The organism is Pseudomonas sp. 43NM1 (assembly GCF_002836905.1).
In the GTDB taxonomy this organism is placed as follows: Bacteria; Pseudomonadota; Gammaproteobacteria; order Pseudomonadales; family Pseudomonadaceae; genus Aquipseudomonas; species Aquipseudomonas prosekii.
On sequence record NZ_MKGS01000156.1, the window covers coordinates 1 to 43,024 of the forward strand.

The following is a 43,024-nucleotide window of genomic DNA, read 5'->3' on the forward strand; positions in this document are numbered from 1 at the left end:
CGCGCAATCCGAGCCAGAACAGGTACAAGCCACTGAGCACGCCGAGCACGTCAAACGCGGTGCTGCCGATTTCGCGCGCACCGACAATCGCGATCAGCGCGGTGCTGCACCAGATCACATCTCCGAGCAAATGCCCGCACAGAAACCCCGCCCCGGCACGCCGACCGCGCGCCGCGCCAATCCCGAACACCGCCAGCACACCCGGCCCGGGCGTGATGCCATAGATGAAGCCGGAAGCGAGCACGGCCATTAGCAGCGATGGGGTCATGGGGATTCCTTGTTCAAGCGCGGACGAGTGGTCGCCAGTCTATCGCAGGTTTTTCGGCTCGACGTGTCGATCACCGACAAACTGCATGCCCGCATAAGGTTGTTGCCGACAGGCCGCCAGTCGCGACGCCAGATCCCCGACATGCGCTTCGAGTTTGTGCCCGTCCGGGTCGAGAAAATAAAACGACGCGCCCTCACTGCGGTTGTCGCGCCACTCCTGCACGCCGGCCGCGCGCAGGCGTTCAACAAACACCGCGAAGTCCGCTGCGCCGATGCTGAAGGCGTAATGCGTGTAGTCGGCGGCTGGCGCCGGGTTGCGCAGCGGGTCGAGAGACAGGCACAACCACACGCCGGGCAGCGAGAGGTAAGCGCCGGCGTCCCACGTTGCGTCGAGACGCAACTGCAGCAAGTCGCGATAAAACACCACGCTGCGGTTCAGGTCAGTGACGGCGAGGGTCAAGTGGTTGAGGCCGGTGAGCATGGGGTCAGTAACCTTTGAGTCTTTCGGGGATATCGAATGCCGTTGTTATTGAACGCCCTTGAAACCATCCGGCAACCCATAACGTTTACCGTCGTATCGCAACGTCGTCAGCACAGGTTTTCCGGTGGTCGACTTCACTTCGCAAGCATCTCCTTCGCCCTCGCCGACCATGCTGGTGGTCACCGATTTAACGATCAAATCCGCATAACCGTGAGAACTGGTTTTGCCGATTTCGATGGTTCTGACTGTGTTGGCGCGTTCTCCGGCGCAACGCGTATCCCACTCGCCGCTGTAGACGTACATCACCAGACGTTCGAGCACCGGACGCAATGTGTTGCCCTCTTTTACGTAGAGCGACAACCACGATTCGTCCAGCGGGTTGGGGCCGGATGAGCCCTTGAAGTTGACGCGCAGACCGAAGGCGCGCAGGTCCGGGGTGAGTTTGTAGCGCGCGGTGTCGAGTTCCAGGTTGTCCAATCTGAACGCATCGGAGACGAACGCGGCGGACTGGTGATAGGTCGCCAGCGGCTTGGCGTTGGCCGCCGACAGCACCGCGAGGTCGAGATCGTATTTGCCGTCCGGGCCGGAATCACTGGCCGAAAAACCCGACTCGAATTGCGACGTCGCGGTAATCGTCTGCCCTGGATACGCCGGCCACTCCTTGCACACCGAATGAACAAAATCCCCATACAGCAGCGGTTTCTCACACGCGGCGAACGCCTGCGTCGTCATCGCCAAACCGCACAGCGCTGCACATCCGATCAATCCAGACTTCAATGTCATTCCCTGTTCCTTATGTGTTTCAAAAAATCAGCCAGATTCTGCCGCGCACTATCCTCGTTGGCGGGCGTGGGCTCAACAAATTGTTGCGACAGCAGAACCAAACCGCACGCTAACGCCTGACAGCCACACCCTGTAGCAGCTGCCGAAGCCTGCGTTCGGCTGCGCAGCAGTCGTGAATTCAGACGACGCGGTGATTCAGGCAGCTCGCGTGGTCAGGTTTTACGCCTGCTGCGCAGCCGGACGCAGGCTTCGCCAGCTGCTACATGAAGCGCTGCTCCGCCGCTTATGTCACCCACACCGGGACAATGAAGCTCAGCCACCAATGTGCCTGCCACAACACAACCTGTAGCAGCTGCCGAAGGCTGCGTTCGGCTGCGCAGCAGTCGTGAATTCAGACGACGCGGTGATTCAGGCGGCTCGCGTGCTCAGGTTTTACGACTGCTGCGCAGCCGAACGCAGGCTTCGCCAGCTGCTACATGAAGCGCTGCTCCGCCGCTTATGTCACCCACACCCGGACGATGAAGCTCAGCCACCAAAGGCCTGTCACAACGCAACCTGTAGCAGCTGCCGAAGGCTGCGTTCGGCTGCGCAGCAGTCGTGAATTCAGACGACGCGGTGATTCAGGCAGTTCGCGTGCTCAGGTTTTACGCCTGCTGCGCAGCCGGACGCAGGCTTCGCCAGCTGCTACATGAAGCGATGGCATGCATGACGCGCGGGGGGTTTTCGCTTCAGGTTAATGGGCGATGCCTGCTGCTTCTTCAATCCGCCCATTCAACCAATTCAAGGCCTGATCGCCGCCGCGCCGTTTGTGCCAGACCAGCACAAAGGTAAACGGCGCAATTTCGAACGGCGGCGGGACGATGGTCAGTGAATGTTCATCAATCCCGCGCAGTGCGCGTGATGCGACGGTGAGGATCAGGTCGGTGCCCGCGATGAACTCCGGCGCGACGCTCCAGTGCGGCAGGCTGATGGCGACGCGGCGGCGTTCACGCAACGCGGTCAGGGCGCGTTCGATTTCCGGGGTGCCGCTGCCGCGCATTTCCAGCAGAACGTGGGGCCGGGCGAGGTAGGTCGGCAGGTCGAGCGCGCCGTCGGCGGGCAGGCTGTTGCGATCGATCAGGCAGGCGTAATGCTCTTCGAACAACGGCGCGCTGCGCAGTTCGTTGGGCAATTCCGGAAACACCCCCAACGCGGCATCAATGTCGCCGTTGAGCACCGCGTCGAGCATGCCTTCGCGGCTGGCGTGGCTGATTTGCAGGTCGATGCCCGGCGCTTCGCGGCGCAAGGTGCGGATCAGCGTCGGCAAGACAATGGCGGCGCCGTAATCGGACATCGCCAGGCGAAAAGTGCGTTTGGCGATGGCCGGATCGAAGGTGTTCGGCGACAGCAGTGATTGCACCTGCGCCAGCGCTTCGGCCAGCGGCACCATCAATTCCAGCGCCCGCGGCGTCGGCACCAGACTGGCACCAGCGCGCACCAGCAGCGGATCGCCGAGCTGGTCGCGCAACCGCGCCAGCGCATGGCTGACCGCCGGTTGGCTGAGGTGCAGGCGCTCGGCGGCGCGGGTGACGTGCTGCTCGCTGAGCAAGGCGTCGAGGATGACCAACAAGTTGAGGTCGATACGTCGCAGATCATTCATCTGATGCATGTTCCGCATTGGTATTTGGAATTTAAATCTGCGCGACGAATACCTTAGAGTCCAGCGAAACCTGTTGGAGTGTTGAACATGAGTACATTGCATTGGGCCGGCCTGTTACTGCTGGCGGTGATTGCCGGGGCGGTGGTGCCGTTTCAAAGTGCGATCAACGCCAATCTCGGGCGCGGCTTGGGCCATCCGTTATGGGCGACGTTGGCGTCGTTGCTGGTGAGTATCGTGGTGTTGCTGCCGGTGATGCTGGCGCTGCGTTTGCCGTTGCCGTCGCTGACATTTATCAGCCAGGCGCCGCTGTGGATGTGGGCTGGCGGGGCGTTCGGCGTGTGTTTTATTTCATTGGCGCTGATGCTGCTGCCCAAACTTGGCGCGTCGGGATTTATTGCGCTGGCGTTGGCCGGCCAAGTGGTTGCTTCGCTGCTGTTGGATCATTTCGGCTGGTTTGGTTTGGTGGAGCGGCAGATGTCGTTGACGCGGGTGTTGGGCGCGGTTTTGCTGATCGGCGGCGTGGTGTTGATTCAGTTCAGCGAATCGCCGGCCAAGGGGTTGGTGACGGCGAGTTGAGGGAACGTCAGAAGAAATTCGGCGGATGTCAGTTGGTCATCGCGAGCAAGCTCGCTCCCACAGTTGCGCAACCGCAGCACCTTGCGCGCGGCGTCGTGGGTGCGCATGTTGATCGAACTGGCGGCATGCAAACCGACGTAATCGCTGCCCAGCGTATCGGCAAACGCCAACGTATCGCGGTCGGCCCGCCTCCCGCGTCGCGGCACGAGTCAGCGTGCCCTCCTCGTGCACGGCAACAAACAGCTGGAGAGTGATCAGGTCGAGACGGCGGATCAGGCCTTTTGCAGCATGTGGGGCTCGATGGCTGGGGACGGCTGAGTCGGCAGGATAGCCCGGTTTGACTTACGACTTCACGGGACGCCTTCCTACATCTAAATCTCTTGAAACACTCAGCCAGATCGGAATTGGCCGATTTTATAACTGCTGCGCACCCCGTAAGGTCTCAGTACGCACGGACAGCTATACCCACTCAAGGAATGACACAGCGATATGGAATCGACAGCAGGAAAAGGAAACGCGTTTTCCAATTATAAAAAGCTGATCTCACTGGCGGATCACGACTGGGAAACCGCCGAAATCAGAAAAGTCGCGGGACTTAATGTTTCCATCAAAAATTCCAATCAAATGGTCGACCAACATGGACGAGTCTTCCACCACTTCTGCACGACGTCTTATCTGGGCCTGGATCACCATCCCGAGCTGCTTAAAGGCGCGATAACCGCGCTATGGGACACCGGCACTCTGCGGATCGCCAACTCAAAAAATCGCTGCAAATTGGCGATCCTTGAGCAATACGAGTCTGAGTTGTCCGAATTGTTTGGCGCGCGTTGTATCAGCACTTTGTCGTGCAGCGCGGCGAGCGCCGGAATTCTGCCCTTGCTGGCCAGCGGTGTGCTCACTCAAAATCGCCCGCCGGTGATGGTATTCGACCGGTTGGCCCATTACTCGATGAATCATTTAAAGGCCGCCTGCGCAGATGAAACCCGCGTCGTAACGTGCGCTCACGGCGACATGGATTTTCTGGAAAAGTAGTGTCAGCAGAATAAAACCGTCGCCTATGTCGCCGACGGTGCTTACAGCATGGGCGGGATTTCGAACATGGACAGTCTTCTATACCTCAAGGCTCGCTATGGACTGTTTCTGTACATGGACGACTCCCATGCTCTATCCGCCGTCGGAGCATTCGGCCGAGGAATCGTCCGCCCCAGGCTGCAAGCCCTTGAAGATGACTGCGTGATCGTCGCTTCTTTGGCAAAGTCGTTTGGTGCCAGCGGCGGATTGGTGATGCTCGGTAATGAGCGGCAGAGCAAACTCATTCAGCGTTACGGCGGGCCGACCAACTGGTCGCAAAGTCTCAACAGCGCAGCCATTGGTGCCGGCAGAGCATCAATCAAATTACATCGCACTCCGGAATTCGCCTTATTGCAGGAAAAACTCCAGTTCAATATCCAGCTCTTCGACGCTCTCATCCGAACCAAACAGCATGGCAGCAACATGGCGATTCGCCTGATTCACTGCGGCAAAGCAACGCTCGCCAACAATGTGGCAAGCGAGTTAGCCAACCTCGGTTTCTTTACCTCAGCGGTGTTTTTTCCGGTCGTCGCTCAAGGTCAGGCAGCCATAAGAGTCACCTTGCGGGCGGACATGACAGCGACGTTGATCAGGCAATTTTGCGAACTTGTCACCGAGCTTTTAAGCAAACACGGCCGGGATCCCAGCAACTGAAATCAGAGAGCCTTCCATGAAGAGCAGCACCACCCTCCTCGTCACGTGCAGCACGGTTTTTCTCGCGCAATTGGGCATGAGTATTTACCTGCCTGCTTTGCCGGAGATTGCCCGGCATTTGTCTGCCGATGCTTCGCGGGTGTCTTGGGGGTTGGCGGTGTACCTGATTGGCATGGCGTTGCCGATGCTGTTCTGGGGCAGTCTTGGCCAGCGTATCGGGCGCAAACCTGTGTTGCTTGCGGCGCTTGGGATCTATGCGCTGGGCAATCTGGCATTGCCGCTGGGGCAGACGCTGGAATCGTTTCTGTTGTTCCGACTGATTCAGGGCATTGGTGCCAGCGGGATTTCGGTGATGGCGCGGGTCTTGATTCGCGACACGTTCCGCGGTGATTTGCTGGCCAAGGCGTTGTCGTGGATTTCGATTTCATTTGTCGTGGCGCTGGGCATCGGTCAATACCTCGGCTCAGTTATCCAGGTCGCGCTGGGCTGGCCGGCAATCTTTTATCTGTTGGGCAGCGTCAGCCTGTTGATGGCCGCAATCGTGGCGCGGGTCAGTTTCCCGGCGCTGGCCGAAGAGCATGGCGCATCCTCCGGTTGGGCGAGCTATTGGCGCATCCTGCGTCATCGCGGCTTTCTGCTGCCGGCGCTCGCGGGCGGTCTCGGTTACGGCGTGATTATCGCGTTCAACACCGCAGCGCCATTGATCCTGCAAGGTCCGTTCAACTGGTCCGCGGTGGAGTACGGACTGTTGGGATGGCCGATCAGCGCGGCGTATTTTCTTGGAGCTCTGGGGGTTAATCGCTGTGTGCTGCGCACCGGCCAGCATTGGCTGATGACGCTTGGTGTGGCGACAGTGCTGGCCGGCAGCACCGTAATGTTGCTCGGCAGTCTGGCCGGGACTTCGCTGGCGTTGCTGTTCTGGCTGCCTTACTGCTTTGCGGTGCTGGGGCAATCGCTGAACTACCCGATCAGTCTGGCGCTGGCCAACGACGGTTCGCCAGTGAGTGGCGCCTACGCGATGGCGTTGAGCGGGTTCATTCATCAAATGATGGCCGCGCTGATTGGCGCGATTGCCAGCCTGATCGCCAGTCATCAGGCATGGCCGTTGTCGTTGCTTTGCACGTTGCTGGCGGCAGGCGCGATGCTTTGCGTGAGCCTCACGCGCCGCCGCGCTCCTGGTTAGAGCTCGTTACCGCTCAGAACGCGCTACGAAAGATTTCCTCGATCTGCCGTTGATCCGCCGCGCGTGGGTTGGTCAGGCCGCAGGCGTCTTTCAAGGCATTGGTGGCGAGGACGGGGATGTCGTTGAGTTTGGCGCCGAGGTCGCGCAGGCCGCTGGGTATTTCGACGTCTTTGGCCAGGCTGCGGATTGCGCTGATCGCCGCTTGCGCGCCTTCTTCCGGGCTGAAGCCGCGAATGTCGGCGCCCATGGCGTGGGCAACGTCGGTCAGGCGATCGGCGCAGACCAGCGCGTTGAAGCTTTGCACGTGCGGCAGCAACACCGCGTTGCAGACGCCGTGCGGCAAGTCGTAGAAACCGCCCAATTGATGGGCCATGGCGTGGACGTAACCGAGCGAAGCGTTGTTGAACGCCATGCCGGCGAGAAATTGCGCGTAAGCCATGTTTTCCCGCGCGGCGAGGTCGCTGCCGTCACGCACGGCGAGGCGCAGATTATTGCTGATCAGAACGATCGCTTTCAGCGCGCAGGCATCGGTGATCGGGTTGGCAGCGGTGGAAACGTAGGCTTCGATGGCGTGGGTCAGCGCGTCCATGCCGGTGGCGGCGGTCAGGCCTTTGGGCATGGCGACCATCAGCGCCGGGTCGTTGACCGACAACAACGGTGTGACGTTGCGGTCGACGATGGCCATTTTCACGTGGCGTGATTCGTCGGTGATGATGCAGAAACGGGTCATTTCGCTGGCGGTGCCGGCGGTGGTGTTGATCGCGATCAGCGGCAGTTGCGGCTTGTCGGATTGATCGACGCCTTCGTAGTCGCGGATCTGCCCGCCGTTGGTCGCGCACAACGCGATGCCTTTGGCGCAGTCGTGGGGCGAACCGCCGCCCAGCGAGACGACGAAATCGCAATGGCTTTCCTTGAGCAGACCCAGCCCGCGCTCGACGTTGGCCATGCTCGGATTGGGTTTGGCGCCGTCGAAGATCACCGAATCGATGTCCTGCATCGCCAGTTTCTCGGCGATCATCGCCGCCACGCCGGCCTTCGCCAGGCCTTCATCGGTGACGATCAGTGCTTTGCGAAAACCGTACTTGCGAATCGCCTCCATGGCTTCGTCGAGGCAACCAGTGCCCATGATGTTCACGGCGGGGATGAAAAACGTGCTGGTCATGAGCGAATCTCCTGGCTGGGCCAAATCGGCGGCGCCGATCCAGCGGATGCCCACAGGATCGACCGATCAGTCACGGCGTATGTTGATCTGGCTCAAGTCCTGGTCGTGATAAAGTCGCCGCCCATCAGACCTTTTGCTTTTTGAGACGACCAACGCAATGACCGATTTTCAGGATGTCGACGCCCAACTTGAAGACTGGAACGCCTTGCGCACCAGCGCTTCCTTCAGCGGCCTGCTGCTGGGCAACGGCGCCAGCCGCGCGGTGTGGGACGATTTCGGCTATGACTCGCTGTTCGAAAACGCGCGCACCGTCGAGGAAAAACCGCTCAGCCAATCCGAGCTGAGCGTGTTCGATGCCCTGCAAACCCGCAGCTTCGAGCAAGTCCTCAGCGCGCTGAAAATCACTAGCCGCGTCAACAAGGCGCTGGCCGTCAGCTCGGCGGCGCCGCGCAATCGCTACTACGCAATCAAGGAAGCGCTGATCAACACCGTGCACGCGGTGCACATACCGTGGCGCCTGGTAGTGCCGGCGACGTTGGCGACGATCAATCAGGAGTTGGCCACTTATCGCAGCGTGTTCACCAGCAACTACGACTTGCTGGCCAACTGGGCGATTCAGCAGCAACCGGAAACGATCACCGACCTGTTCAACGGCACCGAGCCGAGCTTTGATTTGAGCGCGAGCGCAACCGACAAAACCCGTTTGCTGTACCTGCACGGCGGTTTGCATCTGGTGCGCAATCAGGACGGCACGGCGCGCAAACTGATGTCGACCGAGGGCACGCTGCTCGGCAGTTTTGCCATCAATAACACGATCAAGACGCTGGACGACGTGCCGCTGTTCGTCAACGAAGGCCCGGCGCAGGACAAGCTCAAGACCATTCGCAGCTCGGATTATCTGTCGTTCTGTTACGACCAGTTATTGGGGCACGGCGAGGGTTTGTGCATCTTCGGGCATGCGCTGGGTGAGCAGGACAGCCACATCGTCCACGCCTTGCGCCTGGCGAAACCGAAGGTGGTCGCGGTGTCGATCTATCCGCGCAGCAAGGCGTTTATCCAGCATCAGAAACGCCACTACGCGAAGGTGTTTGAAGGGACCGCGGTTGAGCTGCGGTTTTTCGATTCGAAGACGCATGCGTTGGGGAATTCGAAGCTTGCGGTGCCGGTTGAGGTCTGAAACGCACACCTGCCCTGTGGCGAGGGGGCTTGCCCCCGCTGGGTCGCGAAGCGGCCCCTCGCGCGTCTTCAGTTACCGCTTGCCAGCAGATCTTACGACTGCTTCGCAGTCGGACGGGGGCAAGCCCCCTCGCCACAAGAAGCGCTCATCACTCTTCGCCGCTATGCACCACCACCAGCAACTGCGCCTGAATCTCGCCCACTGATCTGAGCCGATGCGGTTTCTGCGCATTGAAGTGCAGCGCATCGCCGCGGTTGAGCAGCACGCGCTCGTTCATGAAATCCACTTCCACCTGGCCCTCATGGACAAACAGAAACTCCTCGCCCAAATGCTCCTTGAACGTCTTGTCGGCGAATTCGCTCGGCGGGTAAATGATGAACGGCAACAAGCTGCGTTCACTGACCTGATGGGCCAGCACCGCGTAGCCCGGACTGCCATCGTTGGCCGCCAGCGACTGGCGCTCGTCGCTGCGCACCAGGCTGTAGCTGTCGAGGGTGATGTTGTCTTCGGAGAACAACTCCTCGACCTTCACGTTCAGCGCTTTGGCCAATTTCAACGCAGCGGCAATCGACGGAGTGTTGAGCCCGCGCTCGACTTTCGACAGATAACTCTTGGTCATGCCGGATTTTTCGGCCAAGGCCTCCAGCGTCACGCCAAGTTTTTTCCTGAGTAATTTCAAACGGATAGACATGCGTAGCGGTTAATCCATCAAGAAATCGACGATTTGTTATTGCTAATGACACAATGTGTCATATAGCATCCCCAGTGTCATTTGCATTCACCCAGCATCTTGCAAGCAACGAGTGAACGGCAAATCCGACGTCCATTGAAGCCCCCAAAGGACACCGATATGGCCAAGACCTTAGCATTACCCAAAGACCAACTGGTCAAGCAAGCGCTGATCCAGATGCAAAACACCCTGGCGGATAATACGTGGACCGACCGGCAAAAGCTGGCCCTGACCTGCCGCATTCTGTTCGAGAACGGCCACGACTCGGGTCTGGCCGGGCAAATCACCGCCCGCGGCCCGCAGCCGGGCACCTATTACACTCAGCAATTGGGCCTGGGTTTTGATGAAATCACCGCCGGCAATCTGCTGCTGGTGAATGAAGACCTCGAGGTGCTCGAAGGTCACGGCATGCCCAACCCGGCCAACCGTTTTCACAGTTGGGTGTACCGCGCGCGACCGGATGTGAATTGCATCATTCACACGCACCCGACCCACGTCGCCGCGCTGTCGATGCTCGAAGTGCCGCTGCAGATTTCGCACATGGACTTGTGTCCGCTGTACGAAGATTGCGCGTTTCTCGAAGGCTGGCCGGGCGTGCCGGTCGGCAATGAAGAAGGCGATCTGATTGCCGGCGCCCTCGGCGACAAGCGCGCAATCCTGCTGTCGCACCACGGCCAGTTGTCGACCGGCGCGACCATCGAGGAAGCCTGCGTGATTGCGCAGTTGATCGAACGCGCAGCGAAGTTGCAGTTGCTGGCGATGGCCGCCGGGACGATCAAACCGATCCTGCCGGAGCTGGGCCGTGAAGCGCATGACTGGATTGCCAAGCCAAAACGCCACGCCGCCGCTTTCAACTACTACGCTCGGCAGAACCTGCGTCAGCACGCCGACTGCCTGAACTGAACCCACCCATTTTCGAGAGGAGCATCGCCATGTCGGGCGCAAACATTCACGGCATCATCGGCTACACCATCACCCCGTTCACCGCCAATGGCGACGGCGTTGACCTGGACGCACTCGGGCGCTCCATCGACCGCCTGATCGACAGCGGCGTCCACGCTATCGCGCCGCTGGGCAGCACCGGCGAAGGCGCTTATTTGAGCGACGCAGAGTGGGATCAGGTCAGCGAATTCAGCATCGCGCACGTGGCCAAACGCGTGCCGACCATCGTCAGCGTGTCCGACCTGACCACCGCCAAAGCCATGCGCCGCGCACGTTTTGCCGAAGCCAAGGGCGCCGACGTGGTGATGGTATTGCCGGCGTCCTACTGGAAGCTCAGCGAGGCGGAAATCCTCGCGCATTACCGCGCCATCGGCGAGAGCATCGGCGTGCCGATCATGCTCTACAACAACCCGGCCACCAGCGGCACGGACATGTCGGTGGAGCTGATCCTGCGGATTTTCAACGCCGTCGAAAACGTGACGATGGTCAAGGAAAGCACCGGCGACATCCAGCGCATGCACAAACTGCAACTGCTCGGCGAAGGCCAGGTGCCGTTCTATAACGGCTGCAATCCGCTGGCGCTGGAAGCGTTTGCGGCGGGTGCGAAAGGCTGGTGCACCGCGGCGCCAAATTTGATCGCGCAGCTCAATCTGGATTTGTATGACGCCGTATTGGCCAATGATTTGAGCAAGGCGCGCACGTTGTTTTATCGGCAGTTGCCGCTGCTGGACTTCATCCTCAAAGGTGGCCTGCCGGCAACCATCAAAGCCGGATTGCGCGCCACCGGGCTAGAAGTGGGCGACCCGCGTTTGCCGGTGTTTCCATTGAGCGAGGCCGGATGTGGACAGCTGCAAGGGTTGTTGAAAGCACTGCGCTGATCCCCAAAAACACCAAAACCCCATGTGGGAGCGAGCTTGCTCGCGATGAGGCCATAACATTCAACCGATAGGTTGACTGACAGGTCGCCATCGCGAGCAAGCTCGCTCCCACAGGGGGATTGGTCTTCGGCTCACAACGGTGACAAAGGCTTGTGCTTGATCACTTTCGAGAAAAACCGAAGCAGCGCAACACGCGTCAAAAGATCCCGGAAGACAAATAGCAATAATTCTCGATATCATTCGCGACTTTCTGCGCTATGCCTCGTCAACAAGGATCTCCATGCCTCGTCTCACGCGCGACCCGCTGTCGGCTGATTCCTTTCGCCGGTTCTACGGGGACATCCTGCATTTCCTGCGCAAACGCACGAATAACCCCAGTGACGCGGCGGACATGACGCAGGACGTTTTCGCCCAATGGCTGGACTACGGCGACCGGGCGAAAGTCGAGCAACCGCGCGCGTTTCTGTTTCAGATGGCGCGCAATCTGCTGCGCGATCACTGGCGGCGGCAGAAGGTGCGGCACATCGTGCAAGCGCATCACGAGACAGATAACGAACCCGTCGCCGACGATCAACACGACCCACTCGCGGGCGCGCAACGCCTGCAACGTCTGGAGCAACTGAAAACTGTTCTCGCCGAGCTCTCGCCGCGCCGCCGAGAAGCCCTTATGCTGCACCGCTTTGAAGGCCTCAGTCAGGCGCAGATCGCTGAACGCATGGGTATTTCCCTGAGCATGGTGGAAAAACACATCGCTTTCGCCCTGCTGCATTGCAAGCGACGCCTGGACCACGAGAACGGCACGGAGCAGCCAGAATGAACCGTCATCACCAGACTGACCCCGACCTGCCGGATGACGGCATCGACGCTCAGGCAGCCAGCTGGTTTGTGCGTAATCGTCAGCAATACAACAGCGCCGAGCGCAAGCAATTCGAGCAATGGTTGAGCACGCCCGAACACGCCAGAGCGTATCGCGCGGTCGAAGAGTTGTGGGCCGACCTCGCCGAATTGCGCCAGCAGAACAAACCGGTGGCGCTGCTGCCACGGCGCAAAACCAATGTCTGGCGCCCGGCGCTGGCCATCGCCGCCGCGCTGGTTTGCGCAGTGTTGGCACTCAATCTGGGCACGTCCTACGGCGTTTATCAGCAGCAGATTGCAGCGCAGAACAAAGGCACGCGGACGTTTAATCTGCCCGATGGCAGCACCTTGTCGGTCAACGCCAACACGCGTTTGCGCCTCGATTTCGATGGTCATCAGCGTCAGGTTTTCCTCGATCAAGGGCAGATTTATCTCGAAGTCGCTCCGGACAAGGAACGGCCGCTGTGGGTGCACGCGGGCGCGGGCACGGTGCGCGTGGTCGGCACCGGTTTTGATGTGCGACGCACGCCACAGCAATTGGTGGTCAGCGTCGCCCATGGCCAAGTGGCGTTTGCACCCGAGGGCAAGACGCCGACTCTGCTCGGCGCACAACAGCAAGCCTCGTACAACTTGGCCAGCAGTACACTGCGGCAACAGACATTGGCCGACGAGCAGATTGCCGATTGGCGCGACGGGCACTTGTCGTTTCGTAATCGCGAATTGGCCAGTCTGGTCGACGAGCTGAACCTGTACCGCGCGCGGCCAGTGCTGCTGGCCGATGCCAGGCTCGGGCGCTTCAAGGTCTCCGGCAATCTCGACATCAACGATCCTGACGCATTGCTCAACGCCCTCCCGGCGCTGATTCCGGTGAAAACCGTCACCCTCGCGGATGGCCAGATCCGTATCGAAGCACGCTGAAACAACCTCACATGAGAATATTTTGCATTCGCATGTGAGGTTTTTTTTGCCTGCCGCGTCTTCCTCCGGTCTGCGTTGTGTACGCAGGCCTTTCTGGCCTTTTTCGCCGCCCTGGGGGATTTAATGTTTCGCGCGTCTTCGTCCTATCCGCTCGCCTGCCTTCGCCCGACCCTGCTCGCTGCTTGCCTGACCCTGAGCCTGCAAGCGCATGCCGAATCGATCAATCTGCATTTGCCGGCGCAGTCGCTGGCCACTTCGCTGAGCCAGATTGCCCGGCAGGCGAACATCCAGTTGTTGTTCGACGAAGCGCAATTGCGCAAGCTCAAGGCCCCGGCGATTGATGGCGATTACAGCGCCGAAGCGGCGATTCGCAAGTTGCTCGACAACAGTCAGTTCAGCCTAATCAAGGTCAACCAGACCTACGTCGTGCGCCCGCAAGAACCCGAGACCAGCAGCGGCGACGGCATTCAGCTCGACGCTTTGAGCGTGATCGGCAGCGGCACCGAAGTCGATTCCAGCACCGTCGGCCGTTCGACCCTGACGCAGGCCGATATCGATCGCCATCAACCGAGCAACATTCCCAGCCTGCTGGCGACGTTGCCCGGCGTGAGCATGGGCGGTTCGATGAAACCCGGCGGCCAGACCATCAACATCTGGGGCCTGGGCGACGCCGAGGACGTGCCGCTGACGGTCGATGGCGCGACCAAAAGCGGCTTCGAGCGTTATCAGCAAGGGACGATTTTCATCGAGCCGGAGCTGATCAAACGCATCGAAGTGGAAAAAGGTCCGCACTCGGTGCTGACTGGCAACGGCGGTTTCGGCGGCACCGTGCACATGGAAACCAAGGATGCGCCGGACCTGTTGCAAGAGGGCCGCAACAGCGGCGCGATGGTCAAATACGGCTACGCCAGCAACGATCATCAACAAACCTACAGCGGCGCCGTGTTTGGCCGCACCGACGACGGTCGCGCCGACGCGCTGGTGTATTTGACCAAGCGCGATGGCGACGACATGAAGCTCGCCGGCACCCCGCCCGACCCAGACAACAGCTACCCGATCAACCCGCAGCGCTTGCCCAACAGCGCGCAGGATCTGGACGGCCAGTTGCTCAAATTCAACTTGCACCTGAATGACCAACACAGCGTCGGCCTGTCGTATTCACGCTCGCAAAGTGAGCGCTGGACGCCCTTCTCGTCCGCCAGTTACCCGACGCCGCCGACCCAGTCGAACATCAAGCAATACGGTTATCGGAATGCCCTGAAACGCTTCCTCGCCAACCGCGAAACCATCGACACCACGTGGTCGACCAAGTATCAATATCAGCCGCTGGACAACCGCCTGATCGACTTCAAGCTCAGCTATTCGGAGTCCAACACCGACCAGACCGACGAACGCGACGCCACGGCGTTTTTCCAGACGGCGACCGGCGGACGCAAAATGGACACCGCTTACAAGGACCGGATCGTCGAGGCGAGCAACATCAGCCTGTTCGACACCGGCGCGCTCGCGCACGCGGTGACCAGCGGCGTGCAAATCCGCAAGCACAGCCGCGACACCGAGATGTGGATGCCGGGCAAGACTTACGACGTCGAGAAGTACAACTACGGGCACTTCCAGCCAAGTTTCATGCCGCAGGGCAAAGTCGATACCAACAGCGTTTATCTGCAAGACGCGATAACCCTCGGCAACTTCACCCTCACGCCGTCGCTGCGTTATGACCATGTGCGCAACCGGGGCGAGGCGAATGACGCGCCGTATTACAACAATCAGGACCGGAGTGTCGGCCACGATTACAGCGACCGCACTTACACCGGTTGGTCGCCGCGGTTGTCAGCGTTCTGGAAAGTTACGCCGGATGTCGCTTTCTTCGTCGACTACATCAAAACCTGGCGCGCGCCGGTTATCGATGAACAGTACGAAGTGCAAGGCCTGGGCAGTCGCACGGCCACCAGCGTCGACCTCGACCCGGAACGCATCACTGGTTGGCGCGCCGGTAACATCAGCAACTTCGCCAACGTGTTTGTCGATCACGACAACGTGCAGATCCGCACCACGTTGTTTCGCAACAAGATCGAAGACGAGATCTTCAAAGCCACCGGCGTCGGTTGTGAAAACCAGGCGAACAACGGCGGCACCATTGCCTCGGACTGCAAGGGCTCAGGGCCGATGGGCAACTACCGCAACATTGGCGGGCTGACGATGAAGGGTTTTGAAGTGGAGAGTTTTTATGACTCCACCTACCTGTTCGGCTCGCTGTCGTATTCGTGGATGATCGGCAAACATGAAGGCGCTTACACCAATCCCTGGGGCCCGGATGTTTGGGCGCGCGATGTACCGCCGCCGAAGTGGATTGCGGTGCTCGGCGTGAAGATTCCAAGTTGGGATGCGCAGGTGGGTTGGCAGGGTGAGTTTGTGCGCAAGACTGATCGGTTGCCGAGCGACAACTATGGCTCTGGCAAAAACACGGTTGGCGATGTGTTTTACGACCAATACGCGAATGACCGTTACAACGTGCAGGGGTTGTTTGCCAATTGGAAACCGCAGCAGGCTTATTTGAAGGGAACTGAGGTGAATCTGACGGTTGATAATCTTTTTAATGAGGATTACCGGCCGGCGTTGAGTGGCGATCGGGCTTATAGCCAGGGGAGAAATGCCAAGGTAAGTGTGACGCGGTTTTTCTGATCCAGAGTTTGTGGTGGCAGGTCCGGCCCCTTCGCGGGCAAGCCTCGCTCCTACACAGGAACACGCCGAACCTGTAGGAGCGAGGCTTGCCCGCGAAGGCGATTTCGACTACTTCACCGAACTGCGCACCACCGACAACTCCGGCGCCACCACCCGCCGCTGCGACAAATACCGCATGCAACTCACCCGCAGAAACGACGCAAAATTCACCACTTCGCCGCGGTAGTCCATCACCTCTTCATAGAGCTTGGCGATCAACTGGTTGGTGGTCATGCCGTCGACCTCGGCGATTTCGCTGAGGATGTCCCAGAACTGATTTTCAAGGCGCAGCGTGGTGACCACGCCGCAGATGCGCAGCGAGCGGGAGCGCGATTCGTAGAGGATCGGATCGGCTTTGACGTAGAGCTCGCACATGCAAAGTCCCTCGTTACAGCGTGATGGTGGTGCCCAGCAAACCGAGGAAAGCGGCCAGCCAGCTCGGGTGCGCTGGCCACGCGGGGGCAGTCGCCAGATTGCCTTGAACGTGCGCATCCGTCACCGCGATATCGATGAACGTACCTCCGGCCAGTCGCACTTCCGGCGCGCAGGCCGGGTAGGCGCTGCATTCGCGACCCTGAAGAATGCCGGCGGCGGCGAGCAATTGCGCGCCGTGGCAGACGGCGGCGATCGGCTTGCCGGCCTGGTCGAAATCTCGCACAAGTTGCAGGACTTTTTCGTTCAGCCGCAGGTACTCCGGCGCACGACCGCCCGGCACCAGCAGCGCGTCGTAATCGGCGGCGTTAACCTTGGCGAAGTCGAAGTTCAGGGCAAACAGGTGACCGGGTTTTTCGCTGTAGGTCTGGTCGCCTTCGAAGTCGTGGATCGCGGTGCGCACGGTCTGCCCGGCGCTTTTGTCCGGGCACACGGCGTGCACACTGTGGCCAACCATCAGCAGTGCCTGGAACGGCACCATCACTTCGTAATCTTCGACGTAATCGCCGACCAGCATGAGGATTTTCTTGGCAGCCATGGGGAGGACTCCTCTGGGAATACGTGGGCGTTTGGAGTGTCCACGGTAGTCCGAATCTTCTGAGGCGGGTAATAACCAGCTACTACGGGCAACACGGTTTTTATCGAGAGGGGCTTGCCCCCTCCCCACAGAAGCTGAGGAAAACTATGCGCTGATCAGCGGCGCCGGCAGTAGTCAGGCGGCCCAAACTGCCCCCGCATAAACCCAGCCCTGTGGGAGCAAAGCTTGCTCCCACAGGGCGATGGCGATTTCAAGGACGCCTTCGCCGGCAAGTCTGGCTCCTACAGAGGCGTGGTGTTCAGAGGTAGCCGTCAGCCCGCAGCAACGTTTCCAGGCAATGTTCGCTGATCTGGTAAAAATCCTTCAGCTCTTGAATCTTCACCAGCAACTGCGCCGGGTCCTGCGGTTCGGAGCGTTTGACCGCGAGGATCATCTTGTTCTTGTTGGTGTGGTCGAGTGAGATGAACTCGAAGACCTTGGTTTCGTAACCACACGCTTCTAGGAACAGCGCACGCAAGCTGTCGGTGACCATTTCCGCCTGTTGGCCGAGGTGCAAACCGTATTGCAGCATCGGTTTGAGCAGCGCCGGGCTCTGGATTTGCAGGCGAATCTGTTTGTGGCAGCACGGCGAGCACATGATGATCGACGCCCCGGAACGAATGCCGGTGTGAATCGCGTAGTCGGTGGCGATGTCGCAGGCATGCAGGGCGATCATCACGTCGAGTTCGCTCGGCGCCACGCTGCGCACATCGCCGCACTTGAACACCAGCCCCGGATGCTCAAGCTTGGCGGCAGCGGCGTTGCACAGGTTGACCATTTCTTCGCGCAACTCGACGCCGGTGACTTCGCCCTCGGCGTTCAGCGTGTTGCGCAGGTAATCGTGAATCGCGAACGTCAGGTAGCCCTTGCCCGAACCGAAGTCCGCCACCCGCACCGGTTTGTCCAGCGCCAGTGGCGAGGTGGTCAGGGCATGGCTGAAGACTTCGATGAATTTGTTGATCTGCTTCCACTTGCGCGACATCGCCGGGATCAGCTCGTGCTTGCTGTTGGTCACGCCAAGGTCAGCGAGGAACGGCCGGTTCAGGTCGAGAAAACGGTTCTTCTCGCGGTTGTGCTCGGCGGACGGCACTTCGCGCAATTGCTGAGGTTTGCTCTTGAACAGCGAAGATCTGCCCTTTTTGCTGTACTCGAGCTGCGCTTCATCGGTCAGCGCCAGCAAATGCGCATTTTTGAACGACTCCGGCAACAGCGCGGCAATCGCCGCCACGCCTTCGGTCAACGGCAAGTTCTTGGTGATGTCGCGGGTTTTGTAGCGATAAACGAAGGACAGGCACGGCTGATCCTTGACCGTCAGTTGCTTGATGATCAGCCGCTGCAAATCCGCTTCGCCGCCGACGTACTTGGCCAGCACCAGTTTGATGAACGCGTTGTCGTCGAGGCTGGTTTGCAGCAGGTCGATGAACTGGGCGTGATGGTCCGGCGCGAGGCTGGCGGGAGTGGCGGTAACAGACATGGGAAAAACGGCCTCGGGCGGAGCGAATCGGGAATGGCGGGTATTTTAGGGGGGATGCGCCGCAAGGGCACGGCTAATTTCCCCAACGGCGTGTTCCTGTAGCAGCTGCCGAGCCTGCGAGGCTGCGTTCGGCTGCGCAGCAGTCGTGAACGGGGCACGCGGTTTTTCTGCAATACCGGGTGTGCGGTTTTACGACTGCTTCGCAGCCGGACGCAGCCTCGCGGGCTCGGCAGCTGCTACAGGGGGTTGGGGGGTGTCAGCGCAACACCACCAAGCGGTTCGGCAGCTCATTCTTCTGCTGCGTCGCCGGCACGTGCACTTTGAGCAATTCGCCGCAGGCCTCGATGCAGGTCACAAAACCCTGCAGCGTCTGGCCCTGTTTCACCTGGCGGGTGAACGCCGCGACAATCACTTCCCAGCTCTGGTTGTCCAGCCGCTTGGAAATCCCCTCGTCCACCAGAATCTCCACATAACGCTCGGCCTCGCTGACAAAAATCAGCACGCCGGTGCTGCCAACGGTGTGGTGCAGGTTCTGCTCCAGAAACTGTCGGCGAGCCAGGTTCGACGCGCGCCAATGGCGCACCGAACGCGGGATCAGACGCGTGGTAATCGCCGGGATCCGAAACAACAGGCACAGCACGATAAAACTCGACCACTGCACCATCAACAACAGGTTGAGCGTCAATGCGCCGGTCAGGTAATGCACGACGCCCGGTACCACCAGGGCCAGCAAACTGGCCCACAGCAGCGGAATGTAGGTGTAATCGTCGGCGCGCGCCGCGAGCACGGTGACCAGTTCGGCGTCGGTTTCGCGCTCGACCCGGGCAATCGCCTCGGCGACTTTGCGTTGTTCGTGTTCAGTCAGTAATGCCATGGTTATAAATGCCTGTTCCCTGATATTTTTATTGGCCGCATCATCACCAGCCGCCAGACGAACCGCCGCCACCAAATCCGCCACCGCCGAAACCGCCACTGGAACCGCCCGAACCACCGCGACCGGCCGGCAAAATGCCGAGCATCTGGCAGATGAACACGGTGACGATGAACAGCATCACCAGGAAGATAAACAGCCCCGGATGGCGCGAGATGAAATCGCTTTCTTCGCTGCCGCTGGACTCATACACCGTCGAAGGCTCGTCCAGCGGATTGCCGCCCAGCACCACCAGCATCGCGGCCACACCGTCGCTGATGCCTTTGCTGAAGTTGCCGGTTTTGAACGCGGGGGTGATCACCTGATTGATGATCACCGAACTCTGCGCGTCGGTAAGCCGATCTTCCAGGCCATAGCCGACTTCGATGCGCAACTTGCGCTCATCACGAGCGACGATCAGCAGCGCGCCGTTGTTCTTGTCCTTCTGCCCAATGCCCCAGGCGCGCCCAAGCTGATAGCCGAAATCGGCAATGTCGGTGCCCTGCAAATCCGCCAGGGTCACCACCACCAGTTGCTCGCCGGTCGAGGCCTCGTGGGCCTGCAACTGCTGCGTCAACTGCTCGCGCACGGTCGGCTCGATCATCTGCGCGTTGTCGACCACCCGCCCGGTCAGCGGCGGAAATTTCAGTTCGGCCTGAGCCGTGACCGCGACCACCCAAAGCATTAACACCAGGGCGTATTTGACGATTCCCATCAGCACCTCTTCCTGAATAATTGACCCGGCGCGCTACCAACTGCCGGAAGCACCGCCACCGCCAAAACTGCCACCTCCCCCGCTGAAACTGCTCGAGCTCGAACTCGAAGTGATCGAATCGATGTCCCGAGGCCCCGAGCTGCCAAAACTGAAACTCCAGCTCTTGTCAGGCTTGGGCGTTCTCGCCTCGCGTAGCGCGGCTTCTTTCTTGGCTGCTTTCTTAGCTGCTTTTTCGGCTGCTTTCTGTTCTTTGGACTTCGGCCGAAACGGATCGCCCTCATCGCGCCATGACCAGGCAAACACCGCGAACGGAATGCCGATCAACACGGTAAAGAACAGCACTCGCACTACGCCGAACCATTCGATGTTTGCCAGCCAGCCCTTGTCCGCAGTGTGGTAAACCATCATCCGGTCCGCCGCTGGCCCGAGCAGGCGCACGATCGAGGTCGTCCCGGCGATGATCCCCGACGAATACAGATCATCCTTGAAGTACGGAATGATCGAGTTCTGAATGATCATCGCCGCCGATATGTCGTTGAGCGGCCCTTCAAGTCCGTAGCCGACTTCGATCCTCACTTTGCGATCGTCGCGCGCCACCAACAGCAGCACGCCATTGTTTTTGTCCTTCTGGCCGATGCCCCAATGCCGGCCCAGTTCCACACCAAACTCTTCGATGCTGTAACCGCCGAGGCTGGGGACAGTGACCACGACGACTTGATCGGTGGTCGACTGTTCCAGGCGCTCAAGCATCTGCGTGAGGTACAGCGCGGCCGAAGGTGTAAGCAATTGCGCCGTATCGACGACGCGCCCGGTCAGCTTGGGGAACAGGCTTTGCAGCGCTACGGGCGTCGCGGCGACCGGTGGCGGCTCGACCTGCGAAACGGGTTGCGCCTGAAGCACATTCAACCCGTCCGTGGGTGTTGCAACCTGCGGCTGCGCCATCACGGCGCAGCTGCCTGCCAGCCACAGCGACAGCAGCGCGCCTTGCAGCGCGCGCTGTACGCCACGCATCAGAACTTCACTTGCGGCGCTTTATCGGCATCCGGGCTGGTCGCCTCGAAGGTCTCGCGGATCGGCAAGTCGCTGTACATCACGCTGTGCCACAGACGACCTGGGAAGGTGCGGATTTCGGTGTTGTATTTCTGCACGGCGAGGATGAAGTCGCGGCGCGCCACGGCAATACGGTTTTCCGTGCCTTCGAGTTGCGATTGCAAGGCGAGGAAGTTCTGGTTGGCTTTCAGGTCCGGGTAACGCTCGGACACCACCATCAGACGGCTCAACGCGCCGGTCAGCTGATCCTGCGCTTGCTGGAACTGTTTGAGTTTTTCCGGGTTGTCGAGCGTGCTGGCATCGACCTGGATCGAAGTCGCCTTGGCCCGTGCCTCGATCACCGCCGTCAGGGTGTCCTGCTCATGCTTGGCGTAACCCTTGACGGTTTCCACCAAGTTGGGGATCAGGTCGGCGCGCCGTTGATACTGGTTCTGCACCTGGCCCCAGGCGGCTTTGGCCTGTTCGTCGAGGGTCGGAATGGTGTTGATGCCGCAGCCGGCCAGCAGCGACGTCAACAGCATCAGCGCGGCGACGTGCAGGCTCGATCGATAGTTGAGTCGGACATTCATGAAAGTGATGCTCCTGTGTACATTCCATTGAAAAAACATCCAGCGGCGTGAAACCGAGCCATTAAGGCATAATCTGCGGCCACCACTGGATTGCATTGAGCCAATGGGCTAAAAGATGCCCAGCGCGATAAACAGTTCAGAAAAAACTGCAGTTTAAAAAGCAGCTCTGAAAAAACAGCTCGCAAGTTTGCTGTATTTTCCCGAGCAATGCTCGAACAAGCTCGAACAACAAATGCTTGAACAACACGAACAACAATAGTCGCTCCCTAATTTTTAGCTGACCGGCGCGTATCCACTGCCGTTTAGGCTTTCGAGAAAATCATTCATGAAGAAGCTGTGTTTGCTGGGCCTGTTCGTCAGCCTGGCCAGTTCTACCCTACTGGCCGCCACGACCCCTGCACCTCTCGATAAATCCACACCTCTCGATAAATCCACATCTCTGGAGAACCGCACATCTCTGGAGAACAAGGACGCCTTCATCACTGACCTGATGAAGCAAATGACCCTCGATGAAAAGATCGGCCAATTGCGCCTGATCAGCATCGGCCCGGAAATGCCGCGCGAGATGATCCGCAAGGAGATCGCCGCCGGCAATATCGGTGGCACGTTCAACTCGATCACCCGCGCCGAAAACCGTCCGATGCAGGACGCGGCGATGCGCAGCCGTCTGAAGATCCCGATGTTTTTCGCATATGACGTGATCCACGGCCATCGGACGATTTTCCCGATCAGCCTGGCATTGGCATCGAGCTGGGACATGGACGCGATTGCCCGTTCCGGGCGCATTGCCGCCAAGGAAGCGGCGGCCGACAGCCTCGACATCACGTTTGCGCCGATGGTCGATATCTCCCGCGACCCGCGCTGGGGCCGCACCTCCGAAGGTTTTGGTGAAGACACTTATCTGGTGTCGCGCATTGCCGGAGTGATGGTCAAGGCCTTCCAGGGCCAGGGCGCCAACGCGGCCGACAGCATCATGGCCAGCGTCAAGCATTTCGCCTTGTACGGCGCGGTCGAGGGCGGTCGCGACTACAACATCGTCGACATGAGCCCGGTGAAGATGTATCAGGATTACCTGCCGCCCTACCGCGCCGCGATTGACGCCGGCGCGGGTGGCGTGATGGTCGCGCTGAACTCGATCAACGGCATTCCGGCCACCGCCAACACCTGGTTGATGAACGACCTGTTGCGCAAGGATTGGGGCTTCAAAGGTTTGGCCGTGAGTGACCACGGGGCGATTTTCGAGCTGATCAAACACGGCGTCGCCCGTGACGGACGCGAAGCGGCGAAGCTGGCGATCAAGGCCGGCATCGACATGAGTATGAACGACACGCTCTACGGCAAAGAGCTGCCGGGGCTGTTGAAGGCTGGCGAAATCGAGCAGAAGGACATCGACAATGCGGTACGCGAAGTGCTCGCGGCCAAGTACGACATGGGCCTGTTCAAGGACCCGTACCTGCGAATTGGCAAGGCTGAGGACGACCCGGTCGACACTTACGCCGAAAGCCGTTTGCATCGCCCCGAAGCGCGTGATGTCGCGCGCCGCAGTCTCGTGTTGCTGAAGAATCAGAACCAGACATTGCCGCTGCGCAAAACCGCGAAAATTGCCTTGGTCGGTCCATTGGCCAAAGCGCCGATCGACATGATGGGCAGTTGGGCCGCCGCTGGGCGCCCGGCGCAATCGGTGACCTTGTTTGACGGCATGAACGCGGCGGTCGCCGATAAAGCGACGCTGATTTATGCGCGTGGCGCCAATATCACCGGCGACAAGAAAGTCCTCGATTACCTCAACTTCCTCAACTTCGACGCGCCGGAAGTGGTGGACGATCCGCGTTCGCCTCAGGTGTTGATCGATGAAGCGGTGAAAGCCGCCAAGGATGCCGACGTGGTGGTGGCGGCGGTCGGCGAATCGCGTGGCATGTCGCACGAATCGTCGAGCCGCACCGACCTGAACATCCCGGCCAGTCAGCGTGACCTGATCAAGGCACTGAAGGCCACCGGCAAGCCGTTGGTGCTGGTGTTGATGAACGGCCGGCCGTTGTCGATTCTCGAAGAAAACGAGCAGGCTGACGCGATTCTGGAAACCTGGTTCAGCGGCACTGAAGGTGGCAATGCGATTGCCGACGTGTTGTTCGGCGATTACAACCCGTCGGGCAAGCTGCCGATCACCTTCCCGCGTTCGGTCGGGCAGATTCCGACTTACTACAACCACCTGAGCGTTGGCCGGCCATTCACGCCGGGCAAACCGGGCAACTACACTTCGCAGTATTTCGATGACACCACCGGGCCGCTGTATCCGTTCGGTTTTGGTTTGAGCTACACCGATTTCAGCCTGAGCGACATGGCGCTGTCGTCGACCACGCTGAACAAGACCGGCAAGCTCGACGCCAGTGTGATGTTGAAAAACACTGGCAAACGTGACGGCGAAACCGTGGTGCAGCTGTACATCCAGGACGTCACCGGCTCGATGATCCGCCCGGTCAAGGAACTGAAAAACTTCCAGAAAATAATGCTCAAGGCCGGCGAACAGAAAGTCGTGCACTTCACCATTACCGAAGACGACCTGAAGTTCTTCAACGCCCAGGTCAAATACGCCGCCGAACCCGGCAAATTCAACGTGCAAATCGGCCTGGATAGCCAGGACGTGACGCAACAGAGCTTTGAGCTGCTCTGATCCACCATCCGCCACAAAACCTGTGGGAGCGAGCTTGCTCGCGATTTGGCCGACACATTCAGCCTATTTGTTGAATGTTAAACAGCCATCGCGAGCAAGCTCGCTCCCACAGGAGATTTTGGGCATCACCCAATTCTGTGCCCGGCACAAATCCCCTGTGGGAGCCGAGCTTGCTCGCGATGAGGCCGGTCCATTCAACATCTTTGTTGACTGCCACACCGCCATCGCGAGCAAGCTCGCTCCCACAGGAGATTTTGGGCATCACCCAATTCTCTGTCCGGCACAAACCCCCTGTGGGAGCCGAGCTTGCTCGCGATGAGGCCGGCACATTCAGCATCTTCGTTGACTGCCACACCGCCATCGCGAGCAAGCTTTGCTCCCACAGTCGATTTTGGGCATCACCCAATTCTATGCCCAGCACTGATCCCTTGTAGGAGTGAGCCTGCTCGCGATGAGGCCGGCACATTCAGCATCTTCGTTGACTGCCACACCGCCATCGCGAGCAAGCTTTGCTCCTACGGGGGGCGCTGCCCAATTCTGTGCCCGGCACAAATCCCCTGTGGGAGCCGAGCTTGCTCGCGATGAGGCCGGTACATTCAGCATCTTCGTTGGCTGCCACACCGCCATCGCGAGCAAGCTTTGCTCCTACAGGGGATGGGGGTGGCGGTCAGCCGCGGCGGTCGAGCATGTTGACCACGAGTCGATCGACCCAGCCCCAGATCCTTTGCTTGACCCGGCGCCAGAGCGGGCGGCGTTTCCAGGCTTCGAGGCTGACTTCCTGGCTCAGCGCAAAGTCTTTGTCAAAACTCGCAACCACTGCCGCCGTCAGTGCGGGGTCGAGCGCCTCAAGGTTGGCTTCGAGGTTGAAGCGCAGATTCCAGTGGTCGAAGTTGCACGAACCGATGCTCACCCAATCGTCGACCAAGACCATCTTCAGGTGCAGGAAGCACGGCTGATATTCGAAGATTTTCACCCCGGCACGCAGCAATCGCGGGTAATAACGATGGCCGGCGTAGCGCACCGACGGGTGATCGGTGCGCGGCCCGGTCAGCAGCAGGCGCACGTCGATGCCGCGCGCCGCCGCTTTGCGTAACGAGCGGCGGACTTTCCAGGTCGGCAGGAAATACGGCGTGGCCAGCCAGATGCGCTTCTGCCCACTGTTCAGCGCGCGGAACAGCGATTGCAGAATGTCGCGGTGCTGACGGGCGTCGGCATACGCCACCCGGCCCATGCCCTCGCCCACCGACGGCACGCGCGGCAGACGTGGCAGGCCGAAATGCGCGGCGGGTTTCCAGGCGCGGCGATGGCGGTTGGCGATCCATTGCCGATCGAACAGCAACTGCCAGTCGAGCACCAGCGGGCCGACGATTTCCACCATCACCTCGTGCCACTCGCTGGTGTCTTCGCCCGGCGTCCAGAACTCATCGGTGACGCCCGTGCCGCCCACCACTGCCAAACGCTGATCGACCAACAACAACTTGCGGTGATCGCGATAAAAGTTGCCGACCCAACGCCGCCAACTCAGGCGATTGTAAAAACGCAGCTCCACCCCCGCCGCATTCAAGCGCTGACGCAAGTTCAGGGTAAACGCCAGGCTGCCGTAATCATCGAACAGACACCGCACGCGAACCCCGCGCTCGGCGGCTTCGACCAACGCCACCACCATGGCCTCGGCGCAGGCACCCGCCTCGACCAGATACAGTTCCAGCTCGACCTGTTCTTCGGCGCGGGCAATCGCCGCCAACATGCGCGGGAAAAACTCCGGGCCATCGACCAGCAACTCAAAGCGATTGCCTTCACGCCAGGGGAATACGGCTCCGGTCATCTCAGCGCGCCGTAAAAATCAGCACCGCACTCACCGGCACCGACAGACTGATGGCCGACAAACCTGCAACGTTGCGCAAGCCTTCGAGCCCCGGCGCCAGATCAAAATCTGCCGCGTTGATCACCAGCGGTTCCAGCGTCACCACTTGAAAGCGCCGATCATCGAGGCGAGTCGCGAGCAACTCGGCGTTGTATTCGTGTTGTTTGCCGCGAAGGTTGACGGTCACCGGCAAACGCAATTCCAGCTGCGCGCCGGGCGCCAGATCGTTGATCGGGCGCAGATCGATTTGCGCGCTGATCAGCGCTTCGGGGAAGTTCTTGATGTCGAACAGATCCTTGCGCATGCGCTCGTCACGCAAGGGGATGCCGCTGTTCACCGATTCCATCTCGACTTCGACCTGCGCCAGCCCTTTGGGATCGACCTTGCCGTGCAGCACCAGGAAGCGCTGCACTTCAGAAATATTGGCGTTCTTGGTGCTGATGAACGACAGCCGCGATGACTCGCCGTCCAGATACCAATCCGCACGCGCCGCCAGTGAGGTAGCGGCCAGCAGCACAAAAGTGAGGGTTTTGCAGAGGGAACGGTTGAACATAAAGACCCGTGGGGCAGATAAACCTGAGCGAACCTTAACCGGGCATGGACGCGTTGCAAACCTCGAAGATGAAAAGAGTGTGGGAGCAAGGCTTGCCCGCGATGGCATCCCTGAAATGTCCTCGCGGCCAAGCCTTGCTCCCACCGAAGCGCGCCGCCCTCAAGGTTGCAAGCGGCAGCCTTGGCGCTCGCCGATCCACTGCGCGCTGTTGCTGCGCCCCATGCCGCTGACGGTCACGCGTCTGGCCGCCTCATCATCGACAAACCCACTGAACGGCAACCACTGCTTCACATAACCCAGGCAATACCCGGCGTCATTGTTCATCACATAGCGGCACGAGCAATATTCCTTGGCGGTGTAGGCGCTGATGATGTCCGGGAACGCCCACAGCGCCACCCGCTCGCGCCAGATCCAGCCCGCCAGCCACATCAGCAGCAACATCAGCAGCAACAGAAAAAAACTGCGGAATGGACGCCGCCGGACAAACCCGCTCATGGCTGCACCTTCGCCGCAAATGCCTTCATTGCCAGCTTCAACAAATCGTTATGCCGATACGTGCCGTCGCGATCATCGCCATAACGCACGATCACCAACTGTTCACTGGGAATCACGTAAAGCGCCTGCCCCCAGTGCCCCAACGCGGCGAAGGTATCGGCGGGCGCGTCGGGCCACGGTCGCGCCGCGCCATCGACTTCGCGATTGAGCCACCAATGGCCGCCGGGCACCGCTTCATCCTGACTGGCGCGATATCCGGCAAAGGGTTGCAGATTGAAAGCGACCCAATCCCTGGGCAGCAATTGCCGATCGTGCCAGCGCCCGTCACGCGCCATCAGCAGCCCGATCCGCGCCAGATCCCGCGCGGTCAGGTAGGCATAGGACGAAGCAACGAACGTCCCAGTGGCATCACGCTCCCACACCGCATGGCGAATGCCCAGCGGCGCGAACAGCGCGGTCCACGGATAGTCCGCATACCGGCTCGGCCCGACCATGCTTTTCAGCGCGGCCGCGAGCAGGTTGCTGTCGCCACTGGAATAACGAAACGCCTGCCCCGGCTGAGCAAAGCTGTCGTGCGCAGCGGTGAACGCGGCCATGTCGGCATGACCGCGGGTGTAAAGCATGGCAACCACCGAAGATTTAAGCGGCGCGTATTCGTAGTCTTCCTGCCAGTCGAGGCCGGAGGCCCAGTGCAGCAAGTCGGCGAGGGTGATCGCCGGGTTGTTCAGCGCGGGGTAAAACTTCACCACCGGATCCTGCAACGTGAACAACCCCTCGCCATACGCCACGCCCAACACCGTGGCCATCAGGCTTTTGCTGATCGACCAGGTCAGGTGCGGCGTGTCGGCGGTGGTCGCGCCGGCATAGCGTTCGTAGATCAATTGGCCGTCGCGGATCACCAGCAAGGCGTCGGTGCGCACGCCGGTTCGGGTGGCGTCATCGCGAGGCGCGAAGGCGTAGGATTCCAAAGCTTGAAGTGCCGGGCCGGTGATTTGCGCGCCGTTGGGCCACTGCTCGGCGGGCCAGTTTTCGGCGAGGGCCGGGGTGCTGAGCAGGAGGATGAAAAGCAGCGGCAAGCCTTTGAACATGGCGATGGCTCGGGGGAAGAATCTGCTGAGCCTAGTTGAGGTTGGTTACAGTTCCGAATGTGTGTTGTCGATAAGGACGCCTTCGCGGCAAGCCTCGCTCCTACAGGGGCTATGCATTGCCATTGCAGGAGCGAGGCTTGCCCGCGAAGAGGCCAGTCAGTCCAACGCAAATCCAGTCAACGCTTTGGCCAAGCGCTTCGACCGCGCCCCCGCCGCCAGATCCATCACCGCTTGATCACGCTGCCACATCGCCGCCCACTCTGCCGGGCCGCTGGCCATCGCTTGGTTGATCTCACTTTTGAGCGCATCAAACTGCGCAAACAACCCACCCAGCAGTACATGCGTCGCCGCACTGCTCGGCGCTTGCCGGCTGACCTCGGCGCAGCCGGCGAGCAACGCCAGCAAACGCAAACGCAGGTGTTGCGGCCAGTCGCTGTCCTGACCGACGCCATACAGCCAGGCACTCAACGCGCTCAGCACATAGATGTCTTCTAACGTGCGGAACGGTTTGACGTAAGCGTCCCAGCCATCGCCGGCGAGCAATTCACACACCGCGTTATCGAGAAATACCCGGCCGTGGCTGATGTCCGGCATCAGCGCGATGGCCGGCAGTTTTTCCAGCCGCACGCCCGGTTCGCCGGGATAAACCACCGCCAGACTCAAGCGAGGCACTTCGCCGGATTTTTCGCTGCGCGCGGCGATCAGCAACCAGTCGGCGGCATCGCCTGCGGTGACGAAATCCTTGCGGCCATCAAGGCGCAGATCGCTGAGCCGGGTTTGCATGTCTGCCGGGCGCAGGCTGCGCTGTTCGGTCGCGCACAAAGCACCGAGGCTGGGCGGCGCGCTCGGCCAGAGCATGCGCAGCGCCGCTTGATAACCGACCAGAAACGCCAGCCCCGGCGTCGCCATCAATCGCCCGCCGGCGACGGCCAATTCAAACGCAGTGACCGCGCCCAACTGTTGCAACAAGCTCGAAAAACCTTCGGCCAGATCGGCATTGGCGGGCAAGCGTTCGCGACCATTCAACAGGGTTTGCCAAGGCATCAGAGGCTCCTCGTGGGCTGTCATATAAGCATCACCAAAGCTTCATGGCGATGACACCGGGGCTACATAGCCTGACTTTGCACAACACGGCTGCATAAAGAAAGTCGATCGGCTGCAACCCACGACGGGTGAACGGCCCGTACGGAGATTCGCAATGACTCAGATCGCCCGCATCAGCGACACCGGCAATGAACGCCGCCTGCAAGCCGAACGCCTGATCGGCAGCGAGGCCTTGCAGGAAGCCCAGGCCTTGCGTTTCAACGTATTCAGCGGCGAGTTCAACGCCAAACTGAAAGGCGCCGAACGCGGTCTGGACATGGATGATTATGATGTTCACTGCGCCCACATCGGCGTGCGTGATTTGAACAGCGGCCGTTTGGTCGCGACCACCCGATTGCTCGATCACACCGCCGCCAGCAGCCTCGGCAAGTTCTACAGCGAAGAAGAATTCAGCTTGCACGGGCTGGTGCATCTCAAAGGCCCGATCCTCGAAATCGGCCGCACCTGCGTCGACCCGGCTTACCGCAATGGCGGCACCATCGCCGTGCTCTGGGGCGAATTGGCCGAAGTCCTCAATCAGGGCGGCTACAGCTATTTGATGGGCTGCGCGAGCATTCCGATGCAGGACGGCGGGATTCAGGCGCACGCGATCATGCAGCGTTTGCGCGAACGTTATCTGTGCACCGAACACCTGCGCGCCGAGCCGAAAAAACCGCTGCCGACGCTGGATATTCCTTCCAACGTCATCGCCGAAATGCCGCCGCTGCTCAAGGCCTACATGCGCCTCGGCGCGAAGATCTGCGGCGAGCCGTGCTGGGACGAAGATTTCCAAGTGGCCGACGTGTTCATCCTGCTCAAGCGCGACGAACTCTGCCCGCGCTACGCCCGTCACTTCAAGGCAGCCATGTAATGGGCCGCCTGCGGGTGTACGCGCGAATTGCGCGAGTGCTGTTGGTGGTGGCGCTGGGGTTGACCATGGCCAGCGTGTTCGGGCTGTTCGAACGCGCCGGGATTGCGCATTCGATGGTTCGGCGCCAGCGCTGGTCGCGGTTTTTCATGAGGCGCCTGAGCAATGCCCTGCCCTTTCGCGTGACGGTGCACGGCGAATTGCCGAAAGCGCCGATGCTGTGGGTCAGCAATCATGTGTCGTGGACTGACATTCCGTTGCTCGGGATGATCACGCCGCTGTCGTTTCTGTCGAAAGCCGAAGTGCGCACCTGGCCCGTCGCCGGGTGGCTGGCGGCCAAGGCTGGCAGTCTGTTTATCCGCCGCGGTGCGGGCGACAGCCAGTTGATTCGCAAACAGATGACCCGTCACCTGCAACAGGCGCATCCGCTGCTGATGTTCCCGGAAGGCACCACCACTGACGGCCGCTCGTTGCGTACTTTCCATGGCCGCTTGCTGTCAGCGGCGATTGACGCCGAAGTGCCGATGCAACCGGTGGCGATTCGTTACCTGCGCGACGGCGAGATCGATCGGCTGGCGCCGTTTATTGGCGACGATGATTTGCTCTCGCACCTGATGCGTCTGTTTGCCAATGATCAGGGCGAAGTGGAGATTCACTTGCTCAAGCCGATTGCCTGCGAAGGACGTGAACGCGCGGCGCTGGCGTTTGAAGCGCAGCAGGCGGTGCAGCGGGCGTTGTTTGGTGAAGTGACGAAACCTGCCGAACCGCGGCGCGTCGGCGAACTTATCGCCGCGTAATGCTTTTTGTAGGAGCGAGGCTTGCCCGCGAAGGGAACGCCGCGGTGTAGCTGATACACCGCGTCATCGTTCTTCGCGGGCAAGTCTCGCTCCTACAGGTAATGCGTATTAGCGGTTATTGGCGAAATCCTGAAGCTGCGGATAGAACAACCGGAAATCCTCGCTCAACGGTTCATACAACACGCGCAATTCCTGCATCGCCCCGGCCAGCTCTTCCGGTTTGCTCAAGCGCCGCGAAATCCCGCGCAGCACCTGCGACAACACTTCGAACTCCTCGTAAGAACCCAACCAGTCATTGGCCACCATGTGCGGCGCGATCTGCGCCAGGCGTTCCGGCAGTTGCGGCTCACTGGACAACACCTGGTAAACGCCCGAGGTGAATTGTGCCAGCGGTTGATCCGCGTACAGCCTCCAGTCCCGCGCCAGGCAATGGTCGAAAAACACGTCGAGGACGATTCCGGCATAACGCCGACGGGTTACGGAAAATCGTGACAGGGCGATGTCCACCAACGGATGGCGGTCGGTGAAAACATCGATGCGCCGATGCAAGTGAATCGCTGCTTCGATCTCCGGTGGGTAATGCCCTTGCAGCCGGCCCTTGACGAAATCGCCGTAGAGGCTGCCGAGCAGTTGACCGGGGCGCTGGCCACCGAGGTGCAGATGTGCGAGATAGTTCATGGGCGCAGCTTAGCACTGCGGCTTTACTTCAGAACATCCGACGTATCGTTATAACCCGATATACCGATTTAATTGATCGTAAGATCGAAATCATATTGGTATATCGGGATATGACGATCTAAAGTTCGCCTCATCGCGATATAGCGTTTTACTCATCACGAGCCCACACCATGACCCTTGACCTCGACGAAATAATAAAAGCCCTGGCACACCCAGTACGCCGAGACATTCTCATCTGGCTGAAAGACCCCAAGGTGCAGTTCCCCGAACAGTTGCACAACCACGAATACGGCATTTGCGCCGGGCAGATCGACCAGCGCTGCGGCCTGTCGCAGTCGACCGTGTCGGCACATTTGGCGACGTTGCAACGCGCCGGGCTGATCAGCAGCCAGAAAGCCGGTCAATGGCACTTCTTCAAACGCAACGAGGACGTGATTCAAGCGGCCCTCGACGCCATCGTCAAAGAGCTCAGCGCTCCGACAAGGAAATAATCAATGCCCCTCTCGCTACTCATTCTGGCCCTCAGCGCCTTCGCTATCGGCACCACCGAGTTCGTCATCATGGGCCTGTTGCCCGATGTTGCAGCTGACCTCGGTGTGTCGATTCCTGGCGCCGGTTGGCTGGTAACCGGTTACGCCCTCGGTGTCGCCATCGGTGCGCCGTTCATGGCGCTGGCCACCGCCCGCCTGCCGCGCAAAGCGGCTTTGGTAGCATTGATGGGGATTTTCATCGTCGGCAACCTGCTCTGCGCGATGGCCAGTGACTACAACGTGCTGATGTTTGCCCGGGTGGTCACTGCGCTGTGCCACGGTGCGTTCTTCGGCATCGGTTCGGTGGTGGCGGCAGGCCTGGTGCCGGCCAACAAACGTGCCTCGGCTGTGGCGCTGATGTTCACCGGTTTGACCTTGGCCAACGTCCTCGGCGTACCGCTGGGCACCGCGCTGGGTCAGGAAGCCGGTTGGCGTTCGACCTTCTGGGCGGTGACCGTGATCGGCGTGATTGCGCTGATCGGCCTGATCCGCTTCCTCCCGGCCAAGCGCGATGAAGAGAAACTCGACATGCGCGCCGAACTGCGCGCCCTCAAAGGCGCCGGCATCTGGCTGTCGTTGAGCATGACCGCGCTGTTCGCCGCGTCGATGTTCACCCTCTTTACCTACGTCGCGCCGCTGCTCGGCGACGTTACCGGCGTCTCGCCCAAAGGCGTGACCTGGACCCTGCTGCTGATCGGCCTCGGCCTGACCGTCGGCAACATCATCGGCGGCAAACTGGCGGACAAACGCCTGGGCGCCACGCTGATCGGCGTCTTCATCTCGATGGCCGTGGTCTCCACAGTGCTGACCTGGACCAGCGTCGCGCTGATCCCGACCGAAATCACTTTGTTCCTCTGGGCCACCGCCTCGTTTGCTGCGGTACCGGCGCTGCAGATCAACGTGGTGACCTTCGGCAAAGCCGCGCCCAACCTGGTTTCCACGCTGAACATCGGCGCGTTCAACGTCGGCAACGCCCTCGGCGCCTGGGTCGGCGGCAGCGTCATCGCCCACGGCTTCGGCCTGACCAGCGTGCCCCTCGCCGCAGCCGCACTGGCGGTGCTGGCCTTGCTGGTGACGCTGATCACCTTCCGTCAGGGCGCCAACCCCGACCTGGCGCCGGCGACCAACTGAGTTTCCTCAACTGATTTGTACTGAAGCGATTTGTATTAACTGATTTTTACTGAACTGATTTGGAGAGCTTTCCATGACGACAATTTTTGATCCGATCAAACTGGGCGACGTCGAGTTGGCCAACCGCATCATCATGGCGCCGCTGACCCGCTGCCGCGCCGACGAAGGCCGCGTGCCGAACGCGCTGATGGCCGAATACTACGTGCAGCGCGCCTCCGCCGGGCTGATCCTCAGCGAAGCCACCTCGGTAACGCCGATGGGCGTCGGCTACCCGGACACCCCGGGCATCTGGTCCAACGACCAAGTGCGTGGCTGGGCCAACGTGACCAAAGCCATCCACGGCGCGGGCGGCAAGATTTTCCTGCAACTGTGGCACGTCGGCCGGGTTTCCCACCCGTCGTACCTGAACGGCGAAGCACCGGTGGCCCCGAGCGCGATCCAGCCAAAAGGTCACGTCAGCCTGGTGCGCCCGATGGCCGATTACCCAACGCCGCGCGCGCTGGAAATCGCCGAAATCGCGGACGTTGTTGACGCTTACCGCGTCGGTGCCGAAAACGCCAAGGCTGCCGGGTTTGACGGCGTGGAAATCCACGGCGCCAACGGCTACCTGCTCGACCAGTTCCTGCAAAGCAGCACCAACCAGCGCACCGACGAGTACGGCGGCTCCCTGGAAAACCGTGCGCGCCTGCTGCTCGAAGTGACTGACGCGGCGATCGAAGTCTGGGGCGCCGGCCGCGTTGGTGTGCACTTGGCACCGCGCGCCGACTCGCATGACATGGGCGACGACAACTTGTCCGAAACCTTCACCTACGTCGCTCGCGAACTCGGCAAGCGTGGCATCGCGTTCATCTGCTCGCGCGAGAAAGAAGGCGCTGACAGCCTCGGCCCACAACTGAAAGAAGCTTTCGGCGGCCCTTACATCGCCAACGAACGCTTCACCAAGGACAGCGCCAACGCGTGGCTGGCCGCGGGCAAGGCCGATGCGGTCGCCTTCGGCGTGCCGTTCATTGCCAACCCGGACCTGCCGGCGCGTTTGAAAGCAGATGCGCCGTTGAATGAGCCGCGCCCAGAACTGTTTTATGCCAAGGGCCCAGTTGGTTATATCGACTACCCGACGCTCTAACGTTACAGCGCGACAAACAAAAGCCACGACTCATTAGAGTTGTGGCTTTTTTATGGGCGCCTGAAAAGTCACACCCAACTACTCGATGAAATAACCAATAACAACTTGCCTCAGCATTAAATAGTGCTCAGCGATTCTTTCATGTTAAAAAACAAACAGGCGCCCAACCCACTTATATAATCTCTGAACACAGCGAATAACTTATGATCAGCAAAACCAAACTATTCACCGCTATTGCACTCGGAACACTTGCACATGCTTCACTCGCGGCTGATGGCTCACCCCGGACCCTTCATTATGTAGATGACAACACCACGACTATTAACCTGTACATCACCAATCGCACCGGCGATACAGCAGAGCTGATCGAGGCGCATGGTCGCGAGGTCGATCCCGAACAGAACCCCGTAGTCAGCGCCAACCAAACGCTCAACTTCACCAGCGAGAACCCTTTCCACTTCAGCACATTTCTCCAACCGCTCATTACCCTCACTGCAACGTACACCTACGCCGCTGGCGATAAGGTCTGCGAATTCACCACGTGGACCAAAGCCAAATACGAACACGGCGGTAACGATGGCATCCGCACTCACTTTGCCGGCACTGCACGCTCTGTTGGCGAAGAAGAGGCAGACTGTTCAACGTTGATTCATGCCGTTGATAGAACTTCTCTCTACAGCTCGGCTGTTGAATTCTTCATCCAATAATCCCGCCAACTACAAGGACGTAAAACAATGAAACTATCTGGCATTCGCGGCTGTGCAGCTCTGCTTACTTTACTTGCAACAAATTCCGTAATGGCAGCACCCGGCAACCCGGTGGTTGACATCAACATCGTCAACGAAACTTACGGCACACTAAAACTGATCAGTTATACAAGTAACGATGGCCAACCCCAACGGCCATTAACGGCCTACAATGTCGGTCCCGGTACAACCGAGCGAATGAAGATCCAGGGAGACTGGGATTTTTCTTTTCGCAACTCGCGATTTGTCGGTTTGAAAAATCGCGGTCCGATGACAACTACGTTGACCTATGAAACGCATGATGGGTTGCGTTGCACCGTCAGCACTCGATTGAGCGTGACGCAGCCAGGTTTCGAACTGATAAGTTTCCTCGAGCCGGACTTGATCGCCAAGCGAACTTATACTGTGCGATCTTCAGGCGTGACTGACGGCGAGAATCGCTGCCAGCTCAACGCATCGACCATGGGCAAGGCCCCCTTCAGCTACAGCCTTGAATTGGTCATAGGCACGAATGACTCGCGCCGCAGGGAATTCTGAGTTTGCATAGACGCTTTTCACGGTTCTTCACTGAAGCGAAACAAATTTCCTACAAAATTCGCTGGCGATTGCCTGTGAAGCAGGCCGCCAGACGTATATAAATGCACACCACTGCCACACTGTGCGGCGAGGACACATTCCTCGTCCGCCGTGATCGAGGACACAGCGGGTTTTATTGCGCTTTTTTCATTTGCGCAGGCTGGGGCTCAAGCGCAGCATGTCCAATCCTGTATCGACCCAACGCTCGGCCTCGGCCGCCAGCTCGAAGCTGTCGGGCGCCAGCAGCCACTGATAGAGGATGCCGTCGATGTAGGCATGCAGGCTGACCGCCGCGCGGACCGTGTCGAGGTCTTCGGGCAACTGCCCGCGATTCACCGCGTTGGTCAATGCCAGCGCGATTCGTACGTTGCAGTCGAGGCTGACCGCCCGCCGCTGTTGGCGCAGATCACACATTTCATCGGTGAATTCGCACTTATGAAACAAAATCTCATTGATGCGTCGGGTCTTCGGGTCCAGAGCAACTTGCTGAAACAAATGAATCAGCAGCTTGCGCATCCAGCCCAACGGATCGAGTTCGTCCTCGCTTTCACTGGCCCGGGCCATTTCATCCAGCGGCTCCTGCAAGGTATTGAGCATGGCCTGCACCAAGTCCGCCTTGTTGCTGAAATGCCAATAGATGGCCCCGCGCGTCACGCCGGCCAGCGAGGCAATATCGGCCAGCGTCGTGCGCGCCACGCCCCTTTCAAAAAAGGCTTTCTCGGCCGCTTCGAGTATCTGGCTCCGGGTTTCCTGAGCTTCCTCTTTGGTACGACGAACCATGGCAGTACAACCTCAATCAGGATGCCTCAGCGATGCCTGAACATGCGCTGAATAAAAGTGGGGCAAGCGCTCTTGGGCGTCGTCCCCGGCCTACAATTCCAACCCTTGAACGGCTTTTGTAGCGATGAGGATACGCAGCCAGGGTGTTTACAAACAACCATGAACGTAAGTATATTGCTTAGCAAGCTACTTATCCACTCAGCGCACATTTTTTACCCTTCCACATTTCTGGTGCGTGTCTTGCGCGCCTGACCCGAGGATCTTCATGCAATTCAAGCCAGCTGTTACCGCTCTGGTCACTGCCGTCGCCCTGGCATCGCTGCTCAGCGGATGTAAAAAGGAAGAGGCACCGCCTGCCCCTCCCGCCCCTCAGGTCGGCGTCGTCACCTTGAAAGCTCAAGCCTTTACCCTGACATCAGAACTTCCGGGGCGTACCAGCGCGTACCGCGTCGCCGAAGTTCGTCCACAGGTCAATGGCATCATCCTCAAGCGTCTGTTCAAGGAAGGGGCAGACGTCAAGGCTGGCCAGCAGCTGTATCAGATCGATCCGTCGGTCTATGAAGCGACGCTGAAAAGCGCTCAGGCCAACCTGCAGCAGACCAAATCGATCTCCGATCGCTATCAGCAGTTGGTGAAAGAACAAGCGGTCAGCCGCCAGGAATTCGACACCGCCCAGGCCAATCGCCTGCAATCGGAAGCGACCCTGCAAACGGCCCAGATCAACGTGCGCTACACCAAGGTCTACGCGCCGATCTCCGGGCGTATCGGCCGCTCTTCGGTGACCGAAGGCGCGCTGGTCACCAATGGCCAGACCGATGCGATGGCGGTGATCCAGCAACTCGACCCGATCTACGTCGACGTCACCCAATCCTCGGTCGAGCTGCTTGAGCTGCGCCGCGAACTGGAAAGCGGGCGCCTGCAAAAGTCTGGCGACAACTCGGCAGCGGTCAAACTGACCCTGGAAGACGGCAGTGAATACGCGCAGCCGGGCAAACTCGAGTTCTCCGAAGTCTCGGTTGACCAGACCACCGGTTCCGTCACTTTGCGTGCAGTGTTCCCGAACCCGGATCACACGCTGCTGCCAGGCATGTTCGTGCACGCCCAGTTGCAGGCCGGCGTCAACGCCGCAGCGATTCTGGCGCCACAGCAAGGCGTGACCCGCGACCTCAAAGGCACGCCGACCGCGATGGTCGTCGGTGCCGACAACAAGGTCGAGCTGCGCCAACTCAAGGCCAGCCGCACCGTGGGCACCCAGTGGCTGATCGAAGATGGCCTCAAGGAAGGCGATCGACTGATCACCGAAGGGCTGCAATACGTCAAACCTGGCGTCGAAGTTAAAGTCAGTGAAGCGACTAACGTTGGCGCGAAGAGCCCGGCCCCCGCACAGGCAGCTGATAAGGCTTCCAGCGGCAAAGGGGAGTAAACCATGTCGAAATTCTTTATCGACCGTCCAATTTTCGCCTGGGTGATTGCCCTGGTGATCATGTTGGTCGGGGCACTCTCGATCCTCAAACTGCCGATCAACCAATACCCGAGCATTGCGCCTCCGGCCATTGCGATCCAGGTGACCTACCCAGGCGCGTCCGCACAAACCGTGCAGGACACCGTGGTGCAGGTCATCGAGCAACAGCTCAACGGTATCGATAACCTGCGTTATGTCGCCTCGGAAAGTAACTCCGACGGCAGCATGACCATTACCGCAACCTTCGAGCAGGGCACCAACTCCGATACCGCGCAGGTTCAGGTCCAGAACAAACTGAACCTGGCCACCCCGCTGCTGCCGCAAGAAGTGCAGCAACAGGGGATCCGCGTCACCAAGGCAGTGAAGAACTTCCTGATGGTGATCGGCGTGGTGTCGCGCGACGGCAGCATGACCAAGGACGACTTGTCCAACTACATCGTGTCGAACATGCAGGACCCGATCTCGCGGACCGCCGGTGTCGGTGACTTCCAGGTCTTCGGTGCCCAGTACGCGATGCGCATCTGGCTCGACCCGGCCAAGTTGAACAACTACAACCTGACCCCGGTGGACGTGAAAACCGCGATCGCCGCGCAGAACGTTCAAGTTTCTTCCGGTCAACTCGGTGGCTTGCCTGCCGTACAAGGCCAGCAGCTGAACGCAACGATCATCGGCAAGACGCGCCTGCAAACTGCCGAGCAGTTCAAGGCGATCCTGCTGAAGGTCAACAAGGACGGCTCGCAAGTACGCGTCGGTGATGTTGCCGATGTTGCGCTGGGTGGTGAAAACTACTCGATCAGCGCCCAGTTCAACGGCAGCCCGGCATCCGGTCTGGCGGTCAAACTGGCCAACGGCGCGAACGCCCTCGACACCGCTAAAGCCCTGCGCAACACCATCGAAACCCTCAAGCCATTCTTCCCGCAAGGGATGGAAGTGGTGTTCCCGTACGACACCACCCCGGTGGTGACCGAGTCGATCAAGGGCGTTGTTGAAACCCTGGTCGAAGCGATCGTGCTGGTGTTCCTGGTGATGTTCCTGTTCCTGCAGAACTTCCGCGCCACCGTCATCACCACGATGACTGTGCCGGTGGTATTGCTGGGTACGTTCGGGATCCTCGCGGCATTCGGTTTCAGCATTAACACCCTGACCATGTTCGGCATGGTGCTGGCCATCGGCTTGCTGGTGGACGATGCGATTGTGGTGGTGGAAAACGTCGAACGGGTGATGAGCGAGGAAGGCCTCTCGCCCAAGGAAGCGACGAAGAAATCCATGGGCCAGATCCAGGGCGCGCTGGTCGGTATTGCGCTGGTGCTCTCGGCGGTACTGCTGCCGATGGCGTTCTTCAGCGGCTCGACTGGTGTGATCTACAAACAGTTCTCGATCACTATCGTTTCGGCGATGGCGTTGTCGGTACTGGTTGCCCTGATCTTCACCCCGGCACTCTGCGCGACCATGCTCAAGGCGATTCCGAAAGGCGAGCACGGCACACCGAAGCGCGGCTTCTTTGGCTGGTTCAACCGCAGTTTCGACCGTGGTGTCAAAAGCTACGAGCGTGGCGTCGGCAGTATGCTCACGCACAAGGCCCCGTACCTGTTGGCCTACCTGATTATCGTGGTCGGCATGATCTGGCTGTTCACGCGCATTCCAACGGCGTTCCTGCCGGAAGAAGACCAGGGCGTACTGTTCGCCCAAGTGCAAACGCCGGCCGGTTCCAGCGCCCAGCGTACGCAAGTGGTCGTCGACGAAATGCGTGAATTCCTCCTGCGTCCGACCAAGGACGGCGGTGAAGGCGATGCTGTGGCCTCGGTGTTTACCGTCAACGGCTTCAACTTCGCCGGTCGTGGTCAGAGCTCCGGTATGGCGTTCATCATGCTCAAGCCGTGGGACGAACGTAACGCTGACAACAGCGTGTTCAAACTGGCGGAGCGCGCGCAGCAGCACTTCTTCACGTTCCGTGATGCCATGGTGTTTGCCTTCGCGCCACCGGCGGTACTCGAATTGGGTAACGCCACCGGTTTCGACGTGTTCCTGCAGGACCGCGCCGGTATCGGTCACGACAAGTTGATGGCCGCGCGTAACCAGTTCCTCGGGATGGCGGCGCAAAGCAAAGTCCTCGCGCAAGTGCGTCCGAACGGTCTGAACGACGAGCCGCAATACCAGCTCGACATCGATGACGAGAAGGCCAGCGCGCTGGGCATCACGCTTACCGACATCAACAACACCTTGTCGATTGCCTTGGGCAGTAGCTACGTCAACGACTTCATCGACCGTGGTCGGGTGAAGAAGGTTTACGTGCAAGGTCAGCCGGGTTCGCGGATGAGCCCGGAAGATGTGAAGAAGTGGTACGTGCGCAACTCCGAAGGGACCATGGTGCCGTTCTCCGCGTTCGCCAAAGGTGAGTGGATTTACGGTGCGCCGAAGCTCTCGCGTTACAACGGCGTAGAAGCGATGGAAATCCTCGGGGCTCCGGCACCGGGTTATTCCACCGGTGAAGCGATGGCCGAAGTCGAAGCGCTGGCGAAGAAACTGCCGGCGGGCGTGGGCATTTCCTGGACCGGTCTGTCGTATGAAGAACGCTTGTCCGGCTCGCAAGCGCCTGCGTTGTATGCCTTGTCGCTGCTGATGGTGTTCCTGTGTCTGGCGGCGTTGTATGAAAGTTGGTCGATTCCGATCGCGGTCATGCTCGTGGTGCCGCTGGGGATCATCGGTGCGCTGATGGCCACCAGTCTGCGCGGTTTGTCCAACGACGTGTACTTCCAGGTGGGGCTGTTGACGACTATTGGTCTGGCGGCGAAAAACGCTATTCTGATCGTCGAATTCGCCAAGGAGCTGCATGAGCAGGGCCGAAGCCTGCGCGATGCGGCGATCGAAGCCTGCCGGATGCGTCTGCGACCGATCATCATGACCTCGCTCGCCTTCGTCCTCGGCGTGGTGCCGCTGGCGATTTCCACGGGCGCAGGCTCGGGTAGCCAGCATGCGATCGGTACCGGGGTAATTGGCGGTATGCTCACGGCCACGATCCTGGCGATCTTCTGGGTCCCACTGTTCTTCGTTACGGTGTCGTCCATTGGCCAGCGCAAAAACGCTGATCAGGATGACGCACCTGAAACTCCTAAAGAGGCTGGCCAATGAGCAAGTCGCTACTCTCCCTAGCTGTTGCCGCGTTCGTGCTCGGTGGCTGCTCGCTGATTCCTGACTATCAGCAGCCTGCCGCCCCGGTGGCAGGCCAGTACCCGCAAGGGCCGGCGTATTCGCCGGCCAAGGCGCCTGGCCAGGCTGCGGCGGAACAGGGCTGGAAGCAGTTTTTCCATGACCCGGCCCTGCAGCAGATGATCCAGGTTGCCCTGGAAAACAACCGCGACCTGCGTGTCGCGGCGCTGAACATCGACGCATACGCGGCGCAGTACCGCATCCAGCGTGCCGATTTGTATCCGGCGGTTTCGGCCAATGGCAGCGGCAGCCGTCAGCGGCTTCCGGCCCGCGCCTCGCAAACCGGCGAAGCGGGTATTTCCAGTTCCTACTCGGCGACCGTGGGCATCAGCGCTTATGAACTCGACCTGTTCGGTCGCGTTCGCAGCCTCAGCGAACAAGCCTTGCAGCAATACTTCGCCACTGAAGAAGCGCGCCGCAGTACGCAGATCAGCCTGGTGGCCAACGTTGCCAACGCTTATCTGACCTGGCAGGCCGACAAAGAACTGCTGAAGCTGACCCAGGACACCCTCGGCGCGTTCGAGGAAAGCTTCAAGCTGACCTCGCGCAGCAACGAAGTGGGGGTCGCCTCGGCCCTGGACCTGGCGCAGTCGCGTACCTCGGTGGAAAACGCCCGTGCGCAATTGGCCAAGTACACCCGCCAAGTCGCGCAGGACGAAAACAGTCTGGTGCTGCTGCTCGGCACTGGCCTGCCGGGCAATCTGCCGGCTTCCAAGCCGCTGTCGGACGATCTGCTCAGCGAAGTCCCGGCCGGCTTGCCGTCGGACTTGCTGCAACGCCGTCCGGACATCCTGCAAGCCGAATACAACCTGAAAGCGGCTAACGCCAACATCGGCGCGGCGCGTGCAGCGTTCTTCCCGAGCATCAGCCTGACCGCCAATGCCGGGACCCTGAGCCCGGACTTGTCCGGCCTGTTCAAGGGTGGTTCGGGGACGTGGTTGTTCTCGCCGCAGATCAACCTGCCGATCTTCAACGCCGGCAGCCTGCGCGCCAGCCTGGATTATTCGAAAATCCAGAAAGACATCGGCGTGGCGAACTACGAGAAGTCCATTCAAACGGCCTTCCAGGAAGTCGCCGACGGCCTGGCCGCGCGCCAGACCTACACCGATCAGTTGCAGGCGCAGCGTGATTTCGTCACCGCCAACCAGGACTACTACCGTCTGGCCGAGCGTCGTTATCGCATTGGTGTCGACAGCAACCTGACCTTCCTCGACGCCCAGCGTCAGTTGTTCAGCGCGCAACAAGTGCTGATCACCGATCGTCTGTCGCAGCTGGTCAGCGCGGTCAATCTGTACAAGGCACTGGGTGGTGGCTGGAACGAGCAAACCGCCAAAACCGAGCCGTTGAAAGAAGAAGCGCCGAAGTTGAAATTGTTCTGATAGCGCTTTGAACACAAGAAGCCCACCGATTGGTGGGCTTTTTGTTGGCTGCGGGAAAATGTGGTTTGGCGGCTGGCGCCATCGCGAGCAAGCTCACTCCCACAGTTGACCGAGTTTGTTCAGGAAGAATCCGATCACCTGTGGGAGCGAGCTTGCTCGCGATAAGGCCAGCCTATTCAGCACAAAACCCCGACCAATCTATGTTCGGTAACCGCCCAAAACCCACTCC

40 protein-coding genes and 2 pseudogenes are annotated in these 43,024 nt (G+C 60.0%); 20 read left to right on the plus strand and 22 right to left on the minus strand.

The genetic code is table 11. The features are described 5' to 3' along the window. The 4 genes from BI292_RS18270 to BI292_RS18285 all read right to left on the minus strand — a co-directional run. The coding region (locus BI292_RS18270) for a LysE family transporter (protein ID WP_157831278.1) at window positions 1-268 on the minus strand (268 nt) is incomplete at its 3' end. A 39-nt stretch (window positions 269-307) separates the two neighbouring features. Further along, window positions 308-748, minus strand: a complete 441-nt coding sequence (gene fos, locus BI292_RS18275) for a fosfomycin resistance glutathione transferase (RefSeq protein WP_101208691.1) — start codon at window positions 746-748, stop codon at window positions 308-310. Between the two features lie 45 nt (window positions 749-793). Then, on the minus strand, window positions 794-1,531 hold the full coding sequence (locus tag BI292_RS18280) for a hypothetical protein (protein WP_101208692.1): 738 nt from the start codon (window positions 1,529-1,531) through the stop codon (window positions 794-796). A 733-nt stretch (window positions 1,532-2,264) separates the two neighbouring features. Further along, window positions 2,265-3,179: a LysR substrate-binding domain-containing protein gene (locus BI292_RS18285; RefSeq protein WP_101208693.1), complete on the minus strand. Its 915-nt coding sequence runs from the start codon at window positions 3,177-3,179 to the stop codon at window positions 2,265-2,267. Window positions 3,180-3,257: 78 nt separating this feature from the next. Here BI292_RS18285 and BI292_RS18290 point away from each other — a divergent pair, with 78 nt between their 5' ends. Beyond that, on the plus strand, window positions 3,258-3,746 hold the full coding sequence (locus tag BI292_RS18290; RefSeq protein WP_092271948.1) for a DMT family transporter: 489 nt from the start codon (window positions 3,258-3,260) through the stop codon (window positions 3,744-3,746). Here BI292_RS18290 and BI292_RS29190 read toward each other — a convergent pair. Both BI292_RS29190 and BI292_RS18300 read right to left on the minus strand, forming a co-directional pair. Further along, window positions 3,701-3,952: a hypothetical protein gene (locus tag BI292_RS29190; RefSeq protein ID WP_256592709.1), complete on the minus strand. Its 252-nt coding sequence runs from the start codon at window positions 3,950-3,952 to the stop codon at window positions 3,701-3,703. The two genes, BI292_RS18290 and BI292_RS29190, sit on opposite strands and share 46 nt — an antisense overlap. Then, window positions 3,933-4,022 (minus strand): annotated as a pseudogene (locus BI292_RS18300) (LysR family transcriptional regulator); the annotation flags it as partial. The gene BI292_RS29190 and the pseudogene BI292_RS18300, both read right to left, overlap by 20 nt. A gap of 213 nt (window positions 4,023-4,235) precedes the next feature. On the opposite strand from BI292_RS18300, the pseudogene BI292_RS18305 reads away from it, so the two are divergent. After that, window positions 4,236-5,471: pseudogene (locus BI292_RS18305) on the plus strand (aminotransferase class I/II-fold pyridoxal phosphate-dependent enzyme). 16 nt (window positions 5,472-5,487) lie between these two features. Then, window positions 5,488-6,654, plus strand: a complete 1,167-nt coding sequence (locus BI292_RS18310) for an MFS transporter (protein ID WP_101208694.1) — start codon at window positions 5,488-5,490, stop codon at window positions 6,652-6,654. Window positions 6,655-6,667: 13 nt separating this feature from the next. Here BI292_RS18310 and yiaY read toward each other — a convergent pair whose 3' ends face one another. Beyond that, a complete protein-coding gene (gene yiaY / locus BI292_RS18315; RefSeq protein ID WP_101208695.1) occupies window positions 6,668-7,816 on the minus strand; it encodes an L-threonine dehydrogenase in 1,149 nt (382 codons plus the stop codon). Between the two features lie 157 nt (window positions 7,817-7,973). Between yiaY and BI292_RS18320 the strand changes: the two genes are divergently transcribed. Then, on the plus strand, window positions 7,974-8,993 hold the full coding sequence (locus BI292_RS18320) for a DUF4917 family protein (RefSeq protein ID WP_101208696.1): 1,020 nt from the start codon (window positions 7,974-7,976) through the stop codon (window positions 8,991-8,993). 148 nt (window positions 8,994-9,141) lie between these two features. Here BI292_RS18320 and BI292_RS18325 read toward each other — a convergent pair whose 3' ends face one another. After that, window positions 9,142-9,684 carry a helix-turn-helix domain-containing protein gene (locus BI292_RS18325; RefSeq protein ID WP_092271957.1) on the minus strand — a complete coding sequence of 181 codons (543 nt, stop codon included), beginning with the start codon at window positions 9,682-9,684 and terminating at the stop codon, window positions 9,142-9,144. A gap of 159 nt (window positions 9,685-9,843) precedes the next feature. Between BI292_RS18325 and BI292_RS18330 the strand changes: the two genes are divergently transcribed. From BI292_RS18330 to BI292_RS18350, 5 genes are all read left to right on the plus strand, one after another. Next, the gene (locus BI292_RS18330) at window positions 9,844-10,626 is read left to right on the plus strand and encodes an aldolase (protein WP_101208697.1); all 783 of its coding nucleotides are present in this window, start codon (window positions 9,844-9,846) and stop codon (window positions 10,624-10,626) included. Between the two features lie 29 nt (window positions 10,627-10,655). Then, the gene (locus tag BI292_RS18335) at window positions 10,656-11,543 is read left to right on the plus strand and encodes a dihydrodipicolinate synthase family protein (protein WP_101208698.1); all 888 of its coding nucleotides are present in this window, start codon (window positions 10,656-10,658) and stop codon (window positions 11,541-11,543) included. Window positions 11,544-11,823: 280 nt separating this feature from the next. Continuing rightward, the gene (locus BI292_RS18340) at window positions 11,824-12,360 is read left to right on the plus strand and encodes an RNA polymerase sigma factor (RefSeq protein ID WP_101208699.1); all 537 of its coding nucleotides are present in this window, start codon (window positions 11,824-11,826) and stop codon (window positions 12,358-12,360) included. Beyond that, window positions 12,357-13,316 (plus strand): FecR domain-containing protein, encoded by a 960-nt coding sequence (locus BI292_RS18345; RefSeq protein WP_101208700.1) that lies wholly within the window; start codon window positions 12,357-12,359, stop codon window positions 13,314-13,316. The genes BI292_RS18340 and BI292_RS18345 overlap by 4 nt, the downstream gene beginning before the upstream one ends. Window positions 13,317-13,439: 123 nt before the next feature. Continuing rightward, window positions 13,440-15,998, plus strand: coding sequence for a TonB-dependent receptor (locus BI292_RS18350; RefSeq protein WP_101208701.1), 2,559 nt, complete (start codon window positions 13,440-13,442; stop codon window positions 15,996-15,998). A gap of 108 nt (window positions 15,999-16,106) precedes the next feature. On the opposite strand, the gene BI292_RS18355 is transcribed toward BI292_RS18350, so the two are convergent. The 7 genes from BI292_RS18355 to BI292_RS18385 form a co-directional block, all read right to left on the minus strand. Beyond that, window positions 16,107-16,412: a ribbon-helix-helix domain-containing protein gene (locus BI292_RS18355; RefSeq protein ID WP_092271975.1), complete on the minus strand. Its 306-nt coding sequence runs from the start codon at window positions 16,410-16,412 to the stop codon at window positions 16,107-16,109. 13 nt (window positions 16,413-16,425) lie between these two features. After that, window positions 16,426-17,007, minus strand: a complete 582-nt coding sequence (locus tag BI292_RS18360; protein ID WP_101208702.1) for a DJ-1/PfpI family protein — start codon at window positions 17,005-17,007, stop codon at window positions 16,426-16,428. Window positions 17,008-17,305: 298 nt separating this feature from the next. Continuing rightward, the gene (locus BI292_RS18365) at window positions 17,306-18,520 is read right to left on the minus strand and encodes an SAM-dependent methyltransferase (RefSeq protein WP_101208703.1); all 1,215 of its coding nucleotides are present in this window, start codon (window positions 18,518-18,520) and stop codon (window positions 17,306-17,308) included. Between the two features lie 256 nt (window positions 18,521-18,776). Then, entirely contained in the window at window positions 18,777-19,394 is a 618-nt protein-coding gene (locus BI292_RS18370; RefSeq protein WP_101208704.1) for a TPM domain-containing protein, read from the minus strand. 43 nt (window positions 19,395-19,437) lie between these two features. Beyond that, on the minus strand, window positions 19,438-20,145 hold the full coding sequence (locus tag BI292_RS18375; protein WP_101208705.1) for a YgcG family protein: 708 nt from the start codon (window positions 20,143-20,145) through the stop codon (window positions 19,438-19,440). Between the two features lie 33 nt (window positions 20,146-20,178). Then, the gene (locus tag BI292_RS29350) at window positions 20,179-21,156 is read right to left on the minus strand and encodes a YgcG family protein (protein WP_101208706.1); all 978 of its coding nucleotides are present in this window, start codon (window positions 21,154-21,156) and stop codon (window positions 20,179-20,181) included. Further along, window positions 21,156-21,764, minus strand: a complete 609-nt coding sequence (locus tag BI292_RS18385) for a LemA family protein (protein WP_092271992.1) — start codon at window positions 21,762-21,764, stop codon at window positions 21,156-21,158. Before BI292_RS18385 ends, BI292_RS29350 begins: the two co-directional genes overlap by 1 nt. 325 nt (window positions 21,765-22,089) lie before the next feature. Between BI292_RS18385 and bglX the strand changes: the two genes are divergently transcribed. Beyond that, window positions 22,090-24,435: a beta-glucosidase BglX gene (bglX, locus tag BI292_RS18390; RefSeq protein ID WP_101208707.1), complete on the plus strand. Its 2,346-nt coding sequence runs from the start codon at window positions 22,090-22,092 to the stop codon at window positions 24,433-24,435. Between the two features lie 667 nt (window positions 24,436-25,102). Here bglX and BI292_RS18405 read toward each other — a convergent pair. The 5 genes from BI292_RS18405 to BI292_RS18425 form a co-directional block, all read right to left on the minus strand. Next, the gene (locus BI292_RS18405) at window positions 25,103-26,260 is read right to left on the minus strand and encodes a phosphatidylserine/phosphatidylglycerophosphate/cardiolipin synthase family protein (protein WP_101208710.1); all 1,158 of its coding nucleotides are present in this window, start codon (window positions 26,258-26,260) and stop codon (window positions 25,103-25,105) included. 1 nt (window position 26,261) lies between these two features. Beyond that, the gene (locus BI292_RS18410; protein WP_101208711.1) at window positions 26,262-26,852 is read right to left on the minus strand and encodes a YceI family protein; all 591 of its coding nucleotides are present in this window, start codon (window positions 26,850-26,852) and stop codon (window positions 26,262-26,264) included. A gap of 159 nt (window positions 26,853-27,011) precedes the next feature. Then, the gene (locus BI292_RS18415) at window positions 27,012-27,347 is read right to left on the minus strand and encodes an amidase (RefSeq protein WP_101208712.1); all 336 of its coding nucleotides are present in this window, start codon (window positions 27,345-27,347) and stop codon (window positions 27,012-27,014) included. Then, window positions 27,344-28,435, minus strand: coding sequence for a serine hydrolase (locus BI292_RS18420; RefSeq protein WP_101208713.1), 1,092 nt, complete (start codon window positions 28,433-28,435; stop codon window positions 27,344-27,346). Before BI292_RS18420 ends, BI292_RS18415 begins: the two co-directional genes overlap by 4 nt. A 156-nt stretch (window positions 28,436-28,591) precedes the next feature. Then, window positions 28,592-29,479, minus strand: coding sequence for an acyl-CoA dehydrogenase (locus BI292_RS18425; RefSeq protein WP_101208714.1), 888 nt, complete (start codon window positions 29,477-29,479; stop codon window positions 28,592-28,594). A gap of 154 nt (window positions 29,480-29,633) precedes the next feature. Between BI292_RS18425 and olsB the strand changes: the two genes are divergently transcribed. Both olsB and BI292_RS18435 read left to right on the plus strand, forming a co-directional pair. Continuing rightward, on the plus strand, window positions 29,634-30,389 hold the full coding sequence (olsB, locus tag BI292_RS18430) for an L-ornithine N(alpha)-acyltransferase (RefSeq protein WP_092272014.1): 756 nt from the start codon (window positions 29,634-29,636) through the stop codon (window positions 30,387-30,389). Then, window positions 30,389-31,183: a 1-acyl-sn-glycerol-3-phosphate acyltransferase gene (locus tag BI292_RS18435; RefSeq protein WP_101208715.1), complete on the plus strand. Its 795-nt coding sequence runs from the start codon at window positions 30,389-30,391 to the stop codon at window positions 31,181-31,183. Before olsB ends, BI292_RS18435 begins: the two co-directional genes overlap by 1 nt. A gap of 108 nt (window positions 31,184-31,291) precedes the next feature. Here BI292_RS18435 and BI292_RS18440 read toward each other — a convergent pair whose 3' ends face one another. Then, entirely contained in the window at window positions 31,292-31,861 is a 570-nt protein-coding gene (locus tag BI292_RS18440; protein WP_092272020.1) for an ACP phosphodiesterase, read from the minus strand. Between the two features lie 170 nt (window positions 31,862-32,031). Here BI292_RS18440 and BI292_RS18445 point away from each other — a divergent pair, with 170 nt between their 5' ends. The 5 genes from BI292_RS18445 to BI292_RS18465 all read left to right on the plus strand — a co-directional run bounded on the left by BI292_RS18445 (window position 32,032) and on the right by BI292_RS18465 (window position 35,928). After that, window positions 32,032-32,352: a helix-turn-helix transcriptional regulator gene (locus BI292_RS18445; RefSeq protein WP_092272023.1), complete on the plus strand. Its 321-nt coding sequence runs from the start codon at window positions 32,032-32,034 to the stop codon at window positions 32,350-32,352. 3 nt (window positions 32,353-32,355) lie between these two features. Then, window positions 32,356-33,522: an MFS transporter gene (locus BI292_RS18450; protein ID WP_092272026.1), complete on the plus strand. Its 1,167-nt coding sequence runs from the start codon at window positions 32,356-32,358 to the stop codon at window positions 33,520-33,522. Between the two features lie 73 nt (window positions 33,523-33,595). Next, complete coding sequence (locus BI292_RS18455) at window positions 33,596-34,645, plus strand: alkene reductase (protein ID WP_092272029.1); 1,050 nt, start codon at window positions 33,596-33,598, stop codon at window positions 34,643-34,645. Window positions 34,646-34,848: 203 nt separating this feature from the next. After that, on the plus strand, window positions 34,849-35,352 hold the full coding sequence (locus tag BI292_RS18460) for a hypothetical protein (RefSeq protein ID WP_101208716.1): 504 nt from the start codon (window positions 34,849-34,851) through the stop codon (window positions 35,350-35,352). A 27-nt stretch (window positions 35,353-35,379) separates the two neighbouring features. Continuing rightward, window positions 35,380-35,928, plus strand: a complete 549-nt coding sequence (locus BI292_RS18465) for a hypothetical protein (protein WP_101208717.1) — start codon at window positions 35,380-35,382, stop codon at window positions 35,926-35,928. A gap of 186 nt (window positions 35,929-36,114) precedes the next feature. Here BI292_RS18465 and emhR read toward each other — a convergent pair whose 3' ends face one another. Then, window positions 36,115-36,747: an efflux system transcriptional repressor EmhR gene (gene emhR / locus BI292_RS18470; RefSeq protein ID WP_092272040.1), complete on the minus strand. Its 633-nt coding sequence runs from the start codon at window positions 36,745-36,747 to the stop codon at window positions 36,115-36,117. 265 nt (window positions 36,748-37,012) lie between these two features. Between emhR and BI292_RS18475 the strand changes: the two genes are divergently transcribed. Genes BI292_RS18475 through emhC form a run of 3 tightly spaced genes read left to right on the plus strand, consistent with a single transcriptional unit; the run spans window position 37,013 to window position 42,795 of the window. After that, a complete protein-coding gene (locus tag BI292_RS18475; RefSeq protein ID WP_101208718.1) occupies window positions 37,013-38,170 on the plus strand; it encodes an efflux RND transporter periplasmic adaptor subunit in 1,158 nt (385 codons plus the stop codon). 3 nt (window positions 38,171-38,173) lie between these two features. Then, window positions 38,174-41,338, plus strand: coding sequence for an efflux RND transporter permease subunit EmhB (gene emhB, locus BI292_RS18480; protein ID WP_092272046.1), 3,165 nt, complete (start codon window positions 38,174-38,176; stop codon window positions 41,336-41,338). Then, on the plus strand, window positions 41,335-42,795 hold the full coding sequence (emhC, locus tag BI292_RS18485) for an efflux RND transporter outer membrane subunit EmhC (RefSeq protein ID WP_101208719.1): 1,461 nt from the start codon (window positions 41,335-41,337) through the stop codon (window positions 42,793-42,795). The genes emhB and emhC overlap by 4 nt, the downstream gene beginning before the upstream one ends. Window positions 42,796-43,024: the final 229 nt, after the last annotated feature.

Excerpts from the sequence above, each read along its gene's own strand:
- olsB (WP_092272014.1), top strand. The coding sequence starts at position 29,634 with ATGACTCAGATCGCCCGCATCAGCGACACCGGCAATGAACGCCGCCTG.
- BI292_RS18445 (WP_092272023.1), top strand. The coding sequence starts at position 32,032 with ATGACCCTTGACCTCGACGAAATAATAAAAGCCCTGGCACACCCAGTA.
- BI292_RS18420 (WP_101208713.1), bottom strand. The coding sequence starts at position 28,435 with ATGTTCAAAGGCTTGCCGCTGCTTTTCATCCTCCTGCTCAGCACCCCG.
- BI292_RS18290 (WP_092271948.1), top strand. The coding sequence starts at position 3,258 with ATGAGTACATTGCATTGGGCCGGCCTGTTACTGCTGGCGGTGATTGCC.
- yiaY (WP_101208695.1), bottom strand. The coding sequence starts at position 7,816 with ATGACCAGCACGTTTTTCATCCCCGCCGTGAACATCATGGGCACTGGT.
- BI292_RS18455 (WP_092272029.1), top strand. The coding sequence starts at position 33,596 with ATGACGACAATTTTTGATCCGATCAAACTGGGCGACGTCGAGTTGGCC.
- BI292_RS18375 (WP_101208705.1), bottom strand. The coding sequence starts at position 20,145 with ATGGGAATCGTCAAATACGCCCTGGTGTTAATGCTTTGGGTGGTCGCG.
- emhR (WP_092272040.1), bottom strand. The coding sequence starts at position 36,747 with ATGGTTCGTCGTACCAAAGAGGAAGCTCAGGAAACCCGGAGCCAGATA.
- BI292_RS18435 (WP_101208715.1), top strand. The coding sequence starts at position 30,389 with ATGGGCCGCCTGCGGGTGTACGCGCGAATTGCGCGAGTGCTGTTGGTG.
- BI292_RS18340 (WP_101208699.1), top strand. The coding sequence starts at position 11,824 with ATGCCTCGTCTCACGCGCGACCCGCTGTCGGCTGATTCCTTTCGCCGG.
- BI292_RS18335 (WP_101208698.1), top strand. The coding sequence starts at position 10,656 with ATGTCGGGCGCAAACATTCACGGCATCATCGGCTACACCATCACCCCG.
- BI292_RS29350 (WP_101208706.1), bottom strand. The coding sequence starts at position 21,156 with ATGCGTGGCGTACAGCGCGCGCTGCAAGGCGCGCTGCTGTCGCTGTGG.
- BI292_RS18320 (WP_101208696.1), top strand. The coding sequence starts at position 7,974 with ATGACCGATTTTCAGGATGTCGACGCCCAACTTGAAGACTGGAACGCC.
- fos (WP_101208691.1), bottom strand. The coding sequence starts at position 748 with ATGCTCACCGGCCTCAACCACTTGACCCTCGCCGTCACTGACCTGAAC.
- BI292_RS18355 (WP_092271975.1), bottom strand. The coding sequence starts at position 16,412 with ATGTGCGAGCTCTACGTCAAAGCCGATCCGATCCTCTACGAATCGCGC.
- BI292_RS18425 (WP_101208714.1), bottom strand. The coding sequence starts at position 29,479 with ATGCCTTGGCAAACCCTGTTGAATGGTCGCGAACGCTTGCCCGCCAAT.
- BI292_RS18475 (WP_101208718.1), top strand. The coding sequence starts at position 37,013 with ATGCAATTCAAGCCAGCTGTTACCGCTCTGGTCACTGCCGTCGCCCTG.
- bglX (WP_101208707.1), top strand. The coding sequence starts at position 22,090 with ATGAAGAAGCTGTGTTTGCTGGGCCTGTTCGTCAGCCTGGCCAGTTCT.
- BI292_RS18330 (WP_101208697.1), top strand. The coding sequence starts at position 9,844 with ATGGCCAAGACCTTAGCATTACCCAAAGACCAACTGGTCAAGCAAGCG.
- BI292_RS18285 (WP_101208693.1), bottom strand. The coding sequence starts at position 3,179 with ATGCATCAGATGAATGATCTGCGACGTATCGACCTCAACTTGTTGGTC.
- emhC (WP_101208719.1), top strand. The coding sequence starts at position 41,335 with ATGAGCAAGTCGCTACTCTCCCTAGCTGTTGCCGCGTTCGTGCTCGGT.
- BI292_RS18370 (WP_101208704.1), bottom strand. The coding sequence starts at position 19,394 with ATGGCATTACTGACTGAACACGAACAACGCAAAGTCGCCGAGGCGATT.
- BI292_RS18450 (WP_092272026.1), top strand. The coding sequence starts at position 32,356 with ATGCCCCTCTCGCTACTCATTCTGGCCCTCAGCGCCTTCGCTATCGGC.
- BI292_RS18410 (WP_101208711.1), bottom strand. The coding sequence starts at position 26,852 with ATGTTCAACCGTTCCCTCTGCAAAACCCTCACTTTTGTGCTGCTGGCC.
- BI292_RS18360 (WP_101208702.1), bottom strand. The coding sequence starts at position 17,007 with ATGGCTGCCAAGAAAATCCTCATGCTGGTCGGCGATTACGTCGAAGAT.
- BI292_RS18405 (WP_101208710.1), bottom strand. The coding sequence starts at position 26,260 with ATGACCGGAGCCGTATTCCCCTGGCGTGAAGGCAATCGCTTTGAGTTG.
- BI292_RS18465 (WP_101208717.1), top strand. The coding sequence starts at position 35,380 with ATGAAACTATCTGGCATTCGCGGCTGTGCAGCTCTGCTTACTTTACTT.
- BI292_RS18280 (WP_101208692.1), bottom strand. The coding sequence starts at position 1,531 with ATGACATTGAAGTCTGGATTGATCGGATGTGCAGCGCTGTGCGGTTTG.
- BI292_RS18350 (WP_101208701.1), top strand. The coding sequence starts at position 13,440 with ATGTTTCGCGCGTCTTCGTCCTATCCGCTCGCCTGCCTTCGCCCGACC.
- BI292_RS18325 (WP_092271957.1), bottom strand. The coding sequence starts at position 9,684 with ATGTCTATCCGTTTGAAATTACTCAGGAAAAAACTTGGCGTGACGCTG.
- BI292_RS18365 (WP_101208703.1), bottom strand. The coding sequence starts at position 18,520 with ATGTCTGTTACCGCCACTCCCGCCAGCCTCGCGCCGGACCATCACGCC.
- BI292_RS18345 (WP_101208700.1), top strand. The coding sequence starts at position 12,357 with ATGAACCGTCATCACCAGACTGACCCCGACCTGCCGGATGACGGCATC.
- BI292_RS18415 (WP_101208712.1), bottom strand. The coding sequence starts at position 27,347 with ATGAGCGGGTTTGTCCGGCGGCGTCCATTCCGCAGTTTTTTTCTGTTG.
- BI292_RS18440 (WP_092272020.1), bottom strand. The coding sequence starts at position 31,861 with ATGAACTATCTCGCACATCTGCACCTCGGTGGCCAGCGCCCCGGTCAA.
- BI292_RS18385 (WP_092271992.1), bottom strand. The coding sequence starts at position 21,764 with ATGAATGTCCGACTCAACTATCGATCGAGCCTGCACGTCGCCGCGCTG.
- emhB (WP_092272046.1), top strand. The coding sequence starts at position 38,174 with ATGTCGAAATTCTTTATCGACCGTCCAATTTTCGCCTGGGTGATTGCC.
- BI292_RS18460 (WP_101208716.1), top strand. The coding sequence starts at position 34,849 with ATGATCAGCAAAACCAAACTATTCACCGCTATTGCACTCGGAACACTT.
- BI292_RS18310 (WP_101208694.1), top strand. The coding sequence starts at position 5,488 with ATGAAGAGCAGCACCACCCTCCTCGTCACGTGCAGCACGGTTTTTCTC.